The sequence below is a fragment of the Planctobacterium marinum genome, from assembly GCF_020687805.1.
GTDB lineage: Bacteria > Pseudomonadota > Gammaproteobacteria > Enterobacterales > Alteromonadaceae > Planctobacterium > Planctobacterium marinum.
In genome coordinates, this window is record NZ_JAJEWQ010000003.1 from 410,750 (window position 1) to 468,420 (window position 57,671).

Sequence of the window (57,671 nt, forward strand, 5' to 3'; positions counted from 1 at the left end):
ACATACTAATCTCCGAGGCGAGCGATTTCTTCACTAAACTCTTTGATATCTTCAAAGGAGCGATACACAGACGCAAACCGCACATAGGCCACCTTATCCAGTTCGATCAGCTCGGCCATTATCAGATTTCCCACCAGCTCACTGCTGATTTCTCTTTCGCCGGTACCACGTAAATGGGATTTAATGCGGTGGATGCTTTGTTCAATTTTTTCGGTATTCACCGGACGCTTTTCCAGTGCCCGTTGCATCCCCGCTCTGAGCTTATCTTCATTAAAGGGCTCGCGTTTACCATCGCGCTTAACAATACGAGGCATCACCAATTCGGCTATCTCAAACGTGGTATAACGCTCATGACAATTTGTGCATTCCCGACGACGGCGCACCTGGTGGCCTTCGGAGACGAGTCGGGAATCAATCACTTTTGTTTCCTGGGTCATACAAAACGGGCAAATCATGCTGGCGTGATCCTGAGTAACTAACAATAAACGCGGTTCTGATATAGGTGTAAAAACGCTTTTTTCAAGGCTCAAACGAACAGACTATTTATACCGAATGTGAATGCTTAACAGATATTTTGTCAGGCACGTGTAGTCCCGGGCACAGCAGATAGTGATGGAAGCTTAAAACCAGCGTTCAGCAAAGCAAATTCTGACGCTCTTTGCCTTGCATATTAAAGCCCCCGTTTGACGTCCTTTTCCCAAAACTCATCCACTAATATCGCCAACATATCGTGCAGATGTTCTTCAAATTCCTCGAGATTTTGTCCGAATATCGCCAGGTATTTTTCTGCCTGTGCGTGTGTCAGGTTCTTATTCAGTGCCCGAAACTGCATTTCCGGCAATTTCTTGTTCATACGTGCAACAATCTCCCATCTGACGAAGTCAGAATGCAGGTTCTGCACCCTTTGCTGCGCGTACTTACAGTAGTCCTGAATATGATCAATACCTGCCGGTCCCATACAACCGGGTTCAACGCGAAACAACACATGTAGCTTCTGATCTTCCGGCAGGGTTGTTATTTCTGTCATTCTATCAATGTTTTACTGTCAAACTTATTAACACAACATAACCGAAACTGAGTAAATTGCAAAATTGCTTTAGCAACGGGCTGGTTTAAAAAGTCAGTACGCCACAGTTTCATGCTCTGCATCTGTTACTCAGCGGGTTACCGGCAAATGTCGATTGATAAAATCATCGATAGCCTTAAGGGCCGCCATACGGTGCTCTGCTTTGCTGAGGTAATGATCCCCTTCTTCCAGCTCCACATATTTTACATCGACATCGGTATGTTCCAGCTCATCAAACATGTTTTCAGACTGGTGGTCCGGTACCACCTCATCTTGCGTACCATGAATAAGTAACACCGGAATTTTAATTTTATCTGCATGATTTATCGGTGAAATTGCCTCGATATGGTCTTCATCAACTTCACCTTCAGAAATGAGTTTTTGCCAGTAGGCTACTACCCAGTGATCGCTGCCATAGTCATAGCGTTCATCCCGCAACATGCGTTCGATGTCTGCGACGCCATTTAAGGATACGGCGCATTGGTACAGATCCGGTGTAAACGCCGCGCCGGCCAGGGCGGCATAGCCTCCGTAACTGCCACCGACAATACACACCCGATTGGGGTCAACATAACCGGATTTTACCAGGGTATTTACTGTATCAGTTAAATCGTCCTGCATTTTACGGCCCCACTCACCGCGTCCTTTCAGGGTAAACTCTGCGCCAAAACCACGGGACCCGCGAAACTGCGGTTGCATCACCAGGTAACCGCGACTGGCAAAATACTGAGCCAACCAGTCAAATTCAATGCGATCATAAGATTCAGGGCCACCGTGTGGCAACATAATCGCCGGTAAGTTCTTTAATTCTTCCACCGCCGGTAGCGTTAACAGAGTAGGTAGGCGCAGACCATCTCTGGCTTTTATCTCCGTCTGAAAAACCTGATTAATTTGATTTACCGCTAAGTCAGGTCGACCGGAAGCGATAAACTTAAACTCGCCTTTGCTGTAGAGATAGTAATCCCCCGGACTATCAATACCCTCCAGCATAAAAATCATGTGTTGCCAGTCAGGTGAATAGCTCACCAAAGTGACCGAATGGTCCGGTAAATCTTTAATGACCTGATCCACGACTTTTTGCACTGTGGGATCAAAAAAATCATAACTGGGCTTAAACCCAGCATAACTGACACCGTGTACAACGCGGTTGTGATCAGTCAGCACATACCCCACATCTTTGTCTTCCGGATTAAAAATTGGTCCTGACACGGTGCCGTCTTTTAGCGCCATCGTGAAATAGGCGCGGCGACCATTTTCCCCCTTGGTTAACATCACCAGACTGTTTAAATCCGCGGTAAGCCCCACAAAAGATCGGGTGCGAACTTCGGTTTCCTCCTGAAAAATTTTCTGCCAGTCATCATCAATCAATACATCGACCCGATGCTGATTTGTTTTGTTATTGTAACGCTCTCTGGCAATCATTTTGTCGTTGTGAATAAAATAATCGATAGCGTCATGAACGCCTCTTTTTACCGGTCGTGGCGTGCGCCGACCAGAGAGTTTCACTTTCATCAGGGCATAGGCACTCTCTGTATGCCAGGCAGGCATGTAGGCATACTTACCGTCGCTGCTCAACCCCACAATGGTGCCTAAATCCGATTGGCCTTTGTAAATGCCTTCCCCTAACACCAGTATCTGGCGTACCCGGTTTTCAGTGATTTTAAATGAATAGGCAGCACTGATATCGTGTCGGCCGCGAAAACCAAAGATACGGGATTGTCTACGGCCACCAGGATCAGGGTGTCATCGTCCACAAACCAGGCGTGGCTGGGACGAATACGGGAGATATCAACCCCTCTCAGCATCTTGTTATTTTCCAAATCATGAATGATGTACATTTCACGATTTTCTTTGGCCATTCGATAACCAATTAGTTTACCGCTGGGTGATACTTCCATCATGCTGACATTCGGCAGTGCGCCGTAAATATCTAGTGGTACTAATGAATCTGAAGCTATCGCTTTAAGGCAAAACAACGCGCAGATAAAAGACAGGATTAACTTTTTCACGACCTTTCCCTGGTTAATACTAGAAAACGACGTGGATTTTAATAAATAGCAGGCAATAAAGAAAGGCTAACAAAAAGCCAGCATAAGCTGGCTTTTGAAAGATTTGTTTACAACTTAAGCGTAAACAGGGAATCGCTTACACAGTGCCATTACCTGTTCTTTCACGCTGGCAATGTTGGCTTCGTCTTCGATGTTGTCCAGAACATCACAAATCCAGTTGGCTACCTGAGCCGCTTCTTCGTCACCAAAACCACGACGGGTAATGGCTGGCGTGCCGATACGCAAACCACTGGTCACAAAGGGCGAACGCGGATCGTTTGGTACCGCATTTTTGTTCACCGTAATATAAGCTTTACCCAATGCCGCGTCAGCATCTTTACCTGTGATGTCTTTATCAATCAGATCCAACAGGAACAGGTGATTGTCGGTACCATCGGAAACAATCTTATAACCGCGATCCTGAAACGCTTTGCACATGGCTTTCGCGTTTTTAACAACTTGCTGTTGGTAAACTTTAAACTCAGGCTGCAAGGCTTCTTTAAAAGCAACCGCTTTAGCCGCAATAACGTGGCACAAAGGTCCGCCCTGGCCACCCGGAAATACTGCGCTGTTCAGCTTCTTGTAAATAGCTTCATCTCCGCAGGCTGATAAGATCAGACCACCACGAGGACCCGCTAAAGTCTTGTGAGTAGTTGTAGTAACAACGTGAGCGTGTGGTAGCGGATTCGGGTAAACGCCCGCGGCAACCAAACCTGCAACGTGAGCCATGTCCACTAATAAATAAGCGCCAACACTGTCAGCAATTTCACGGAATTTTGCCCAGTCAACAATACCTGAGTAAGCCGAGAAGCCACCGATAATCATTTTCGGCTTGTGTTCTTCAGCTAACGCTTTAACCTGCTCGTAATCGATTTCACCGGTTGCTTCGTTCAATCCGTATTGCACAGCCTTGTATAACTTACCTGAGAAGTTAACGTGCGAGCCGTGAGTCAGGTGACCACCGTGGGCCAGGCTCATGCCTAATACAGTATCGTTGGCCTCTAACAACGCCATGAAGACCGCTGAGTTCGCCTGAGATCCCGAATGCGGCTGAACGTTGGCGTAATCAGCACCGAATAATTGTTTAGCACGTTCAATGGCCAGCTCTTCTGCCACATCAACGTGTTCACAGCCACCGTAATAACGCTTACCCGGGTAACCTTCAGCATATTTATTGGTTAATTGCGAACCCTGAGCCTGCAATACGCGTGGACTGGTATAGTTTTCTGAGGCAATAAGTTCAATATGGTGCTCCTGGCGCACCGTTTCGGCCTGGATTGCATCCCACAATTCTGGGTCAAAATCAGCAATATTCATGTCTTTGGACAGCATCGCACTTCCTTCAGGTTAATAGGAAAAAGAAAAGCCGGGGGGATGACATATCCAGCGCCCGCCTCAAGGGTTTCGGTATGATAGCGATTTTCCCGCTTTTGTACATATGCAGCACCGAATCAATATACACTGAGTTATACAGCAATCGCATAGATAAGCTGACAGGTCGGATATGCAGGAGTTAAAATTTGGGCCTGACTTATCAACCCGGTTTGGATTACAATATCGCTAATCTAACTGACCAAAAGTATTTACATGTCACAATACGTTTATACCATGTCTCGGGTTGGCAAAATCGTGCCCCCAAAACGACAAATTCTGAAAGATATCTCACTGAGCTTTTTCCCTGGCGCCAAAATCGGTGTTTTGGGCCTCAACGGTGCCGGTAAATCTACGCTGTTACGCATTATGGCGGGCATCGATACTGATATTGAGGGTGAAGCGCGTCCGCAACCTGGATTAAATGTTGGCTATCTGCCGCAGGAGCCAAAACTGGACGAAAGCAAAGACGTGCGCGGCAATATCGAAGAAGCCGTTGCCGATGTAGTGCACGCCCTCAAGCGTCTGGACGAAGTCTATGCTGAATACGCAATGCCTGACGCCGATTTTGATGCCCTGGCCAAAGAGCAAGGTGAACTGGAAGCCATTATTCAAAGTAAAGACGGCCACAATCTGGACAACGCCCTGGAACGAGCGGCTGATGCCCTGCGTTTACCGCCCTGGGATGCTGATGTCAGCAAATTATCTGGTGGTGAGCGACGTCGTGTGGCCCTGTGCCGGTTGTTGCTGGAAAAACCCGACATGTTGTTGCTGGACGAACCCACCAACCACCTGGATGCCGAGTCCGTCGCCTGGTTAGAACGCTTCCTGCACGATTATGAAGGCACTGTTGTGGCCATTACCCATGACCGTTATTTCCTGGACAATGTTGCCGGCTGGATTCTGGAACTTGACCGCGGTCATGGTATTCCGTGGGAAGGTAACTACTCGACCTGGCTGGAGCAAAAAGAAAAACGCCTTGAGCAGGAAGAGCGCACTGAAAATGCCCGCGTAAAGTCCATGAAACAAGAGCTGGAATGGGTGCGCAGCAACCCCAAAGGTCGTCAGGCTAAAAGCAAAGCCCGTATGACCCGTTTTGAAGAAATGAATACCTCCGATTACCAAAAGCGCAACGAAACCAATGAATTATTTATTCCACCAGGTGAACGTCTGGGGGATCAGGTTATCGATGTCACCAATCTGACAAAGAGTTATGACGGCCGGATGCTGATTGACGATCTGAGTTTCTCAATCCCCAAAGGTGCGATTGTAGGTATCATCGGTCCTAACGGCGCCGGTAAATCCACACTGTTCAGAATGCTCACCGGACAGGAACAACCGGATAGTGGTGAAATCAAGCTGGGTGATTCCGTACAAATCGCCAGCGTAGAGCAGTTCCGTGACCACATGGATGACAGCCGCACCGTTTGGCAGGAAATCTCAGACGAACAGGACATCATTCGCATCAATAACTTTGAAATCAACAGCCGCGCCTACTGCAGCCGTTTTAACTTCAAAGGCAATGATCAACAAAAGTTTGTTAAAGACTTATCCGGTGGTGAGCGCAACCGGGTGCATCTGGCAAAGCTGTTAAAAGCAGGCGGCAACGTATTGCTGCTGGATGAGCCCACCAACGATTTGGACGTAGAAACTTTACGTGCCCTGGAAAACGCGATACTGGAATTCCCCGGTTGCGCCATGGTTATCTCGCATGACCGTTGGTTCCTGGACCGTGTAGCCACACATATTCTGGATTACCGCGACGAAGGTAAGATCAACTTCTACGAAGGCAACTACACCGATTACGAAGCCTGGCTGAAAGACAACTTCGGTAAAGATGTGGTAGAGCCGCACCGCCTGAAATACAAGAAGATTACTAAGTAAGCTTACAAAAAGTTTAGGAATTTATAAGGCCACCAGCGCAAGCTGTGTGGCCTTTTTTAGTTGTCAGAGACTAAGCTGGAAGAATGGAGAAGTTACCCTTTTCCGCGTAACCACTGATTAAGTCGCGTAATAGGGAATTTTGGACACTTCGATTAAACTTCGAACTGGAAACTCAAAACGCTAAATCGCCTCTAATGCCTCTTGCAGGTTTTTCACCCCCACAACCGTTATCCCTTGCGGGTTTTTAGGTACATTAGCATTGGGCACAATAGCCCGGGTAAAGCCGTGTTTTTTGGCTTCGGATATGCGCTCACTGCCGTTATTGACCGGTCGAATTTCACCGGATAAGCCCACTTCGCCAAAAACAATCAAATCTCGTGGCAAGGTTTTGTTGCGAAAGCTGGAGAGCAATGCGATTAACAACGCCAGGTCGGCGCTGGTTTCCGTTACCCGAATACCGCCAACGACATTGACAAACACATCCTGGTCATTCATCTGCACACTACCGTGGCGATGCAACACCGCCAGCAGCATGGTCAGGCGATTCTGCTCCAGTCCCACCGCTACCCGTCTCGGATTGCCGGTCTGGCTGTAATCCACCAGCCCCTGGATTTCCACCAACAGAGGACGAGTCCCTTCCCATACAACCATCACAGCACTACCAGGGGCGGCCTCTTCACTGCGATTGAGGAAAATGGCCGAAGGGTTCTTAACTTCTTTAAGACCCGATTCGGTCATGCCAAACACCCCCAATTCATTCACCGCGCCAAAGCGGTTTTTATGGCCCCGTAAGGTGCGATAACGTCCGTCGGCGTCTCCGTCCAGCATTAATGAACAATCAATACAATGCTCCAGTACTTTAGGGCCAGCGATAGAGCCTTCTTTGGTGACATGCCCCACGATAAACATAGCCACATTGTGCTGTTTGGCAAAGCGGGTCAGGTAGGCGGCACATTCACGCACCTGTGACACACTTCCCGGTGCCGACTGAATATCCCCCATGTGCATAACCTGGATAGAATCGATCACCATCACCCCGGGTTTCTCGGTTAATGCCAGTTGACAAATGGTTTCCACTTCCGTTTCCGCTAATACCTTAACTTTCGCGGTTGGTAAGCCCAGTCGTTGCGCCCGCATCGCCACCTGTTGCAATGACTCTTCACCGGTCACATAGAGCACGTTCTGATGTTGAGACAGGTGACAAATGGTTTGAAGCAGCAAAGTACTTTTACCTGCCCCCGGGGAACCGCCAATAAGAATAGCGGAGCCAGGCACAATACCACCGCCTAAAACCCGGTCCAGTTCTTTAAAGCCAGAACTAAAACGCGGCACCGTTTGCAGGTCAATTTCAGACAATACTTCGACTTTTGCTTTAGTCAGGCCAGAATACCCCCCTTTTGAGGCACTGCTGCCCCCCGGGATGCGCATTTCCACTATGGTATTCCAGGCACCACAATCATGGCATTGGCCCTGCCATTTTGAATATTCAGAGCCACAATCGTTGCAAACGTAAGCAGTTTTGTTTTTTTTCATGATTTATGTCGTACAATCCTTAATGAGGAGATTGTTTTATGTCAGTACATTTAATAAAGTATGGGATTATAAAAATTTCGATTCCCCTCAATGTTTTAGCGCTTCTTGCCGAAACATTGGGTAATATAATAAAAAACTCTGAGGTTTCGACTCTTCGTAATGGATAAAGTACTCGAAGAATACAGCGAAGTTGTTGATAAGTTAAAGCCGTTCGTCAATAAACCAAACTTTGCGCAGATGGTCACCAAGCATGCCGTTGGTGTGCCAAAACAAAAAGTGTTCCTGATCAAGATGGAACTCAAGCGCCTTGCGCAGCCTACCAAAAAGCCCGTCGATTTACGAGGTAAAGTAGACGGTGAATGTAAACCCTTTGAATATGAAGGTGTTACCCATTTTCTGGATGAGACAGCCAAGCGCGTTTTCGCAGAAGAAACCATGTCTTATGGTGGCTACACCGTGGGTGTCTGGGAATCGGTAAACAACTCAGAAAATACCTTTAAGCAAATTTACAAAAAAGAAAAAGAAGCGATACTGCAAACCAAGGATGTGGTGGAAGACAAGTCCGATGAAGACGTTCCAACAGAGAAAGCCGATCACATTGTCAAATCTATCCTCTTTTCCCATGTGATAAGCCGTAAAGAAGAACGCATGAACTTTGCGATTGCGGTAGAGATCATTTCCGAAGAAGGCAAAAAAATCAAAGCCACCACCATGGATATCTCCGTGGGTGGTATGCGGGTTAAATGCGATGAGGACATCACCTTTTTCAAAGACAAAAAATACGGTGTATTCCTCAGAGGCCTGGAAACCGAATACGCACTGGACAGAAAAAACCCGATCCCATTTCAGGCCATGCGCATTGAAAAAGAAGGTCACGAACAACGAATCAACTTCAAGCGTGACATCGAAAACTCCAGCGCCTCAGTAAACAGCTTCTTGCAGAAATTTATTCACGGGTATAAACGCCGCTATAAAATTAATCTGGAAAACACCGAAGAAGCGGTCATCTCAAAGATATACGAGCAATATTACACGCCTTACATGGAATCTGTGCCGGTTTTTCTGGGAGTCAGGCAAGGTAAATTGTTCCCCAAGTTTTTGCTGACAAACAATGCCAATAAAGATTTTGTACAATACTGGACAGATGAAGCTGACCAGGTGCGTATCGAATATTTGTTGTCAGCTTCGCGGATCAAAAACGCGATGCAAAAAGAAACCAGTGATTTTCTGGTGTATTGCTTTAAACAAATCAAGCAAAATAAGGTGTTCTTTTGCTCGGCCACAATCGAAGAATTGGCCGCGACACCAACCCTGCAACAGTCCTTTTTTGCGTTAGGTACCAAACGCGACAGTTGGAAAGTCTTTAAAATACAGCTATCGGATGTGCATCCACAGCAGGCTCACGCGCCCCTGACCATACCTGAATCGGTCAGTGAGAAGGTGAAAAAGCTCAATGCTCCACCCGCACCGCGTGTGATGGCTGATATAAAAACCCTTAAATTTGTGGCTCTGGTAACAGATATCACCACCACTGAGCTGATACACCAATTTAAAAATACCGCTCCGAATAAAGCCGATTTACCGCGAGTCAGCAAAGCGATTCATCCCAAATTAACCACACCCAGCGCGCTGACAATACATCCCTATAAATATATCGATAACCGCCTGGAACAGCGGTATTTTTTGACTGAAAAGGCGCGACTGGAATGGAACGAAGGTTACTATGATGGCCGCACCATTGATATCTCATACAGCGGCATGATGATAGAAATGGACGAAGAGTTTCCGGCCCGCAAAGGCGCATTGATTAAGGTATCCTTGCCCGGACTTCAGTCCATGACCACCAAATACACGCTGGACCGAATGAATTATCAACTGGTCAATGTCAGCGAGCACGGTAACCACCTGCATTTAAAGATATTGGAAAATCGGGACAAAGAAACCAAACCCCATCAGGGTAAACAGTTTTTCAATGATTTGATCCGCCAGAACCGCGATGTACTGGAAGCCAAAATTACCGAAGATACCAGTAACCACAGCAAGGCTTTGCGCAACATCTTTGCGGCCAATATCTTTAATATGGCGCTGTTCTATGCCAAAGATGGCCTGAACCTGAAACACGATGTTATGGTGTGCGGCGATGTGCCCAACCAACTTTGGCCTTTGTTTACCCATGGTGAATTGGAGCGCAGCGAATTCAATATTTTACCGCTATTTGGTCATGAGAATGTCCATGCTAACTGGTTAACCCGTGAAATGCGGGATCTGAAAACCAAAGATAAGCCCAAACAACACGAAGTCTATATCGGGTTTAACCCGAAACTGGAAGGTCCGGAAGCATTTAATGTGAAGCCGGATGTGGATTTTGCCAATACGGAACAAAAAATCGCTTTTGTGCGTTCCATTTTGGAAGATCGCGAGCAACAGTTTTACGCCATCAAGTTATTTATGGTCAAGGTCGGTAAACCGGACCCGGAAAACATCAGTGCCGAGCTTAACTACATTAAGGTGTATGCCCCACACAAAGCCCAGTCGTTGCAAAATCACGTATGGCAAATCATGAGCTTTACGGACATGCTGGATATCACAGAAGAAGTGAAAATCCGTCTGGGTTTGGATTAATCGGGAAGCCTTGCTAAAGGTGATGCACAATGAGTCGTGAATTAGAGCCTTTTAAAGACATCATTGAGCAACTTAAACCCGTGGTTTATGAGCCTGACTTTAATCAGATCGTCGACGAAACCGCAAAAGGCCTGCCCCGCCCTCACAAGCATATTTTAAAACTGGAATTAAAACGCCAGGCGCGCCCCTGCAAAGTTGCCATCGATATGCGCAAAATCTCCGGGGCGGAATGTCAGCCTTTTGAAAATGAAAAAATAATTCATTATCTCAGTGCCTCTGCACAGGATGTATTTGAGCGCCAGATACGGGCTTTTGGTCAGTATTGTGTAGGGGTTTATGAAGCTGTTATGGACGATGTTGAGCGCTTTCAGAAAAACAGCATCGCCGACCCCGCTACAAACGGTGAAAGCAATCCCTTTGGCGAAACTGATTATTACGAGGAGGAAGAGGAAGATTCTCCGGACAAATACCTGGTACCTGCTTTTCAGTTTTCCAATTCCGCTCATCGCAGCGAAGAACGTATGAACTTTGCGGTCAGGGTGGAATTGCACGCCGGACCAAAGGTGATCAAAGCCAGCACTGTTGATATGTCTGTCAGCGGTGTCAAAGTGAAAGCCGTAACCGAACACGAATTTACAACCGGAGAACAGCTTGCCGTTTTCTTCCGGGGCCTGGAAGTCGAATTCGCCCTGGACCGAAAAAACGGAATTCGTTATCAGGTGGTTAAAACAGAGAAGATTGATCATGAGCATCATATCGCCTTGAAGCGCGATATCCGCTCTCCGGATGTGCAATTTGATGAGTTTCTGCGTCGCTTTATCCAGGGCAACAAACGCCGCTATAAGGTCAATATTGACAACACTCTGCACGCTATCCGCAGCAAGAGTTTTGAACAATACTACGTACCCTATTTCTGCTCTATCCCGGTATTTGTTGAAAATCATGGCAACAAGTTGCAATGCCGCTTTGTACTCACCAATGACAACAATAAAGACAATGTGTTTTATTGGGTGGATGACAGCAATCAAATTCTCATTAGTCAGGCACTGACACCCAAAAGACTGAAGGCCATTTATGAAAGCCCGTTGAAAGAAGCTTACCTGTACAGCTTCAATCACTACGAATCGGGACAGGTGTTTTTCTATTCTGCTACTCACACTGAGTTGCGTCAGAAAAAAGCATTACAGGACGTGTTTTTTGCGTTTGGCTCCAAAAAGGCCAGTTGGCGGGTGTTTAAAGTGCAGATGACCCACATGAATCCGGAACAATGCTACCGTCCACTTTCTCTGCCAGATTCGGTGGGCGAAAGTGTAAAAGAGCAAAACTCCCCGCCGGCCCCCAGATTGATGTCAGCCCTGAATAAGCTCAGTCATGTGGTTTTGATCACCAACATCACGGACTCCATGAGCAACCAGGCCTACCAACGCCGACAGCTGGTAGATAAACACCTGCCGGCCCTTAAAAACTTCGCCCATGATAAAAACGAAACGATAGAGCCGGTCGCCCTGTATCGCTTCAAATACCAGAATTTACGCGCCGAGTCGCGCTACCAGTTGCGCTCAAAAGTAGTGGTCACCTTTAACGAGCGTGAACTGGAAGGCGTTACCGAAGATGTTTCTCCAAGTGGTTTGAGTATCGAGTTAAAACAAACCTTTGAAGGGGTCAACTTTTCGATTGTGGATGTGGCGTTCCCGGAATTACAGCGCATGACCAGGCAAATCCCCCTAAAAGAATTGCCTTATGAAGTGCGCAATATTTCCAAAGATAAAACTATTATCAATTTGAAAATTCATCAGGAATCCGAACAAATTCCTCATCCTGGTCAAATATTTTTCACTGAACTGCTCAAAAATAACAAGAATAAGCTCAAAAGTGACACTGAACATGAAGGCATACCCGGCATGGGAGAAGCCTTGAGAAATATTTATTGTTCAAACATACTGAATATTGGCTACTACATCATTAAAGACGGTGCCGCCATGATGCCTCATGCCATGACCGCCCCCAGCAGCCATTCCAGGCTTAAAAACCTGTTTTCGTTTGGTGCAGAACCACCAGACACACTAAACAGCCGGGCATTGTTTGCGGCCAGCGGTGATTATTCACGACGTATTTACGATCTGCTCAAAGAGCTAAATCCGAAAGCGCCGCCGGTGATGGAAGAAATTTTTGTTGCCTTTGAACCGGATGCCATCAAAGAAGAAGACACCATTCGCACGCAATTTCCCGATCAGTTCAAAGACGATCACGCCAGACGTGCCTTCATCGTTGAAGCAATGTCCGTCGGCGTCTTTTACGCCATGAAAGTATTCGTGTCCCGTACCGGGCGTCCCGATCAGGATATTCTGCGCACCGAATTGGGCTACGTCTCTGTGTATGCCGCTCACAAAGCCAAAGAAGTGGAAGAGGAGTTGTGGAACATATGTGGCGCAGGCGACATTGTAGATATCACCGATGAGGTGATGCGTCGTTATGGCTTTACCGATCAACACATCCAGCAAAACCAGGCGCTGGACAAGAACATCCTGTTGGCTGAGTAGGAGCTAATCCGATATCAGGGCGAAAGCATTAATGCTCATTTAGTGACCATAATGTCCAGAATCAAAAATCGTCATTCCAAACGACAGTGTCAGAATTTTGCAGCTGTATCACATGGACAGTGCGGCGCTCTGATATGATTTTTCTTAGGGGCGCTCCCCTAAAACCCCCTATTGCCCATGGCGCGAGAAAACATAAGCCTCAAGTGCAGAACCAGAAGACCGTCAATGAAAGTACATCCCTGTACTTGCATCGACTCTGGCAACATCCTTGTTGCCAATCTTCCGGTTTTATCTGCACTTTAGCCTTATCTCGCGAATGGGCCTGATTTGACCGGACTTCGAACAATACAAAGACTGGTAAATCAAGAAAATTTGAATGGGTGTCATGTTTAAATTCCTCCCGTTATGGAAGAGATTTTTTTCGATTTTGAGCCAGACGCCATAAAATAGGACGTAGCCAAAATAATTAAGTTTCGGCAATGGTTAGACAATGCCCAATTGTCGCTCAAAAATTATTCGCGATCTTGCCCTGAATCCCAAAGACAAAAAAGCCGATGCTAATACATCGGCTTACAGATTACTCAAACACTATTTGGCTCAGGGAGTCGATTCCGCTTCGCTGGTTTCCGGCTCCTCTACCGGCTCCAGGAAATACTCAAGTTCCCGCTTTAACCGGTCCGCATAAAAAGACGATACCTCAAACACCCACTGATTCTGCACTGCATTTTTATCCGGTGTATCCACCAGCACCAGATGTTGTGCTTCACTCTCGTACAGGGTCAGCACCGTGGCTTCACCTGACAGGGTATTGATGCTGACCTCTGACACCAAATTCCAGTTGTCTGTCGGTACAGGCCGTTGTTGTAGCAACGACTGAAATTTCAGGTTCAGAATGTCATCAACAGAGTTTTCCAGGATAGTGTCATATTGCAGGGCTCTGTCTTGCGGTTGCTCAGCTAAAACCCAGGACTCACTGTCTGCTTCTTCGGCGGGTTGCAAGTTAATGTGCCACTGTTCGTTATAGCTTAGCCCGGTCACCTGAGATTTATCTATGGCTAATAATTGCTTGTTCAACCAGGCAAATTCATCGCCAGGTAATTCTATGTCGGTGCGGCTCAACCAGGTTTGCATTTGTTCCGGCTGACGCAGATAAATGCCCGTACCTGATGACGCCGTTTCGCCAAGTAATACCTGCCATTGCCTGTCAGCCGCTGCAATAGTTACTAAACGCGCCCCACTGTCCTGCTCGCTTAGATCACTTAAACCCAGTCGGGCAAAGTTTTCCGGTTTGGCAGTTTTAGCGCTATCTAACTGCGCTGACACCAGACTGTTCAGCAGCCTGATTATCTTGTCATTCTCCAGCGGATAATTGGCCTGATTAGCCGCTACCCATTGACCGTCGAGCTTTGAGGCATGCAGCAAAAGGCCTGAAGCGGCTTGCACAGAAAGTGAATCCACACTGTCGACATTTGCCTGTAGTTCAGGGAACAACAACTGGCTTTCAAACTCGCTTTGCCTGTCACCAGAGCTCAGCAACCAGCCCACCAGAATGGCGACCGCCGCCAGTGCGGCGATGATCAGATTAGACCTGGTCATATCACGCGGCTCCTTTTACACGAAATGTACGGCGCAAACCAAAGACGACAAATACCAACAGGATCGGAGCTACGATAATGTTGATGAGCTTCAATTGTGTACCCAATTGTTCGATGTCTTTGTCCAGTTGATGTCGCACGTCTCTGAGGGCTTTGCGGATCTCAATTTTCTTATCCATAAAACTGTCAATCGCGGCTTGTTGTTCAGCGTTTAAGACCATCAAGCCGTCTTCGCCACTGCCGGTTTGCAGCTCCGCTAACTGTTGTTCCGTTTCCGCCAGTTGTGCTTCCAGCGCCTGTTCCTGTTCACGGAATTTCGCTTCGGCCTGAACCGTCAAGGCCTCGACCTTGTCAAAAGGTCTGGCAAAGGTGCCTCTGCTGCGAATGCTGATCAACGCATTGTTACCCCCCAAGTTTTCAATGGCATTGGTGACAAACGCTCCATTATCCGCAAAAGGGGTGGCAATGGCTTGTCCGAAAAAGTTCGCTTTGTTTACCCAGAAGCGGTCCGACAACATATCCGTATCCGCAACCAGTATCACATTCAGTTGCTCGCCTTGCTCCACAAATTCAGCGTCTGTTTCAAGCCCCTCAGGCACAGCATCAAATGCAGATCCCGCCGCACCACTGATGCGCACAGCCAATATCTTAACGCCGGTTTGCGACTGGTCGTACTGCTCAAAGAACTGTTCGGGATCGCGTGTCATGGCATAAGACATAGCATTGCCTGATGCGGCATATTCACTGGAATACAATAGTGGCTGAATATCAGTGGTGGCATCAGGCAGCAAGTCAATAGCGGCAAATGAAGCACCATTAATGGAATCCAGGTTCGCCGTGGTAACATCTTCAGCGTCAAACTGGCTTTTTTGCAGGCCTACAAAACCAAGGTGCTTTGTAACACCGCCCGTTTGGGTGCGAATATCCAGGCCCAACGCGGCATCCAGCACCACGTCATTACTACTGACTGCAACCCCCCAGGGCTGCAATAGCGGGTTAATGTCAGAGCCGTTTGCCCCCGCCATACCTGACATTGCAGCCATGGGGTCGGATTCATGGTGACTGTCTACAAACGCCAGGATTTTACCGCCGCTCAGTGCAAACTGATCAATAGCGTAGAGTAAGTTGTCTGAGAGTCCCTGCGGATGGATCAACATCAGCACATCTAATTCTTCAGGTAAATTGTCTGACGAGGTATCAATGGTTTCAACATCATAGAGTTGCTGAATTTGCTCGTATATAGTCCAGGGCGGATCAAATTGTCCGGTCATGGGATTTTGCCCACCAGTCATCGCGATACCACTGATAAGACCGACTTTCACAGCTTCGGGTTCACTCAGTTCATAAATCAACTGACTGAGTTCATATTCCAGAAATTGCTCTTTTTGTGGATCAAAAAAGCCAATCACTTTTTCATCGTCAAGGGCATTGGTACCGGCCAAACCTAAATAAATAGGATCAGTCCCCATGCCTGCAGAAGCAGCCGTTAAGCCATAGTCATTCGCCTGATCTTCAGCTTCAGAAAACGGCTCAGGGTCAATCAGGTGCAACTTAATCTTGCCATTTGCGGCTGATTCATATTCTTTGAGCAGGCTTTCCACCCGATCGGCGTAATTACGAATCGTGGTTAACCCTTCTGACGCCTTGTCAGAAAAGAAAAAATACAGATTTATCGGCTCGTCAATCTGAGTCAGGATGGCTTTGCTGCCATCAGACAATGAATAAACCTGGTTCTCAGTTAAATCAATTCGGGCACTTTTAAATATCTGATTGCTCAATAACACCAATGCAAAGAACAATACAGCCAGCAGTACATAAGTCAGTGTATTTGAAATTTTCATTAGTCCGCCTTCTTTTGTTCAATAATTACCAGGCTGGCAAAGAGCCAGATCCCAATACTGATACAAAAATAGATTATATTGTCTAAGGCCAGTACGCCTTTGGACATGCTTTCAAAATGCGCCAGGAAGCTGAATGAAGCGATGGTATCCACCATAAACGCCGGCAACCAGCCCTGAAACGCGTCCAGTACTACACCGGAGCCACTCAGAACAAACAGGAAGCAGATAACCACAGATAAAATAAAGGCAATTACCTGACTTTTAGTCAATGCCGACATGCAAATACCTATCGCCAGATAAGCACCGGACATTAACCAACTACCGATATAGGCAGCCAGGATGATGCCATTGTCAGGTTGACCCAGGTAGTTCACCGTTAACCACAACGGAAATGTCAGTAATAGCGACAATCCCAAAACCGCCCAGGCGGCCAAAAACTTCGCCAATGTCACCTGTAAGGTGGTAACGGGCAGTGTCATCAATAATTCGATGCTGCCGGATTTGCGCTCTTCCGACCAGGTGCGCATCGCCATGGCAGGCACCAAAAACAGGTATAACCAGGGATGAAAATTAAAAAAGGGCAATAAGTCTGCCTGACCGCGTTCGTAAAAGTTACCGATATAAAAGGTAAAAACGCCGGACAACATCAGAAAAATAACAATAAACACATAAGCTACGGGCGTTGCAAAAAAACTGGCAAACTCCCGCTTAAACAATACATTGACCATATTCATTATCCGGCCTCCTGCAGAGTGATGCTTCTGAAGACTTCATCCAGACGCCCCGCTTCCACAAACATTTGTTCAATTTGATAACCTTGCTCAGAAAAGTGTGCTTCCAGCGTGTGCAGGTGGATCTCCTGCTGGCCAGGGAATAACACCAGATTATGGTCATCGGTCCCCTTCTCCCAGGCAACCCCCTGCGGAATAGCCTGGGTAATATCAGTACCAATGACCTTATCAAGCGACAGGTTTATCGCCCGGTAGTACCGTGAGTTTTGCAGTAAGGCCTGTGGCGTATCATCAAAGCACTTGCTGCCATTAGCGATAATCACCACGCGATTGCATACCGCGGTGACCTCTTCAAGGATATGGGTTGATATAATGACTATCTTATCTTTGGCGAGGTTTTTGATCAGATTTCTGACCTGATGTTTTTGATTCGGATCCAGGCCATCGGTGGGTTCATCCAGAATTAAAATGGCAGGATCATGTATCAGCGCCTGAGCCAGGCCAACACGGCGCTTAAAGCCCTTCGACAGTGCTTCAATGGATTTATCTAATACCGATTGCAGTTCTACTTTTGCTACTACATCAGCAATCCGCGAATTGATTTGCGCTGTAGATATCTGCCGCACTTCTGCAATAAAACGCAAAAAGGCCAGTACTGTCATATCACCGTATGCGGGTGCGCCCTCGGGTAAATAGCCAATCTGGGCCTGCACTTTACCGGGTTCAGTGCGTACTGAACTGCCATTGACCAGGATGTCGCCCTCGTCCGGTGTTAAAAATCCGGTGATCATTTTCATACTGGTGGATTTGCCGGCACCATTTGGTCCTAAAAATCCCACCACATCTCCGGGACTGACATCAAATGAAAGCTGATTTACGGCGGTAAAATCAGCAAATCTCTTTGTTATATTTTTTACTGAAATCATGATTTTTCCCTAACGGATCTTGTTATCTTGACAAAAAATCAGTGGAAGATATGGCGCTATCAGGAAAAAATTCAAGCGTGTAGTGAGCAATCTTTGTTAACATCTCACCAACAAAATTCTGTAACCTTATATAATCCCGTGCAACAGCAAAATTTCCCGGTTGAACCCATTGGCAAAGTGGTCGCCCCTTTCACTGAAAAATTCGCAGTACCCCGGCAGTCGAACTTAACGCCGTCGGTGCTCAGCCAGATTATTATCCATCAGCCTTATGGCGTTCCTGAAGCTTTTGCCGGTATTGAGGAATTCAGCCATATTTGGCTATTGTTTCGGTTTCATCAAAACCTGGAGCAAGGCTGGCGTGCCCAGGTGCGCCCACCAAGATTAGGCGGCAATAAAAAACGCGGTGTGTTTGCCACCCGCAGTAGTTTCCGGCCAAACGGCTTTGGCATGTCCGTTGTGCCTCTGATATCGGTTGAATCCGATGCGCAGCAGGTTGTGCTGAATGTCAGTGGTTTAGATTTGGTGAATGACACACCTGTCTATGACATTAAGCCCTACATTCCCTATGCCGATGCGCTACCAGAGGCCCGGGGCGGATTTGCTGATGAACGACCCGCCACATTGGCCGTTTGCGTTACACCGGCCGCCGTACAGCAATTGCAACAATTGAGCAATAACGCCAGCGCCCTGACGCAGCAAGTTATTGAAGTGTTGGCTCAGGATCCGCGCCCGGCATACCGAAAACTGGCAGATCAGGATACCAATCATTACGGTACTCACTTTGGCGGATTCAACTTCCGTTGGCATGTACAGGGCGATACTATCGAGATATTTGAAATCCGCCCGCTTTAACTGAATATTTTTACTAGGAACCTGGTGTTGCTCTGGTAAACTAAGCGGAATTTTGTCCATTATTGTTTTAATTATTTTTGTGTCAGCCGCCCGTGAGCAGCACCGGATACAAAAGACTTGAGTACAGGAAACCTCTACATCAATGCGTACCAGCCAATATTTACTTTCAACGCAAAAAGAAACCCCTGCCGATGCGGAAGTCATCAGCCACCAATTAATGCTCAGAGCGGGCCTGGTCAGAAAACTGGCTTCCGGACTCTACACCTGGCTGCCTACAGGTTTGCGGGTACTGAATAAGGTTGCCCAAATTGTACGTGAAGAAATGAACAGTGCCGGTGCGGTTGAAGTGCTGATGCCGGTGGTACAACCTGCAGATTTATGGCAGGAATCTGGTCGTTGGGAGGATTACGGCCCGGAATTGTTGCGCATCAAAGACCGCCACGAGCGTGATTTTGTATTAGGGCCTACTCATGAAGAGGTGATCACTGACCTGGTTAAAACTGAAGTGTCCAGTTACAAGCAACTCCCGCTGAACCTGTATCAGATTCAAACTAAGTTTCGGGATGAAGTCAGACCGCGCTTCGGCATCATGCGCGGCCGTGAATTTACTATGAAAGACGCCTATTCTTTTCACCTGACCCAGGATTGCTTATCTGAAACATACCAAAAAATGTACGACGCCTATTGCCGTATCTTCGAACGCATGGGGCTGGACTATCGCGCGGTGATTGCCGATACCGGTTCTATCGGTGGCAGTGTTTCTCATGAATTTCATGTCCTGGCAGAATCCGGTGAGGACGCCATTGCCTTTAGCACCGAATCAGATTTTGCCGCCAATGTCGAGATGGCCGAAGCCGGTGTAGTTGAAACCCCGTCAGATGCCGCGCAGCAACAAACCAGGATAGCCACCCCGGACATTAAAACCATTGATGCTGTCAGCCAGGCCTTACAGGTATCACCACAAAGTTGTGTGAAAACCCTGATTGTTAAAGTGGTGAGTGAAGATGCCAACCACTATGCAGCACTGTGTCTGCGCGGTGATCATCAATTAAATGATATTAAGGCCAGTAAGGCCCTACCCTGGTCAGGTGAAATGCAGTTTGCCAGCGACGCCGAGGTACAAGAGTTATGCGGTTCCGAGACAGGTTCTGTAGGCCCGCTGGGATTGAACATTCCGGTTATCGTGGATCGCAGCGCCGCGGCGCTTAAACATTTTGTGTGCGGTGCCAATGATACCGGCTTCCATGTTAACGGCGCGAGCTGGGAGTTAGTGGAAAATAGCCAAATTGCGGATATTCGCAACGTTGTGGCCGGTGATGCCTCTCCCGATGGACAGGGAACCATTGAAATAAAGCGCGGCATTGAAGTGGGTCATATTTTCCAGCTGGGTAAAAAATACAGCGAAGCAATGCACTGTGGTGTGTTGACCGAAAGTGGTAAACACGAAACCTTAACCATGGGGTGTTATGGTATTGGTGTGTCCCGAATTGTGGCCGCCGCCATTGAACAAAACCACGATAAATATGGAATTATTTGGCCTGAAGCCATCGCTCCGTTTAAATTGGCTATAATTCCTATGAACATGCACAAATCCCATCGCATTCAGGAAGCCGCTGAAGGCTTATATGCAAAACTGGATTCCGTCAGCGAACAGGTGTTGTTTGATGACAGAAAAGAGCGCCCCGGTGTGATGTTTGCCGATATGGAGCTATTGGGTATCCCCCATGCCATTATCATCGGTGAAAGAAATCTGGACGAAGGCAAGTGCGAATATAAGAATCGCCGCACAGGTGAAAAACAACTGGTGGATTTAGCTGGTCTGGAAGATTTTTTGAAAAACCTGATAAGCTAAAATCCAAGGATACACACCGGTTGATTTGAGCTGTTCCCGGTGTGTAAATTAACAGTGAAAACGATAAAGGACGTTGCGAATGTCACTTTCTTCTTCGACAGCTCTGAAGTTTGGTTTGCTGATAACGGCGTGGTTCGGAGCCAGTGGCTCTGTCCATGCTCAATCTGACAGGCAACCAGCAAAATCCCCCACTGTGGCAAAGGGCACCACTGCCACCACTGTCGATGCCAAAATCGCGCAGTTACAAACCCTGATCCAACAAAAACAATTTCAACAGGCCTTTGATTTATCCAATGCGCTGATGGCTGACTGGGGCGGTGAGCCGGGATACGATTTACTGGCCGGCCAGGCCGCTTACGGTGCTGGTTATTTTCAGGAAGCCGTGTTTGCCTTTGAACGGGTATTAATTGTTAAGCCCAATGTTTTGCTGGCTCGTCTTTATCTGGCTTTTAGTTATTTTCAGGTAAAAAACCTGGGCGCAGCGCAAAAGGAACTCACCAAGTTATTACAGGAACAACTCAAGCCCGAAGACGCGGCCAAAGTCAGGGAGTATCTGGCTCGCATTACCGAACTCAGGGCCAGGTCGGTAGTCAATCACGCTGTTAACCTGAAACTGGGTTATGGCTATGACTCAAATGCCAACAGTGGTACCACTTTGGATAATCTGAGTAATATTCCGGTGGAAAGCCCGTTTTACCCCATTATCGGCAGTCTGGACGAATCCAGTCTGGAGCAAAGTGATCACACCGTAGATGCAGCCCTGAATTACGTTTACAACCGCAAACTCACGCAAAAAAGTGATCTCAGCTTTAATGGCAGTTATGTCAATACCCGCTACCGGGAGCAATCTCAATTAGACAGAGAGATACTCAGCCTTACCGGCAGCTACAAAGATGAATATTGGGGGGCATTGTTCAATATTTCTGGTTTTGTACAACCCATGATGCTGGATGGTGAATTTTATCGCGGCGCCTATGGCCTGGCCATGGATGCCACCTGGTTATTGTCTGACAAATGGCAATGGCTATGGGGTCTGAGCTACACCTCGGTAAATGTAAATAGCAATGATGACCAGGACATTCATCAATATGCCTATCGCACCCGCTTTACCTACATGGGTAGCAAAATTCATATGTTCGAGCTGGGATATGGCGATGACGATGGCAAGCTGGACAATCCGGTGAGCATCAGCAATGGCAAAGACTTTTGGACCCTAAGCTATACTTTAGTGTATCCGGTAAGCAACAAGTGGCTGATTATTGCCAGCAGCAGTTATCAGGACATCGAACATGATGGTATCAATCCGGCAATTGGTGTATTGCGGGAAGAGGAAAGCTTTACGGCGCTGCTTAACGTGGATTATTTATTGAGTGCCAAATGGAAAATTTCAGGCTCCCTGAGTTATACCGACAAGGACAGCAGTGTAGAAATTTACGCCTATGACAGAGCTACGGCCGGGTTATCTGTTACCCGTAGTTTCTAAATTTGGTGATTTGGCGCATGAATAGTGTGAACCAATTCATTTTTACGGATGATGTTATTTGAGTTAATCCCAGATTATCCGAAACTATACTTATAGCCAGTCCAAAACCACTGGCCTGTTTACCCAATAAATAGTGAAGGTTTTGGAAAATTAAATGTGAGATTCAGCGCATGCGTTTTAAATTGTCGTTAATTGCCCTTTCCCTGTGTATCAGTTCCCATCCGTCATTGGCCCTAAGCCCTGCAGGCAAGACCATGATAGCCCGAGGTGATGTGAAAGCTTACGAGGAAGAGGCTGAGCAACGAAAACTGAAACGACGGGCGCCGATTTACAATGTCGATACCGTGACCACAGCAGAAAAAAGCAAAGCACAGTTTCGCATGACTGACGGTACATTACTGGCACTTAAAGAAAACACCACGTTACTCATCTCTGAGTATCAATATCAGGAAAATCAGGATGGTAACTCCGCGGTACTGGAGTTAGTAGAAGGCGGACTGCGTTCGGTAACCGGAGCCATTAAATCCAATAATGGCCAATATGAACTGAAAACGCCGGTGGGTTCTATAGGTATTCGGGGTACCCACTACGAAATTGAAATCATTCAGGGAGAAGTTTTTATCGCCGTTTGGGATGGTGCAGTCGATGTCAATGTTGACGTTGGCGGTGGCAATAACGAGGTCTCATTAGGCGAAGGTGAAGATTACTCCTATGCACAAATTGATGAGAACGGTGAAGTCACGGAATTACTTGCGCCACCGGAAAATTTCTCAGAAGGCCATTCGTCTGAACCAGAAGATGAAGAGGAATCCGATGAATCTGACGAATCCGACGAATCTGACGAATCTGACGAATCTGACGAATCCGACGAATCCGACGAATCCGACGAATCTGACGAATCTGACGAATCTGACGAATCTGACGAATCTGACGAATCTGACGAATCTGACGAATCTGACGAATCCGATGAATCTGACGAATCTGATAGTTCTGATGAAAGCGACGATTCAGAGCAATCACAGGACAACGACAATGACAGTTCTGACGATAGCGGCAGTAATAGTGAATCAGATACAGAAAACAATGATACTTCCGGAGATGGCAGTGATGATTCTTCCGGCGCTCAACAAGGTTCAGAACAGAGCAGCGGCTCTTCCGGCAACAACAATCAGCAAGGCTCGGGCACAACATCCGGCGGCAGCGATTCCGGCTCTATAGACACCACATCGGACGGCACACCATCACTGGATACAAACACTAATACTCAATCAACGGGATTGGGCAACGAAACCTCGCCACTCAATGATGAAACTGAACAGCTCAGAGATGAAGAGATCGAACAGGTTATCGACAATAACACACGGGTTTCCCCTGAGATCATTGCAGCCAGAACCGGTTCGGCTACCTACTCGACGCTGATCAGTAGTTCTTTATCGGGCAATCAGAATCCACGTAACCTCAATGTCAGTATTGGAGTGAACTTTGATACCTCTTTCAGTGAAGGAAATTTATCCGTTGAAGATAACGGGGGCAATTGGGATGCCGCATTCCAGGGCGTGATTGTTGAATCGGATCTGGAATTAGATATGACCCGTGTCACCTATGGTCAACCCGGCATTCCCAATTCCGTACAAGTAGGAACGGGTGACATTTCAGCCTTTTTTGCCAATGAAGGTGATGTATTAAATGGAAACTTTAGCTTAACTCAGGGCGGTAACAGAGTAAGCGGCAACTTCTTAATAAGGGAATAATGAAGGGTGGTAATGATGCAGAAACTTATGCAATTAAACAAAACTGGTTACTTCCTTTTCAGCTTATTATGCCTGTTCAGTTCAATAGCCGCTGCGGCTCCCACTGGTGAATTTCGTTATCCCGGTGATAATCATACCTTTAATGGGAACCTGCTGTTTTCCGGTAAAGTGGAAGACCCCGATGGAATTGGTTCGGTGCGCTTGCGTTTTGACGGTAACGCCGCCCGTCAGATAACCGTGTGCAACAATTGTGGCAACACTGAATCCTTTACTGATGCCGGGATAAACCCGCGTGATTACAATCTCAGTATTGGCAGTCATCAGGCGCAAATTGTGGTCATCAAAAATGGCAGTGAGCGCGTCATCGACAGTGTGCGCTTTAGCTGGACGCCACCGGAAATATCCGGCATTGAGATCACCCGTACCTTTGGCTCTATCGAAATAAACTGGTCAGGACTCAGTGGCTACAGCCTGTATAATTTGTACGTCGCCTCAGAAGCTGAAATCAGCCCTAATAATATTGATAGCCTGCCCGACAGTGTCACATTTCGTGCTTTGCGCGCAACCTCTCAAACAATAGAGGATATCGATGACGAGCTGGGGCTTTTTGGCCTGATCACCGGCACAGATACCAGTGGTGAAAGTGCCTACAGTCAGATATTCCGCATTGAAGCACTGAACAACGAAGATCCTGAAGTAGTATCTGAAAACATCAGTGTCGACGAAGACAGCAGCGTAACGGGCAATGTGCTGAGCAACGACAGCGATCCGGAGGAACAACCCCTCACCGCTGAACTAAACTTTTCCCCAAACAATGGCGAAGTAACGCTCAGTGAAAATGGGGACTTTCGCTATCAACCAGCCCCTGATTTCAATGGCGAAGACAGTTTTACCTATGTCGTTAATGATCCCCAGGGCGGCTCAGAAATAGGTACAGTCAGTATTACAGTTCGTCCTGTTAATGACGCACCAACGGCTAATAACGATAGTTTTCAGGTGGCTGAAGATGCAATATTGTCAGTGTCAGCCAACAATGGACTATTGAGCAATGACTCAGATATAGACGGCGACAGCCTCAGCACCAGTGTTAGTCGCTTGCCAGACAATGGTACTTTGTCTCTGGACCAGGATGGTTCATTTAGCTACCAGCCAAATGCACAATTTTTTGGTACTGACAGCTTTAGTTACCAGCTAGATGACGGTAATGGCGCAACCGATACGGCAACGGTGACCATTGCAGTCGCTGCAGTTAATGACCTACCTGTGGCAGCGAATGACACTTACCAGGTTAATGAAGATAATGTTTTATCGGTTACCGACCCAACGCAAGGTGTATTGGCTAATGACAGTGACGCCGACCTACCGGGCGAGCAGCGATTTTCCGGGCTGACAACAACACTGCTCAGCCAACCGGGTAATGGAACCGTCAGCCTGCAATCAAACGGGACGTTCACTTATACTCCCGCCCCTGACTTTTTCGGTTCAGACAGCTTCAGCTATCAGGTTGCTGACAGTGAGGGTGAAACTGCAACAGCTACAGTATTGATTGAAGTACTAAGCCAGCCCGAATCGCCGATTGCAGAAGATGACTTTTACAGCATCAACGAAGATGAACCTTTATTGGTGGATGCGGCTTCGGGTGTACTGACCAATGACGACAATATCACAGGTAATCAGGTCAGTGTTACCGTTTTATCTGGTACACAGTCAGGAGATTTAAACCTCAATGGCGATGGCAGTTTTAGCTACACGCCTGACGAGAACTTCAACGGTACCGATGCTTTCAGTTATCAGCTGGCTTTTGCTGACGGCACTTCACAGGCAACGGTAACTATCGAGGTGGTTGCGGTTAACGACGCCCCGGTGGTTAATGACGATACCGCCACCACTGATGAAAATACGCCCGTCACTATTACGCCTCTTGAAAACGACAGTGATCCTGATGGGGATACTTTGTCCGTTATCATCAACTCCGTGTCCTCCGGTAACGCCGTAGTATCCGCGGAGACAGATATCATATTCACCCCTGAAACCGATTTTGATGGCGAAGTCAGCATTAATTATTCTGCCTCTGATTCGTTGGGTGGCATAACCCAGGGAACGATTATCATCACGGTGTTGCCATCAAACGCTCCGCCGGTAGCGGTTGATGACCTGGTAGAAACCAATGAAGATACACCGGTGGTTATCTCGCCACTGGACAACGACAGCGACCCGAATGACGATATATTAACACTGAGTATTATTTCAGTAAGCGCCGGGACAGCGGAACTGGCTTCAACCACCAGCATTACTTATATACCGGAAGAAAATTTCAGCGGCACAGTTACATTGGCCTACCGAATCACGGACCCCTCAGACGCTTCTGCCGATGGTGTGATCACCATTAACGTTGTTCCGGTTAACGACCCCCGGTGGCCCAGGACGATAGCTTTAGCATCGCTGAACGCGAAACCCTGGTATTTCAACCATTAGAAAACGACTCAGACATAGACAGTACGTCATTTAGCATTATTGCGGCCACGGCATTAACCGGAGAACTCACCTTTTCGGCAGACAGCATTACCTATGTTGCCCCACAAGAGCCTGGCACAGACACGATCACTTATACCATTGCTGATACAGAAGGCGAGCAGGCCAGTGCCACTATCAGCGTTACAATTACCAATGTGGATGATACCCCTGAGGCAGTCGACGACAGCGCTCAGACAGCGGAAGACACAGCCATCACCTTGCTTCCCCTGGAAAATGACTCTGACCCGGACGGCGATCCGTTAACTCTGGCGATTGTCTCGGTAACCGAAGGCAGCGCGCAAATAACATCAGAAGCGGCAATCGAGTTTACCCCTGAAACAGATTTTAATGGCACAGCCAGTATCATATACAGTATTACCGATCCGGGTGGCAACAGTGCCAATGGCACAATTACTATTACAGTGACCGCCGTAAACGATGCCCCACAAGCGCAGGATGATGAAATTTCTGTCGCTGAAGAAGAAACTATTACTCTGACTCCCATGGACAATGACTCCGATGTTGATGGCGACTCACTGAGTATAATCAGTGCCCAGGCCACTTCCGGGGATGTCAGTTTCTCGGACACGGATATCACCTACACAGCGCCAGACACGCCGGGCGAAGACACTGTCACCTACACTATTTCAGATCCCGATGGTGAAACGGCCACAGCCACCATTAGCATCACGATCAATAACGTTCAGGATGCCCCTGTCGCTGAAGATGACAGTGTATCGACCAATGAAGACACCGCCGTGGAGATTTCACCACTGGAAAACGACACGGATGAAGACGGCGATTCGCTGAGTGTAACAATTAACTCGGTAACCAATGGTTCTGCAGAAGTCACCGCATCAGAGACTATCATTTACAGCCCTGAAGAAAACTTTTTCGGCACTGCCAGTATTGTTTACACTGCTACCGACACAGAGGGTAACAGTGATAGCGCCACTATTACGATCACCGTAACTCCAGTCAATGACGCACCAGACGCCAGAAATGATAGTGCGTCCACTAACGAAGACACATCTGTAACCGTCTCCCCGCTGGCCAATGACAGTGATGCAGAAAATGACCCCTTAACCATAGAAATAATCACCACCACTAACGGTACTTCGGTAGTCAATGCTGACAATAGTGTTACCTTCACCCCGGAGACAGATTTTAATGGTTCAGCCAGAATCAGCTATACCTTGTTTGATAGCAGCAATGCCAGTGACACCGCAAGAATTTCAATTACCGTTATCGCCGTTAACGATGCCCCTATCGCTACAGATGATACCGCCACAGTTGACGAGGGCGAATCTATCACCCTTACGCCACTGGATAACGACAGTGATGTGGAAGGTGATGATTTAAGTATCTCTGCGGCCTCAGCCCAAAATGGTGTCGTTACAATCTCAACCGATGCCCAATCTTTGACCTATACCGCTGAAACGAATTTCTCCGGCACCGACACCATCAGTTACACAGTAACGGATGGGACTGATTCTGACACGGGCACCATTACAGTGACAGTGAACAACGTAAACACGACACCTGTGGCCAACAGTGATAGTTTTGACGTATTCGCTGGTGAAACAACAGAGCTGGATGTACTGGCCAATGATTCAGATGTCGATGGTGATACGCTGTCTATTACACAAGCATCAGCCACCCTTGGTACGGTAACTATCAGCAATGATGAGTCGTTCATAAGCTATACCGCTCCATCGGATACCACAACAACGGATTCTGTGAGCTATACCATCAGTGATCCCTCCGGGGCAACGGCATCATCAACCGCCTCCATATCTATTGCACAACGAACTCTGGAAGGTGAGTTTGATACCGACGGCGATGGCAACTCCGATGTAACAGCCAGTGCAGATGGAAATGACTACACAGTGACATTTGGTGAAGATGTCGATGCTGTCTATTATCAGGAAGACGGCAGTTTTGTCTCTGTTGCTGCCAATGATGAAGGCGTATTTGAGCTCACCATCGAAGGAACCAGTACGTCCGATAAAAGCGCGAAACAATTCGGCGGCATTAAATCCTCTGCACCAAGAGATTTTGTGTTGCCTGCCACAATCAATACGGTTTACTACACCATCAACGGTATCGAGTACTCATTTACCGTTTCTAACCTAAACAACGGCAATGCCAATGTTGCCTTTGGGCCACCTGCATCACTTAACGATGATTTTATTGGAATTGACAGTCACGACTTTTATGTTCGGCAACAATCATTCACTGGCCCTTTAAGGTTGGGTGTCGAAAACGGTGAGCATTACATCTTAAATGTCGGTGGTACCGGGATGGTCCGGGGCGCAGACTATGATCTGAATGTAACCTGGCAAGAAACTGACGGTGAACTGGATATTCAGTTTATTAACGCTGAAGAATTTACTGCACAGTTTAACGTCTATGACCTTGACGATGATGATTCTGACGGGGTGGCACTGCATGTCATAACTAAAGCCGAGGCCGACGCCTATGTTGCCGCACACAGTGATGCGATTGTATCTGTGTATCTCACTGAAGCCCGTCAGGTATTCCGCTTTTTACGGGACAACAGAATATTTGTTGATGCAGAAATAGATTTGTATCTCAACTTCCGCATCGACAGCAGTGAAATACCGGAAATAACCAGCGCTGACGCCGGTGTGACACCTGACTTCCCCACTGAGCGAGAAACGCGACAGTTGTGGGATATTGACTCACTAAAAATTCAAAAACTAACCTATGACGATCTGGCCGCCGGTATCGCAACAGATGTTCCGCTAATTGACAACGATGAGTTTGAGGGTTTTATTGCTGATTTTTGTTATTTCTCAGAATCTGCGCAAACGCCCAAGACCGGAATGGGCACCTGCACCCATAGTGGTCAGGAATTCAACTGGAGTATCACCAGCGATGTGCTGACCCTGGATTTTGGCAATCAGATCAGTGCGGCTTATCGCTGGCTGGACGATTTAGCCGTTGAAAACACCTTTTCGGTTGAATTGACGGTTGGCACAGGTACAGAACAGCAGCACTACAGTACCCATGTGTACTGGCTATCTGTTGCAACCATTTCAGATACCGAAACCACCAGCCTGCTATCCAATCACTATTTTGACAGTGCCTTTAGCAAGTCTAACCCTGATGCCAGAGACACGGATAAATCCATTAAAATCGACGAAACCTTTGGTTTCTACTTTGACGACAGTGGCCTTGGCAAAAACCTTAGCAGCCGCTTTGAGTTTGTCGGCACAACTCTGACAGACACAGATCGTCGTTGGGAATTGCACAGTGGTGCCATACATATCTCCAGCCTGTCCTCCCTGAGCAGTGGCAATGCATTTAGTTATGCCTACGATCAATGCACAGATAGCGATGATGCCAGTTGTTTTGCCTGGGAAGTCAGAGTCTGGTACCCGATCGCTGTCAGTGGTGACAGATTGTGGGTGTGGGAAATGGTGAAAATGAACCCTGAAGGCCCATTTTTTGATGGCGTGGTCAGTTACGAAGAGCACATCAGCCCGCGTATCAACTACTACGAACTCAATAGCCAAATTCCGGGAGCCCCTGATAGCATTAATTTCAATCAGGAACCCGTCTGGCATATGGTTGATTTTAACACCGATATCAATACCCCTGTCAGCAACCTGAATATGCTTAGCAACTTTGCTGATCCTGAGGCGAATGCACTGACAATATTGTCTGCGTCGGCCAATACAGGCACGCTAACGATTAATTCAGACAATAGTCTGAGCTATGTGCCGGAAGTGGATTTCATTGGTGATGTGGATTTTTATCTTGAAGTCTCTGACGGTATCAATCGGGTATACCCTGTTGGTGTCATTTCCGTGTTAACCGAAAATGTCGCGCCTGTGGCCAATAATGACAACGACACCGCATTCAGCGGTATTCAAACAGCCCTGTTCCCGCTGGATAATGATACTGATGAGAACGGCGATCTGTTAACCATTATCTCTGCCAGTACCGATGTGGGTGAGGTGGAAATCGACGACACCAATACCGAGCTGGACTTCACCGCACCGGCAAGTTTTGAGGGAACTGCCACCATTTCGTATACGATTTCAGATGGACGCACTGGTACAGACAGCGCCACTATCAGTGTGGCTGTAACCCTCCCCATTTTCAGTGGCAGTTACAATTTTGACGACTCCAACGTCGATGACTTTGTAATTAGCGTTGACGGCAGTGACTTTAAGGTGCTGTTTGGCGAAGAAGTGTCCGCTGTTTATTATGAGGTAGATGGTAAAACCCATGTAGTTGCACGCCATGCCGATGGTGCATTTGAGTTCGTTTACCCCTCTGGTGAAACGAATATTGCGCAACTTTATTATGTCATTGACGGCGTCACCTATAGTTTTGCGCCCGATGACCTGAACCTGACTACGCCAAACCTGGTTTATTTTGGTGAAACGGACATCGAGAATGACTTTGCGGATAAAACCGAGTATTTGCTGATAACCCGGCACCCTACTCATAACTCCGCTTTATCCAATGGAAATGAAAATGGGATAATTTATGACCTCCAAAGTTCTGGTGTTGGAAATTACTCTAGCTCCCATTTTTTACTATCAGATTCAATCACATGGGATATAGGATCAAACGGAATTGTAACGGTAAACTTTGACTCCCCTCAGACAAGCTACGTATATTACAATGTTTACGATCTGGACGATCAGGCAAATAACGACGGAGCATTAGGCGTAATAACCAAAGCAGAGGCTGATGCCTATTATTTAGCTTATAACGATTTTTACGTACCTGTCACAATTACAACACTTAGTCATAAGCTTGATGCGTACAATCTTCAAGGATACTTTTATGATGTGAATGTTAATTACATCCAATCATTCCAGATAGATAGCGATACTTATCCTGAGATCACGTCAGCAAACGACGGTGTAGTGATCGAAATTAGTGGTGAATCAACGCAAATGCTTGATATCGGAAAGTTTGATTTTTTGACCTTAGATTCCTCAGATTTTCTCGGTACCATCTATTTACCTATCATTGACAACTCTATTTTTGTGAGTGATGAATGTAATTTCATAGAAAATAGTGTAGGAAGCAATGATGGTAGCGCAAGTTGCACAGTGACAGGAAGAAGCTTCACTTGGTCATTGGAATCCGATGGTTCCATAAGTGCTGACTTTGGAAACAATGAAACTGCTGTTTATAAATGGTTGGACCACAGCGAAGAAGAAAATACGCTTGTAGCAGAAGCTGAAATATCATTCGGCAAGTTTTCAACACTTAGCTATTGGTTAGTCCCTGAATCGCCTTCTGCTTCTGAAGTTACTTCGATAATAGAAAGTTTTTACTTAGAAAGAAGTGAAAGCCTGAGCAATCCTCACAATTACGATTCTGACGGCCAACTCAATCAATCAATTGGTAATGGGCTTTACTTCGATAATTCTGGTTGGGCAAAGTCAATTTTTGCTTTTTTTGATAATGAAAATAACATCGCAACTTTAGATTATGATCATCAATGGTTGGTAGATAATTCAGGTATAGTTACAATCAATTCATTAAGCAACCTAAGCTCTAATGACGCTTTCAAATATCGACATTCTCAATGTACAAACTCCAATGACCAAAACTGTTTTATATGGCAAGCACGAAATTGGCACCCTATTAAGATTGTTGGTGACCGAATCTGGGTTTTAGATTACCAGGTACATGACGTTTACCAGGGTTACTATGTTAATCCCCCCGTATTAGACAAATATTCCATCGAAGGAGAAATTCCCAAAATAAGGTTTTACGAGCCGCGAGAAATGATTCCTGGAGCGCCAAATTCAATAAGCTTCAATCAGGAACCGGTATTCACAGAGCCAGGGTTTTCGACAACGTTAAATACGGTTGCTAATTTTGACATATTAAGCCACGTAACCGACCCTGAGTCTGATCCAGTCACCTTAATTGACGTGGAAGTGGCTTCAGGCACAGTTATCATCAATACCGATGAAACCATCACTTATACACCTGCTACTTCGTTTAGCGGTACAGTTCAGATGAAACTAGTCGTTAGTGACGGAGTTAATACAACGACTTTCTCAAGCTATATATCGGTGCATAGTGCCAATAATGCCCCAATTGCCAACAATGATACGGTCAACGCTGTAGGTAGCCATATATACAGTTACCAGGTACTTAGTAATGATACTGACGCCGACAGTGACCCACTGACTATCACCAGCCTATCCACAACGGCTTCCGGCTTTAATATCAGCAGCGACAATGCTGCAATAGAATACAACGCTCCTGCTTCACTGACGGCGACTGAAACGGTGACTTATACTGTCAGTGACGGTAATGGCGGTACAGACAGCGCAACCTTAACCGTTAATCTTGTGCCCAACTCTGCGCCGGTGGCAGTTGATGATAACCTGTCAGATGTCACGGTAGGCACAGCTGCAAGCCTGTTTCCGCTGAGTAATGACACGGATGCCGATGGAGACAGTTTGACCATTACGGCCGCATCCAGTGTTTCAGGAAGTGCGGTAATCAGTGGCGACGGTTTAAGTCTGTCTTTTACCTCTGCCACGGCAGGTGCCAATTCGATTAATTACGCAATATCTGACGAATACGGTGGCAGTGATACAGGAGTTATTTTCCTCAACGCAATTACAGCAGGTAATATCGCCCCTGTAGCCAATAACGACAGTTATGTCGTTACCCCCAGTTCAGTGAACAACCTGACACCATTAAGTAATGATACAGACGCCAACAGCAATTCCCTCGTAATTACCTCCTCCAGCGCCAGCGTAGGCACATCTGTGATCTCCAATGGTGGGCTTAATATTGATTATACAGCTACTGCCAGTACCGGCTCGGACACCATCAGTTATACTATTTCAGACGGTAATGGCGGTACTGACAGTGCCAGCATAAGTATTACCATCAATAATGCACCCGATGCAGTGAATGACAGCTTCTCGGGTTTGGAAGATCAATCTCACACACTTTCCCCATTGAGCAATGATTCCGATGCCGATGGTGATAGCTTTGTGATAACCAGTGTCAATGCCTCTGCAGGTACGGCGATAAAACCCAACGACAGTCAGATTTCCTATTCTAATCCAACTGCCGGTGCCGCCACCATAACTTACCAGATAACGGATGCGTATGGCTTAACCGACAGCGCCAGCATCAGCTTTACCGTGACCAATCGCCCAACAGCAGTAAATGACAGTATCACCATTAATGAACTCGCCACCCTGTCTATTTCACCATTAGACAATGATACAGATGTAGAATCCGCAAACAGTGCTTTGATACTCACCAGTGTCAGCGGTTCTGCCGGCAGTGCCAGTATTGAGTCCGGTGACCGAACCGTCAGCTATACCGCCACATTACAATCAGCACTCACAGGTAATCAGGACTTTATTACCTACATTGTAGAAGATGAAGATGGCGGCACAGATTCAGGCACTATTACCATCAATGTGAACGCAATTCCTGTTGTACAAAACGATATTGATACCGTCGAACAAGGCACTACTGTCACCTTATCCCCATTGAGTAATGACAGTGACAGTGACAGTGATCCATTGACCATCAGCAGTGCTTCAGCCACCAACGGGAATGTCAGTATCACGGGTTCCGGTACGACTCTGGACTATACCGCTCCGGCTGGCGCTGCGACGACAGACACCATCAGTTACACGGCATCCGATGGCAATGGCGGCTCAGCATCTGGCAGCATCACCATTACCGTCACCAATAACTCGCCGGTTTCAGTTAATGATAACTACACCCTGCTTTCCGTCAGTGGAATTAGCGCAACGGTGGAAAGTACCGTAGGCGTGCTGGCCAATGATACCGACCCCAACGCTGACTCACTGACTGCATCCATTGTCAGTAACCCGGCCTATGCCAGTACCTTTACATTAAATGCAGATGGCTCATTTAGTTATGAGCACAACAGCAGCAATAACTTATCAGACTCCTTTGTTTATCAGGTGTCCGATGGCACCTACACGACTCAGGGTACAGCATCACTTACCATTAAACGCGCGAACTTTACTCCGGATGTATGCACCATACCGGCAGCTTATGCACAGGCAGGGGAAAGTTACAGTCAAACCTTTAAAGTACTTGATCACGATGAAGAAAATCAAACCTTCAGTATTTCCGGAGAGCCTGCATGGATGACACTGAACACCATTGATGGCATCACTGCCACCCTGACTGGCACACCAACTACCAGTGATGTAGGCACAACCACCATTACCTTTAGTTCCACCGATGGTTTTGATTCAGACTCAGTGACATTCGATCTGACTGTGGTCGAAGAATTTGCCACCAGCAATAATCTGGACTTTGATTTTGGTGGTACAACCGAAGTGGTTTATGACGCCGTAATAGACAATTACGGCAACATTGTGGTGGTGGGCACCTCTGATGGCGACTTTGCTGTAACCCGTCTACTCAGAGACGGCACCACAGATAGTGCTTTCAATTCAGGAGCTGTGAAAACCTATGATTTCGGGGGAGCTGATGATGTCGCCATCAGTGTCAAAGTCCGTCCCGACAACGGATTGATCATTGCCGGACATACCAATGCCGCAGGCGCCTCAGATTACGATTTCGCAGTGATGGCACTACACAGTGATGGCTCGCTGGATAACAATTTTAGTACAGACGGCATTCATACCCTTGATGCCGGTGGTTTCAGTGGCAATGACTTACTGGCAGAAGTGTTGGTCCACGACAATGCAGATATCACCTTAGTTGGCCAATCCTTTGAAAGTGGTAACTATAAGCTTATCGCAGTGCAGTTAAATAGCGGGGGCAGTATCGATAGCAGCTTTAACAGTGGCTCTGCGCTGAGTATTTACGGGATTGATGATGTCAATCCGGAAGCCGCCATCGAAGACGGTGAAGGTAATATTTATGTTATCGCTCACGGTAGCAATAACACCGACAGTGATATCATCCTGGCGCGTTTCAGCGTTGATGATGGTTCCAACAATGATTTTGCCAACGCCGAGAGCTATGCGCCGCTATTTTACTTCAACGATAGCGCTGATGAGTATGGTTACGACCTCGCCTTTGACATTGACGGGAATATTATAGTCGCCGGAACCCAGGACGATGATTTTGCCCTGTATAAGTTTACCGTCACCTGGGATAATACGAATTCAGAATGGGATGTAGCACAAGACAGCAGTTTTAACTCGTCAACCGGTGAAAACATCATTGATCTTAATGGCGCATCCACAGATTTTGCCTACAGCATGGTGCCCGACTACCGAGGCAACTACTATATCGCCGGGAAACAAGGTACCAATACCAGCATCATTCGTATCTCTGCTGACGGGACACTGGATACCAGTTATGGCACCAGTGGTGTTAAAACCCTGAGTTTGTCCAGTGGGGTCAGCAACACGCCGACGATTTTACGCACCGATGCCATGGGACAATTGCTGATTTTTGATACGGAGGATGCCGGTAGTGATGCGCATATTTCCGTGACGTTTGACTATATTCTGGCAGCACCGTCATTTGGGTTTTGTGACTATACAGGAGAATATCGCGCTACCAGCAATAAAACTCAGGATCAGGCAATCGACATAACCAAAGCCAGTGACAACAACTACTTTATTGCCGGATGGAGTCTCGGCCAGGATGACAGCAACAAAGATTTCGTGGTGATAAAAACTGATGACCAGGGCAACTTCGACACCGCCTTTGGCGATCATGGCTACGTCCGAATAGATGCGGGTGCATCTACCTCCATTACCCCCTATGATGTTATCGGATTGGGAAGTCAGGATCTGGTGATTGCAGGCGTTGAAACCGGCACAGATGATTTGTATCTTGCCAAACTAACCAATAGTGGTGAACTGGACAGCGGCTTCGATTCTGATGGCATCAGAGATTTTGGTGGGAGTGTCAGCTTAACCCCGTCACAAGGTTTATATCATTCCGCCACAGATACATTCTTAATAGCAGGCAAAGATGGCAGCAATTTTTATCCCTGGGTGTACCGTTTTAATGCCGATGGCAGCGATGATAATAGTTTTGGTGCGGGCACCAACATCTCCTCTGCTGACGCAGGGGTAAACTACACAGTGCTGAACGATGCTAACTTCAGTGTCTATGATATGGTGCAGTTAAACTCAGGTGACATATACCTGATTGGCGGCTATTTCGACACCTACAACAAAGCGGCCTTGATTAAAATGGATGCCGACGGGCTGATAGACACAGGTTTTGGTAGCAGTGGTATTCAGACCTTTGACCAGGGCTCGGCGCATGTGGGTTTCACAGGGGCCACCGATGGGACTTCCATTTACATCCTGAGCAAAGATACCAGTTCCCAGACCGCCTCTGTTATTAAGGTAAATGCCGCTGGCAGCCTGGACAGCAGCTTTGATGACGATGGCCTGTTAGCGCTGAATAGCTATGAAATTTCAGCTACCTCCACCTCATCAATGCAAACAGACAGTAGCGGCGACTTGTGGATACAGGTGTCCAAATACGGTAGCCAGGAAAGCATGGTCAAACTCACCTCAAATGGGGTATTTGACAGTAGCTTTGTCAATGCCGGGAGCACGCAGTTCTCTCACGGAGTTTTCAATTGGGGCAGTATAGCCGGATTTGCACTGACAGCGTCAGACGAAGCATTGCTTTTTGGCACCACCAACAATGATTTTACCCTGGTCACTATGTCTGCTATCGGCGAAGTTAATAATCACGATAATCAAATAGTGTTCGACCATGGCTACGGTGAACACGCATTGGCGATTGCGCTGGATGCTTATTCAGGGCCGATATTGGCAGGCTATGGCCGAAACCTCACAGATTATGACGACGATATGGCCATCGCTAAATTTGATAATTCGGGCAATGGCGACAATAGTTTTGGTTCCTACGGTCAAACCGCCAACGCCATTGAAATGTACAGTCCAAACAATGAATCCAGCCAATTCCATGGTTTCAGTGTGAGTAACGCAGGACAATATTTTGCCACAGGTGAAAGTCAAGCCGATGTTAATATAGTAGTTAAAAACACCTTAAGTAAAAATAAGCAGCTTAATTCAAAATCCGGCCTGAAGTTGAATAGCCTTAATACCGACATATACAACGCCCGAATCGCATCTGACAATGCCGTTATTGATATTTTATCCTACGGTACGGGGCTAATTGATTTGCTTAGTGGTTCGAATGATCTGTTAGGTGGCCAGTATCTGGCAGATGATGGTTACCTATATGTAGTAGGTAGCACCAACAATATAGGAGTGGCTTTCCGCTATGATCCCTTTGGCAGTTTTGATAGCAGCTTCAACTCGTCCTCAGGCACCATTGAACTGAGCAGCTATTCCGATAGTTATCTGACGGCGATTACGTCTACTTCAGATGGTAGTTTAGTCGCAGTTGGCTATTACGATAATAGCGGTGATATCGATGGTCTGATCGTTAAGTTCTCACCAGATGGAACCCTGGATAGCAGCTTTAGCGGTGATGGCATCTATGAATATCAGGTAGCCAGTTCTGAACAGCGTTTCTTTGACGTTACTGTAGATGGCGATGGCGTCATCTATGCCGTTGGTGAATCAAACGATGACATGTTGGTCGTCGCACTGGATAATCAGGCCACGCTGGCGGAGTCCTGGAATTCGACCGGAATACTAACTACAGATATTGATTCATCATCAATCGACACGGCAACAGCGGTAAATGTGGACGCCTTTGGTGCGCTATTCATATTAGTGAACACTGAAAATGAATTTACCTTGCTACGCTACAAACCTAACGGTACTTTAATAAGTGATTTTGGTGGGGTACGGCGCTATTCCCCAATCAACAAGATGCGCGATATTGCCATAGACTCTATGGGTAACGTATTTGTGACAGGGAGTACCCAGGTGGACCAGCAATGGCAGTTTTTTACGGTTAGATTCCCAATTGCGGCAGGCCCTTATCAATAAGAAGAAGAAAATTAATGAAACTAACATTTTATGGGGTTCGTGGCTCAATCCCCTCCCCCGGGCCTGAATACGTAATATACGGTGGCAATACTGCCTGTTGCCACGTTGAACTGAATGACGGTACCGACATTATTCTTGACGCTGGCACCGGCATTAAAAAATTGGGAGAAAAACTGGCCAAATCCGATAAGGAAATTCATCTGCTTCTCACTCACAATCATTGGGATCACATTCAGGGGTTTCCTTTCTTTGTTCCCATTTACATTCCAGGGCGCAAGATTTTTGTGACACCGGGTTTAACAACCCCGGACGAACCCGAAGCCTTTCTGAAACAGATGGGCGGCAGTTACTTTCCGGTAAAGTACAGTTCATTGCAGTCGGATATTCAAATTGTCAGTTATCCCAAAGAGCAAATCAGCTGGAAACTCAACAGCGCAACTATTACCCGTCATTCTATGAACCATCCAGGTAGTGGCAGCTCCTACCTGATCGAAGCCGACGGGGCCAAAATTGCCTACATCACAGATAATGAGTTATATCCTCCCTATCAAAAAGAAACCGATTTTTTAGAATGGGTGTCATTCTCGGAAAAAGCCGACCTGATTATCCATGATGCCCAATATATGCTGTCCGATATGCCAGCCAAATCCGGATGGGGGCATTCAGTGGCAGAGGAAGCCGTAAAACTGGCTATGGCCAGCCGCGCGAAAAGACTGGCACTTTACAGTCACGACCACATCCGCACAGATAAGGATATTGAAAAGGTGGAGACCCACTGTCGTGATGTCATTGAAGTCGCCCAATCCGATCTGGATCTGTTTGCTGCGCGGGAAGGCATGTGTATCGATTTCGATAAACCATGACCGCGCTCAGAACGCTCAGGGAACATCGCAGAGCCATCCTGGCCGGTTTCGGCCTGGTGTTTTTGGTGTTTTTGTTGCAGTTCTATGTATCGCGCTATCCCAATACTCCCCTGGCATTGCAATTCAATCGTATCGACGGCTTCATTTTTGATCTGCGTTTAAAGTCCACACTGGACAATCGCTCTACCGGGTTTGCTGACATCGTCATAGTTGATCTGGATGGCAAAACCATGGAGGCTATTGGCTGGCCCTGGCCAAGAGCCCGACTTGCAGAGTTAGTGTATAACCTGGCGGATATGGGAGCCGTGGTGGTGGTATTCGACGTGTTATTTGCCGATCGGGAGCGCAACCCTGCCCGGGAAGTACACCAGGCGCTGGCCCAAAAAGCGTTAGCGCTGAATGATGTGGTCAATTTAATCGAAGAAATGGATGGTGATAAAGCATTCATGGAAAGTTTTGACGCCACAGATGTTATGTTTAGCTATCTGTTGAATCAAAGTGATTTACGCCGTGGTGTCTTACCCACACATAACATCAGCAGTGATCATCCTCCTGCTCAGCTGGGTATCATCAATTACTCCGGGTTTGAATCCAGCATTCCTGAATTTCACGATGCTTCCGTAGGTGAAGGTTTCATGAACTCCTCACCTGATTCTGATGGATTTATTCGACGCAGCCCATTAGTGTTGCGTTATGGCAACAAATTGCTGCCTTCCATCTCTCTGGAAGCTGCCAGACTCTATGCACTGGCAGACAGTATCGAAGTTAAAACACAACAAGCGGGTAATCTGGTTAATGTCGAAGGCATCAAAATAGGTAATCAGCTCATTCCCACTGACGCCGAAGGACGGGTGTTAATACCCTATCGCGGCCCACAATTCAGCTTTCCTTATATATCTGCCATCGACGTGCTGAATAATCAGGTCAAGAATCCGGACATTTTTGACAGTTCGGTGGTTTTCATTGGTACCTCTGCGGTAGGTTTAGCGGATTTGCGTTCAACGCCTGTGGGTGTGCAGTTCCCTGGCGTAGAAGTCCATGCCAATGTACTGGAAGGTTTGTTAGACCCCAGCATACTGAAGTATCGACCCGACTGGTGGGAAGCCTCAGTGGCCCTTTATATCATCATTCTGGGTATCATCCTGGCTGTAATGATGCCACTTTTGGGACCCTCCTGGATGGCAATTACCGGCATTATTGCGCTGGGTGGCAGTATTTATGGCAATGTTTTGTTATGGACAGACGCCAATATCGCATTGCCAATGGCTTCGTCGATCTTATTGGTACTGCTGCTCATGATGTATAACATAGGCACCGGTTTTTTCGCTGAAAATAAACGGCGTCAACAAATCAAAGGTATTTTTGATCAATACGTACCACCGGCCCACATTGACAAAATGCTGGAAGAACCCGACAGCGTCTCCATGGAAGGGGAACGGAAGGAACTATCCGTGCTGTTTTCTGACATTCGCAGCTTTACCACAATATCCGAAAAGCTCTCCGCAAATGAACTGAAATTACTACTGAATCGGTATTTCGATCCTATAACCGAAACCATCTTTACGCACCAGGGCACCATTGATAAATATGTTGGTGACATGGTAATGGCATTTTGGGGGGCTCCGCTGGATGACCCCAGACACGCCCAAAATGCGGTCGAAACGGCGTTCGAAATGCTGCGCATAACCGCCCGATTGCGAAAAGAGTTTAAAGCGGACGGACTGCCGGAAGTCAAGGTTGGCATAGGAATCAATACCGGTGATATGAACGTCGGTGACATGGGTTCCACCTTCAGAAAAGCCTACACCGTTTTAGGCGATGCGGTAAATTTGGGCTCCAGACTGGAAGGACTGACCAAATTCTACGGTGTCGAACTGCTGGTCAGTGAGGCTACGATAAACCAATGTGAGGGTATCCCCCACCGCAGAATTGATCGTGTTAAAGTAAAAGGTAAAAATGAAGCCGTTGCTATCGTTGAACCCATAGCCCCTGAGCGTATAAACGACGCCTTTGAACAAGAGTTGACGGCGTACCACAAAGCCTATGACAGTTACCTGGCGCAGCAATGGCAACAAGCCAGTGAGCAATTTAAGCAACTTACTGAAGCAAACCCGAAAGATATCCTTTACACTTTGTATTTAGAGCGCATTGAGTTACTAAAAGACCAAACATTACCCGATGACTGGGATGGTAGTTACACCCACACGTCGAAGTAGGAGCACCTGATGGAAGTCGATAAAACGTTACTGGAATTGGTACATGTTGGCATCGAGTTGTCTACGGAAAATGACACCACCAAACTGCTGGAAAAGATTTTATTGGCAGCCAAACGATTATCCAATGCCGACGGTGGTACCATTTATGGGGTAACCGCAGAAAAACAATTAAAGTTCGACACACTTTTTAATGACAGCATGGAAATGTATATGGGCGGCTCATCAGGTACCCCCATTCCCTTCCCGGCAATCCCCATATTTAAAGAAGACGGCACGGTGAATACGTCCGCGTTGGTGGCGCATTCCGCAGCCATTCAGAAAGTAATCAATATTGAAGATGTTTATTCGGTGACCGAATACGATTTGTCCGGGCCTCGTACTATGGACAGTAAAACCGGTTATCACACCCAGTCAGTACTTTGTATTCCCATGACCAATCACGAAGGGGATTTGAATGGGGTCCTGCAACTGATCAATGCTCAGGACCAGCAGGACCGGGTTATTGCGTTCTCACCCGATGTGGAAAAATCCATCAGAGCACTCGCCTCACTTGCCGCAGTTGCGTTAACCAACAGGCAATTGATAGACAGTATGGAAAATCTGTTTCAGTCATTCACCCGTCTTATCGCTCAGGCCATCGATGAAAAGTCCCCCTACACAGGCGGGCACTGCCGCCGGGTTCCTGAACTGACCATGATGATCGCAGATGCCGTATGCCGCTACAGTGACGGCCCCCTCAAAGATTTTGACATGAGCGAAGAAGAAAAGAACGAACTCAGTATTGCAGGATGGCTTCACGATTGCGGCAAGATTGCCACGCCTGAATACGTTATGGATAAATCCAAAAAGCTGGAATGCGTCTTTGATCGCATAGACATGGTTAAAACCCGGTTTGAAGTGGCAAAACGCGACACAGAACTCAGCTACCTGCGCAAAATAGCCTCGGCTACGGAAAGTGAAAAAACGCTACTCCAGGACGCCCTGCAACAGGAATTACAGCAAATCACTGACGACTACCTGTTTGTGGAAAAAGCCAATACCGGCGGTGAGTTTATGACCCCGGATGATCAACAGCGCATCGCCGATATCGGTCAGTCCCGCATTGTTCAGCTCAATGGCGAACCGCAACCGCTGCTCAGCGAAGAAGAGATTTATAATCTGCAGGTGGCAAGGGGCACCCTCAACAACGAAGAGCGGCAGGTCATTAACCGTCATATGGATATCACCATTTCTATGCTGGATTCATTGCCGTTTCCGAAACACCTACAAAGAGTGCCCGAATATGCCGGAGGTCACCATGAAAAAATGGACGGTACCGGCTACCCGAAAGGACTTACCCGGGACCAGATGTCAGTCCCGGCCCGGATGATGGCAATCGCGGATATTTTTGAAGCCCTGACCGCTTCAGATCGGCCCTACAAACCCGCTAAGAAAATGAGTGAATGCCTGAAAATTATGGGCTTTATGTGTAAGGATCAACATATCGATCCGGATCTGTTCGAAATTTTTGTGAAGGAAAAAGTCTATCAACAGTATGCAGACGCGTTTCTTGGCGACGACCAGGTGGATGAAGTCAGTTGGGATAACATTCCGGGATTTGTCTATTAGTCATTCAGGCACAGACTCATGACCGATCGCGATGAATTTGCCCTGATCCTCTCTGGCGGTGGTGCCAGAGCTGCGTATCAGGTAGGCGTTTTGAAATCCCTGACCCAGTACCTGCCACGAAATCACAAACTGCCCTTTCCGGTATTGTGCGGTACTTCTGCCGGAGCCATTAATGCAACCGCTCTGGCCTGTTACGCTTCCTGTTTTCACCTGGGTGTCAGAAAACTGGAATGGGTATGGAAAAACTTTAAAACCTCGCAGGTCTATGATGCCTCGTTTACGGAAGTCGCCGGGTACATACTGCGTAACTACGCCTCTTCCTGGCGCTCAGATTATTTTAGCAAACGCCCAGGCAGCCTGTTGAACAACCAACCATTGCGGTTCTTAATTAAACGCATGATGGATTTTTCCCGTATCGATCGCAACATCATGTCAGGGAAACTCAATGCCATTTGTATCTCAGCCTCCTGTTATTCAGAGCGCAATGCCGTGAGTTTTTTTCAGGGTAAGGAGTCGATTGCTGGCTGGAAGCGGCACCATCGCATGGGACTACCTTGCCGATTGGAAATCGACCATTTACTTGCCTCCTCTGCAATTCCACTGGTATTTCCACCGGTCAAAATAGGCGAAGATTATTATGGCGATGGCGCCATACATGAATCTGCGCCATTGAGCGCTCCTATTCATCTGGGCGCCCGAAAAATCATGGTCATTGGTGTGGTCAAAGACAAACCCGATAACCCGCACCCACATTTGACCAAACGACTTAATAGTGCCCAGGTCGCCGGTCACCTGTTAGATACGATATTTTCCGACGCGCTGGAGTCCGATATCGAACGCATGCGCCGGGTCAATCAGACTCTTAACCTGTTAACACCCAAACAGAAAAAATTGACTGATTTAAAACCGGTAGATTGCCTAATCATCAATCCATCGCAAAGTATTCAGGATTTGGCCTGGAAGCATTACGAAGAAATGCCTGGAGGGATTAAAGCCTTGCTGCGATTGATCGGTGTCAATCGCTCCGGTGAATCCAGTTTGCTCAGCTACCTGATGTTTGAAGGTAAATTCTGTAACGAATTGATCCAGTTAGGCTACAAGGATGGCCTGAAAAGACAGGAAGAGATCCGCAAGTTTCTCGAGTTATAAGCCTCCGGCACGGCGTTTTATCACCGCCCGAAATTTCACTATCCAGATGGACCCGGCGAGCATAAACGTCACCGCATTTGCCACAACAATAGGCCAGTTCGCAATCAGCAATCCATAGCACAACCAGAGTAAAACTCCGCTACAAAAAATCGAATACATGCTCAGGGAAAGCGCCTTAGTATCTCTGGTTTTGAGAGTTTTTAAGGCTTGGGGTAAAAAGGAGGCAGTGGTCAGGACTGCCGCTACATAGCCAATAATTTCAATCATCAATTTTATTCCATAAATCCCGTTGTTGTATCAAACGAAGACGATTGTGCTTAAATCTTCCGCTAATGCCCTTCTAACAGGATCCTCTCTGCCCGCTCCACCCTGCGAGGCTTACCGGAAATGACTATCACGTCGTTAACCTGCAATTCGATATCCAAATCAGGAGCCGGAATTTCCGCATTATTCCTGCGCAGACCTTTGATAGAAACCCGCATGGTGTCGATTTTCACATCCGACAAACGCTTGCCCACAGCATGGGCGTCCGGAGTTAGCACCACAGCGTGCATAAATTCTAACTTATCCTGTTTACCGTAAGTCATTTCGGTAGTTTCCCCGGGAAAGAATCCGTGCATATGGCGGTAGTGCTCTTTGCGCTCTTTGCGTACCCGTTTTAATATGCGAGACATAGGTACGCCACACAAATGAAGCACCTGAGAAACCAGCATCAGGCTGCCTTCCAAAATCTCCGGTACCACCTGCGACGCGCCAGCCATGTACAGCTCTTCCAGGTGACAATCTTTTCGGGTGCGCACCACCACCGGCAACTCAGGATTAAGCGCGACCACTGATTCTATGACCGCTTTAGCCTTGGCGTGTTCATCAAAGGTCAGAATGGCGAGCTTGGCTTTGTCGATACCCACAGTGCGCAGAATATCTTTGTTTTGCGCATCACCGAAATAAACCAGCTCTCCGGCTGCGCAGCTTTCATGGACCCGCACCGGATCTGCATCCACCGCCACATAATGTATTGCTTCTACTTTCAGCAGGCGACTCACTGATTGCCCTACCCGGCCAAAACCGAAAATAATCACATGGTCCTGCAAAGCCTCTGGCTTAGGCGCGGGCTGAACCGGCGTTTCTATTTTTCGGCGATTCATTCTGGCAACGATCCTGGGACTGTTCGTCACCAGCCAGGGTGTAATCGCCATACTTAAAATACCGATACTCATCAGGACCGACGCATCCTTAGACGACAAGATCTCGTGATTTGTTGCCAGGGCAACAATTACAAAGCTAAATTCGCCCATCTGACACAGCTTGATACCCGCTGCCCAGGCGTCATTGCCAGACGCTTTAAACAACCATGCAGAAAAGCGTATCAGCACCACTTTAAGCACCATTAACAACACCAAACCGGTCAAAATCCAATGAATACTGGTGACAAAAGTGTTGAGTTCCAGACGCATGCCAATGGTAATAAAGAACAAGCCCATAAAAATATCTCTGAAGGGCCGTATATCCGCCTCCAGTTGGTGTTTGTACTGGCTCTCCCCCAACATCATGCCCGCCAAAAACGCGCCCAACGCCATCGATAATCCAAATGAATGAGTCAGGCCCGCGGCCATGAGCGCCACCAAGATGGTGGTAAGCACAAACAATTCATCAGTACGGGTTTTGGCGACTTCGCTAAATATACGGGGTAAAACCCACTTGCCCACTGACAACAAAATAATAAAAACTAATGAGCCTTTAAACACCGCCAGCGAAATCGCCACCGCTAAACTCTGTTCGCCATCCGCGGCAAATAAGGGGATCACAATAAGTAAGGGAACTACCGCAAGGTCCTGAAATAACAGGATGCTGACCGACATCTGCGCACGCGCTGTGTTGAGTATCCCCAACTCACTGGATTGTTTAATCACAATGGCGGTGGAAGACAGCGCCGCCATACCGCCAATGACAAAAGCGGGTATCGGCTCAAAGCCAAACAATAAGGCCAGCCCCATAAAGACCAGGGTGGTAACGATCATTTGTCCCAGTCCGACGCCAAACACCAGATGTCGCATTGCTAACATCCTGGGCAGCGAAAATTCCAGCCCCAGTGAAAACAGCAGGAAAACAATGCCCAGTTCTGCAAAAAAATGCATTTCTTGCGGATCTTCGTAGATCTGCATTAAATCGGGGCCGGCCACGATACCACAGGCCAGGTAAGCCAGTATGGGCGGTAGATTGACGCGTTTAAATAACCATACGGCAAATACTGCCAACACCATCAATAACAAAATGTCGGTAAAACTGCCTTCCATTCCAATTCCGCGGTTTATTTTTATCTGGCACGTTGATTGCTTTAATTAGAGCAATAACACGGTAAAAGTTGGTTTCGCCAATTTTCTGGCAGGAGAAAATCTTGGAAAATTTAGCCCCGTTCTACGATAACACAATAACTGATCGCTTTTTCAATATTCACGCTCAGCAAACTCACATGAGCGATAAAGAAAAAAATCAGTTACTGCAAGTATTGACGAATAGTCTTGATTTACAAGAACTTGGAGAGCTGGTTTATACAGAAGTTAAAGCTCGACTGAATGCCTCATTTCTCAATATTGTCAGCCCGGTTGGCACATTCCAGTTTGGTGAACAGGACAATCAGTCCGTTGTCAGAAGCTTTGACCTGCTGTCAGGGCGCGACGGCAGTATTAAGATTGAATACGGCTTTGTCAGAACCTTGTCATTGCGCGAAAACCAATTACTGAAAGACATTAACCAGTGTGTCAAAAATCCAGTTCGCAACGCCCTGCAATTTTATCAAATTCAAAAACTGGCCTTAAAAGATGGTCTGACGTCACTGGGCAACCGCCGTCAATTTGACGAGACACTGGAAAAAGCCACCAGCAAAGCTCATCGCGACGGTGACAAAGTCAGCCTGATCATGATGGATCTGGACAAGTTTAAGCAAGTGAACGATCAATTCGGACATCACGAAGGTGACAAAGTACTCATGAGCGTCGCCGGCGCTATCAATCAATCGCTGCGCAACTCCGACTATGCCTTCCGTTTCGGTGGCGATGAGTTTTGTTGCATTACTACAAACACCGATGAAACTGCTAATAACCTGATAGTAGAGAGAATCCAGGAGGCTGTAGCCAACGATTCTTTACTGCAAAAACACGGTGTGAGTGTTAGTTTTGGTATGGCCATGCTACACGCTCAGGATGACGAAACCACCTTGTTTGACCGCGCCGACAAGGCCCTTTATCAGGCGAAAAAATCTGGCAGAAACTGCGCCAAATGGGCCGCATAAACAGGTTAGCGTTGCCAGTCAATATGAAAAGGAACATAACCTGGTAATGGTTCTGTACTGCTCAACCTGCTCCCGACTGCGACGATCATCCCCTGACAACACAAAATAGGCGTAAACGGGCGCTGCCATGGCGGCACCTTCCAGGCCTTAAACCATTGTTTAACTGACTTTGAATGCGCACTACCCTGTGGCTTGAAACGCCTGGAAAACTGTCCAAAGGTGGCAGTAAACTCGCTCTCTTCAGGTAAATACAGTGTCTGCCCTTTAGGATTTTCTTCCTGACTCAGCCACAATTGGCCTGCCCCTTGAGGTAACCGGTTCCACTGGTCTAAGACAAGGCGACAATTTTCTGGTGTTATTTCTTCTGTTTGTGGTAACAGATAGAGCTTATTATCGAATCTTTGACATTGCCATTGTCCCCACTTTACCCGTGGTTGCGCATCGGGTTTGGCAGATACGCATTCCTGGAGTATGGCTTGCAAAATTTTTGCTGAAGGCAGAGATACGCCAAGAGACTTTAGCCAGTTCATGAGCAACTGCTTTTGCCATTGCCAGGAATATCCGGCCAGTTTATTCAAATCCAATTCAGACTGCCCTGCGGCCAAAGATTGCCGCTTCAGGCTTACCGTTTCCTGAAACAAACTATTTTGTTCAGCAATGTGCCCCACTGAGCGGGTTACAGTCTGTTCAAAGTGAGGCCAGCGCCCGGCAATCAACGGCAACACCTGATTGCGCAGATAATTCCGGTCAAAATCAAGCCCCTGATTGGATTCGTCTTCCACCCAGCACAAATTGCGCCGCCTGACTTCCGCCTCGATGTCAGCCCGTGACAAATTCAGCAGTGGTCGCAGCAAGTGACATTGATTGTCGTTAACAGAAAACTCTGCCATGGCTGACAGCCCCGCCGGTCCGGCACCGCGCAACAGTTGCAACATAAAGGTTTCTACCTGATCGCTTTTGTGCTGTCCCAGCAGCACCAAAGTCTCCGCATCGGCGACGTCAGCAATTGCCCTATAACGGGCATCCCGGGCAGCGGCTTCAATGCCTTGCCCCTGAGCGCGCACATTAACTGTCTTGCTGTGTAATTCGATATCTAACAGGTCACATTGGCGCTGACAATGCTGTTGCCAATGTGAGGCATTTGGGCTGAGGTTATGGTTAACATGTACTGCTTTTACACGGATTTTGTGTTCAACGGCATAAACGGCGGCAAAATGCAGCAGCAAGGTGGAATCCATACCTCCACTGTAGGCAACTAGTAATGTCTGGTAGCCGCACTCCGGCGTCAGATACCGCTGCAGCGTAGTTTCAAACTGTTGGTAGTGATTCTGTGTTTCAGCCATGCAAAATTGCGCACCAATAAAAAAGCCGCATTACTGCGGCTTAGTGTAACCTGGATGAGAACTTAACAATAACCAAAAGACATGAGGCGCTGATATCGCTCTTCCAGCAGTGCCTCTTTTGACAAACCGGTTAATTGCGACAACTGCTGTTTCAGCGTAGCTTTCAGGTTTGCCGCCATGGTGTCGTAATCCCGGTGTGCTCCACCCTGAGGCTCATTCACTATGGTATTGATCAAACCTAACTCTTTAATTTGTGGTGCAGATACCCCCATCGCTTCGGCGGCTAACGGAGCATTTTCAGCACTTTTCCACAAAATAGAAGCACAACCTTCCGGAGAAATTACCGAATAGGTACTGAACTGCAACATATTCACTCTGTCACCAACACCGATTGCCAGTGCGCCACCGGAGCCACCTTCACCAATAACTGTACAGATGATAGGTGTTTTCAGCCCAGACATGACTTTCAGGTTGCGGGCAATCGCTTCACTTTGACCACGCTCTTCGGCGCCCACACCAGGGTAAGCCCCGGGGGTGTCGATAAAGGTAATAATGGGCAGTTTGAAACGCTCTGCCATTTCCATCAAACGCAGGGCTTTGCGATAACCTTCCGGCTTGGGCATACCAAAGTTACGCTTAATTTTTTCGTGGGTATCACGGCCTTTCTGATGGCCAATGACCATAACCGGGGTACCATCAATCTTAGCCAGACCACCTATGATAGCTTTGTCATCGGCATAGGCACGATCACCGCATAATTCATCAAATTCGGTGAATATGCGTGGAATATAATCCAGAGTGTAAGGTCGCATTGGGTGTCTGGCCAATTGCGATATTTGCCAGGCCCCTAATCCGGAAAAGATCTTGTTTGTGAGTTCTGAGCTTTTTTCTCTTAAACGCGTGATTTCTTCTTCCAGGCTGACGTCAAATTCGCCGCCCTGATTCACGGACTTTAGCTCTTCTATTTTTGCCTCAAGTTCAGCAATGGGTTGCTCAAAATCAAGGAAGTGTAAGCTCATTCAAATACCTAATTATTACTTCATTAAATGTATTATTGTGTACGGCACCGTTTTGTTAGCCAATGATTTAGTGAAAGATCATTTCCACTTTATCCGCACCCAACAGGTTTCTTACTTCGTATAATAACTCATCTTGTGGTGATAAGTACCACTCAGCGCCCAAAGATATGCACGCCGTTGCATCTTCGTGGAAATACCGGAGCTGTACCGGACAGATCCCACCGCGAAAGGGTTCGAATACCCTTTGCAACTGCACAATACCGTTGTTTTGACACCATTGCGCATCCACTTCTAATAACAGATGCTTTAACTGTTTTTCACGCGCCTGAATAATATCCTGAGCATGACGGACCGTGATTGTATTGCCCCCGGAGAAATCATCAAAGCTGACCTGTCCGGAAAGCACCAAAACTTTGTCCGTTTGTAACATTTCTTCGTATTCTTCGAACATATCCGGGAAGAATCGCGCATCCATTCTGGCACTTTGATCATCCAGCGTAACGATAGCCCAGCGTCGGCCCTTTTTGTTTACCATAACACGAACGCCGATCACCAGTCCCACAACTTTTGAAACAGAGTCCCTGTCTCCCGGTTTGGCATCCACCAGTCGTCCGCGGCAATAGTGCTGTAACTCTTCCCGGTACTGGTTAATAGGGTGGCCTGTTAAATATAGACCTAAAGTCTCTTTTTCCCCATCTAACCACTGTTTTTCCGGCCATTCCGGCACCATCACAAACGCGTTGTTGACTTCTTCCGGCTCACTGGTGAGCAAGCCAAACATATCTGCCTGACCGTAAGATTCAGCTTTTGCGTGTTGCTCAGCAGCAGCCATTGCTTCGGGTAACGTGGCCATTAACGACGCCCGGTGAGGACCAAGTTCATCCATGGCACCGGATAAGATCAGCTTTTCCATTACTCGTTTATTGAGCTTTTTAAGATCTACCTTGGCACAAAAATCAAAAATATCCGTGAAATAGCCCTTTTCTTCACGCGCCTTAATCAGGGCTTCAATGGGACCTTCCCCGACACCTTTTACCGCACCGATACCATAAATAATGGTACCTTCCTGATTTACCGTAAATTTGTATTTTCCGGAGTTCACATCGGGCGGTGAAATTTTAATGCCCATGCGATTACATTCATCCACCAGGGTTACAATTTTGTCAGTGTTATCCATATCCGCCGACATTACCGCCGCCATAAACTCAGACGGATAATGGGCTTTTAACCAAAGAGTTTGATAGGACACCAAAGCATACGCAGCTGAGTGTGATTTATTAAAGCCGTACCCGGCGAATTTCTCCACCAGGTCGAAAATCTTCATCGCCAGTTCGGGATCGATACCGTTTTCTTTGGCGCCATCCTCAAATGAGGCACGCTGCTTGGCCATTTCTTCAGGTTTTTTCTTACCCATGGCCCGGCGCAACAAGTCAGCACCACCGAGACTATAGCCAGACATTTCCTGAGCTATCTGCATTACCTGCTCCTGATACAGGATAATGCCGTAGGTGGGCTGCAAAATTTCTTTCAAACATTCGTGCTGATACTGAGCGTCAGGATAAGATATTTCTTCGCGACCGTGTTTTCGGTCGATAAAGTTGTCTACCATGCCGGACTGCAATGGTCCGGGTCTGAACAGTGCTACCAGTGCGATAATATCTTCAAAGGTATCCGGTTGAAGACGGTTGATGAGATCTTTCATACCGCGGGATTCCAGCTGGAATACCGCCGTCGTTTCAGCCCGCATCAACATCGCGAAACTTTCTTTATCTTCTAGCGGAATTGCAGAGATGTCTACCACATCACCGGAGCGCTCTTTCACCATGTCCAGCGCCCACTGGATAATGGTCAGGGTACGTAATCCCAGGAAGTCGAACTTTACCAGCCCTGCAGTTTCTACATCGTTCTTATCAAATTGGGTGACCGGAAATTTACCTTCCTCGTCACAATAGAGCGGCGCAAAATCGGTAATTTTAGTGGGAGAGATAACCACTCCCCCGGCGTGTTTACCGGCATTTCGCACCACCCCTTCCAGGATGCGGCACATATCAATCAGATCTTTGACGTCTTCATCTTCGTCGTAGGCCTCCTGCAGACGGGGCTCCACCTCAAAAGCTTTTGCCAGGGTCATACCGGGATCACCGGGGATCAGTTTGGAGATGCGATCGACAAAGCCGTAGGGATGGCCCAATACCCGGCCCACATCCCGCACTACTGCTTTTGCAGCCATAGTACCAAAAGTAATAATCTGGGATACGGCGTCACGGCCGTACATATCAGCAACGTGGTCAATGACTTCGTCACGTCGATCCATACAAAAATCAACATCAAAATCCGGCATAGATACCCGTTCAGGGTTCAGGAATCGCTCGAATAGCAGATCAAATTCCAGCGGGTCGAGATCGGTAATTTTCAGTGCGTAGGCCACCAACGACCCCGCACCGGAACCCCGCCCTGGTCCCACCGGAATATCGTGATCCTTACTCCACTGAATAAATTCCATTACGATAAGGAAGTAACCGGGAAAACCCATCTGGTTAATAACCTGCAATTCTATTTGCAGACGCTCATCGTATTCGGGGCGCTTCTGAGCACGCTCTTCGGGGTCCGGAAACAAAAACACTAATCGCTCTTCCAGGCCTTCTTCAGATACTTTTACCAAATAATCTGCGTCCGACAATCCACCGGTAGGGAACTTAGGCAGGAAGTAGGTTCCCAGTTGCACCGTAACATTACAGCGTTTGGCAATCTCTACGGTATTTTCTATGGCTTCCGGAATATCGCTAAACAATGCCTGCATTTCTTCAGCGCTGCGCAAATACTGTTGTTCACTAAAACGCTTGGGACGACGAGGATCTTCCAGTGTGTAACCGTCGTGAATACTGACTCGAATGTCATGGGCGGGGAACTCAGTCTCTTTGAGGAACACCACTTCATTTGTCGCCACTACTGGCAGTTCCCGCTGCTCAGCTAATGCTACCGCTGCATGCAAATAATCTTCTTCTCCGGGGCGCCCGGTGCGTTGCAGTTCAATGAAAAAATGCTCGGGAAAGTGTTGCAGATAAAAATCCAGCAACTGATTAATCTGTTTGTGATTTTGCTTTTGCAGTGCAAAGCCCAATTCACCGTCTTTTGCGCCAGACAGCACGATAATACCTTCGGCGTGTTCTGCCAACCAGTGAGCATCAATCACCGCTTTGTCCTTCACGGCACCGCGTTGGTAGGCTCGTGAGATCAAAAGTGTGATATTCTTATAACCGGCGTTGTTGCTGGCTAACAAGGTGGTACGGAAGATATCTTCACCCAACAGCGGATTTTGCAACCAAAAGTCACATCCGATAATGGGTTTAACGCCATTGCCATGTGCCTGATAATAATATTTAACCAGGCCGCACATATTCATTTGATCGGTAATGGCCACTGCCGGCATACCGAGTTCTGCAACCCGGCCAATGATCTTAGGAATTTTATTCAAACCATCGCACATCGAAAAATCGCTGTGTACTCTGAGATGAATGAAAGACGCGTTACTTTCCTGTGTCATTATATTTCCAGTGTCATTGTTCTAATAGTAGCGCCACCGGCTTAAAGCTGCGACGGTGAGCAAAAATAGGACCGAATTGCGCTAACTTTTCCAGATGCAGTTTAGTAGGATAGCCTTTGTGTTGGGCAAAGCCAAACTCTGGATATTGCTGATCCAGTTCTGCCATTTGCCGATCACGGGTGACTTTGGCCAGAATCGAAGCGGCTGAAATTTCCGGTACCGTTAGATCTCCTTTAACAATCGCCTCTGCAGGCCACTGCCAGGCGGGAACCTTATTGCCATCTACTTTAACAAAATCCGGCGCAGTGGTTAATGCTGCCACCGCCCTGGACATCGCTAACATGGTGGCCTGATAGATATTAATTTCGTCGATTTCTTGCGGTGTTGCTTCGCCAATTGCCCAACAGAGCGCCTGTTCTTTGATCAGGGGAAATAGTTTATTTCTTTTAGTTTCAGAAAGTTTTTTGGAATCAGTGAGTCCGGCAATAGGTCGGGCCGGATCTAATATAACTGCGGCGGTGACCACATTGCCTACCAGTGGCCCTCGGCCCACTTCATCAACACCCGCTATCAGCAAGACTAAACCTCCAGTTTCAGTAATTTTGCCACCGATTGCGCAGCCGTTTGATCGGCGTTGCAACGCAAGGATTGGTGGATTTTCAGATACTCTTCCTGTAATTCCGGCGCATCCCCTTCCAGCATCGTCAACAACTTCTCAGAAATCAGCGTGGGATTGACATCGGCCTGCAGTAATTCAGGCACCAGCGCTTTACCAGCCAGTATATTGGGCAAGGCAAAATATTGTTGTTTATACATAAAGCGCATCATCTGATAGGTCATGGCTTTTAATTTATAGGCCACTACCATGGGTCTCTTGCACAGCAGTGCCTCCAACGTGGCAGTTCCCGATGCTAATAGCACGGCGTTTGAAGCAATCATAACCTGTTGAGAATGACCAAACACAGTGCGCACTTTGACTTTGGGTTTAAGCTCGTTCAGGCGTTCGTCAATTTCAGATTTGCGCTGTTTATTCACCACCGGGATCAATACCAACAAATCCGGATGTTGCTGCGCTACTTTTTCAGCACTGAGTATAAAGGTGTCTAACAGGCTCCTGACTTCACCAGCGCGACTACCCGGTAACACTGCCAGCACCTTTTGATTGGCATCCACATTCAGGTATTCCCGGGCTGACTTTCTGTCTACCTGAAGCGGGATCTGATCGGCCAGGGTATGACCGACAAACTCGGCCGGTATTTGAAACTTTTGATACACAGCAGGTTCAAATGGGAAAATACAAAACACATTATTGGTAGCCCGGGCAATTTTGTGAACCCGGCTTTCACGCCATGCCCACACCGTAGGGCTGACATAATGTATGGTTTTGATCCCCTGCTGTTTGAGCTTCATTTCCAGGGTTAAATTGAAGTCCGGCGCATCTACACCGATAAACACATCCGGCGGATTTTCCGTAAAGTACTGCAAAACACTTTTGCGGATATGTAACAGTCGACGGATACGGGATAACACTTCCACCAGTCCCATTACTGAAAGCTCTTCCATATCAAATAAGGACTGGCAGCCAACGGCCTGCATTCTGGGGCCGGCAATGCCTTCGAAAATAGCGTCAGGGTATTGTTTGCGAAATTCAGCAATCAATCCTGCGGCCAAAATATCGCCGGAGGTCTCTCCGGCAACAATACCCACTCTGATGGTTTTATTTGTCATAATATTCGCTTAGAACAGCGTTGAGGCGTTGCGGTTAACGTATGATACCGCGCTCTGAGGCTTCCAGAAATTCAGACATCAACTGCACTTCCGGGTTTTCCTGCACCATATCCCGAATAATCTCTACGGCCTCTGCCGCTTTGTTGCCCTGTCGATATATAACGCGGTAAGCATTTTTTATAGCCCGGATACTCTCCGGGCTGAAACCTCGGCGCTTGAGTCCTTCCGAATTGATGCCGTGCGGTTTGCCATCATTACCTAACATCACAAATGGAGGTAAATCCCGCAAAATAATAGCGCCGCCACCGACAAAGGCGTGAGCACCAATTTTACAAAACTGATGGATCGCTGTCATACCGCCCAGAATCGCGTAATCAGCCACATGTACGTGCCCCGCCAGCGTACAGCTATTGGCACAGATTGTGTGATTGCCGATGCGAACATCGTGGGCAACATGCGCATAAGCCATAAACAGATTGCCGTTTCCGATAACTGTTTTGCCCTCATCCTGTATGGTACCGCGATGCACGGTGACGCTTTCGCGAAAAACGTTATTGTCACCAATCAACAGCTCTGTCGGCTCACCGGCGTACTTTTTGTCCTGACAATCTTCACCGATACTGGCAAACTGGAAAAAATGATTGCCTTTACCAATTTTGCTGGGGCCTTTGATCACCACATGCGAATTGACAATACAATCATCGCCGATAACCACATCCGGGCCGATAACGGAAAAAGGGCCAATTGATACATTGTTCCCCAACGTCGCTTTAGGGTCGATGACAGCGGTAGGATGGATCACGTTCTACATCTTCCTCATTGCACACATAAATTCAGCGCTACAGGCTTCCTGACCACTGACACTGGCATAACCCTGAAACTTCCAGATACCCCGACGTTCTTTAATAAAATCCACGTCAAAATCCAGTCTGTCACCGGGTGTCACGGGCAGTTTAAAACGCGCCTTGTCGATGCCCGCATACAGATATAAATCATCGGTATTGCCAGCGCTCTTGAAGCCCAAAATCCCGGCGGCTTGTGCTAACGCTTCCAGAATCATAACGCCCGGAAAAATAGGTTTTCCTGGAAAATGGCCCATAAAACAGGGTTCGTTAAAGGTGATATTTTTATAGGCTTTAATACGCTTACCGACTTCCAGTTCCGTTACTCTGTCTACCAGCAGCATCGGGTAGCGATGCGGCAGTAAAGCCATTATTTCTTCGATTTCTACACGTTCAATCACGTCAGTCAAACCACTCTTCTCCTGTTCTGACTTTTATCATAGAGCAGCACTGCGGCAGTTAGCAAATCATGTGCTGTAAAATAGGATGCCCTATTTCTGATATTTTTCTATTTCTTTTACCCGTTGCGATAACTTCTCGAGATTACGCAAACCCACCATACTTTTACGCCAGTCTTTATTCGGCATTGCAGGAATACCTGAGGAATAGACTCCGGGTTCTTTAATGGCTTTGGTGACCATGGAGAATCCGGTTAAGGTAACGCCATCGGTGATGCTGATATGCCCGTTAATGCCAACCATACCGGCAATAATACAATGTTTTCCAATCGTGGTACTTCCGGCAATCACAGTACAACCTGCCACTGCGCTATTTTCCCCTATTTCGACGTTATGAGCAATCTGGCACAGGTTATCTATGATAACGCCATCATGCAAAATGGTATCTTCCAGGGCGCCGCGGTCGACACAGGAATTGGCACCTATTTCTACCCGATTACCCAACACGGCCCGACCCAGTTGAGGGATCTTCACCCATTTACCGGCATCATTAGCATAGCCAAAACCATCGGAACCGATAACTGCGGAACTTTGAATCAGGCAATGTTCACCAATGATACAGTCGTGATATACCGTCACGTTTGCCCACAACTTGGTGCCATTACCGATACGCGCGCCTTTACCTATAAAACACCCCGGGCCTATTTGCACATCGACGCCTATTTCGGCACCCGATTCGATAACCGCATTGGCACCAACTGACACAGAATCCGCCAGGACTGCATCGGCAGCGATCACGGCGGATTCATGTATGCCATCCGCGGCATCGGGCGTAGTATCCAGCGCCTGTGCCACTTTGGCAAAGCCAAGGTAAGCGTTTTTCATGACCAACGCATTGGTCTGGCAATATTTTGCGTCTTCTTCACTGAGGATTACGGCGGTGGCTTTAGTTTCGGATAATTGAGAGCGATATTTGGCGTTAGCCAGAAATGAGATTTGACCTTCAGTGGCGGTAGCTAGCGTGCCAATAGAAGTGACGCTAACAGTTGCGTCACCTCGTACCTCGGCACCAATAATCTCCGCCAACTCGGCCAATGTGTAGCTGAGCATGGGTGAGT

Annotated in this window: 35 protein-coding genes (1 of these 35 cut by a window edge); 14 read left to right on the forward strand and 21 right to left on the reverse strand. The window is 47.3% G+C overall.

Features of this window, described 5'->3' with window-relative positions:
• From ribD to glyA, 6 genes are all read right to left on the reverse strand, one after another.
• Positions 1-10: the start of a bifunctional diaminohydroxyphosphoribosylaminopyrimidine deaminase/5-amino-6-(5-phosphoribosylamino)uracil reductase RibD gene (gene ribD / locus LJ740_RS11625; protein ID WP_229529640.1), read on the reverse strand. The gene continues 1,106 nt to the left of window position 1, outside the view; 10 of the gene's 1,116 nt are visible here — the first part of the coding sequence; the start codon lies at positions 8-10; its stop codon lies beyond the left edge, outside the window.
• Positions 6-455 (reverse strand): transcriptional regulator NrdR, encoded by a 450-nt coding sequence (gene nrdR, locus LJ740_RS11630; RefSeq protein ID WP_229529641.1) that lies wholly within the window; start codon positions 453-455, stop codon positions 6-8. The genes ribD and nrdR overlap by 5 nt, the downstream gene beginning before the upstream one ends.
• 215 nt (positions 456-670) lie before the next feature.
• On the reverse strand, positions 671-1,027 hold the full coding sequence (locus LJ740_RS11635) for a hypothetical protein (RefSeq protein ID WP_229529260.1): 357 nt from the start codon (positions 1,025-1,027) through the stop codon (positions 671-673).
• A gap of 129 nt (positions 1,028-1,156) precedes the next feature.
• Entirely contained in the window at positions 1,157-2,695 is a 1,539-nt protein-coding gene (locus tag LJ740_RS23300; protein WP_229529261.1) for an alpha/beta hydrolase family protein, read from the reverse strand.
• Complete coding sequence (locus tag LJ740_RS11645) at positions 2,689-3,075, reverse strand: hypothetical protein (RefSeq protein ID WP_229529262.1); 387 nt, start codon at positions 3,073-3,075, stop codon at positions 2,689-2,691. Before LJ740_RS11645 ends, LJ740_RS23300 begins: the two co-directional genes overlap by 7 nt.
• 114 nt (positions 3,076-3,189) lie before the next feature.
• The gene (gene glyA / locus LJ740_RS11650; protein ID WP_229529263.1) at positions 3,190-4,446 is read right to left on the reverse strand and encodes a serine hydroxymethyltransferase; all 1,257 of its coding nucleotides are present in this window, start codon (positions 4,444-4,446) and stop codon (positions 3,190-3,192) included.
• Between the two features lie 255 nt (positions 4,447-4,701).
• Between glyA and ettA the strand changes: the two genes are divergently transcribed.
• Positions 4,702-6,369: an energy-dependent translational throttle protein EttA gene (ettA, locus tag LJ740_RS11655; RefSeq protein WP_229529264.1), complete on the forward strand. Its 1,668-nt coding sequence runs from the start codon at positions 4,702-4,704 to the stop codon at positions 6,367-6,369.
• Positions 6,370-6,549: 180 nt separating this feature from the next.
• Here the strand turns inward: ettA and radA are convergent, their stop codons facing one another.
• The gene (radA, locus tag LJ740_RS11660; RefSeq protein WP_229529265.1) at positions 6,550-7,902 is read right to left on the reverse strand and encodes a DNA repair protein RadA; all 1,353 of its coding nucleotides are present in this window, start codon (positions 7,900-7,902) and stop codon (positions 6,550-6,552) included.
• 159 nt (positions 7,903-8,061) lie between these two features.
• On the opposite strand from radA, the gene LJ740_RS11665 reads away from it, so the two are divergent.
• Both LJ740_RS11665 and LJ740_RS11670 read left to right on the forward strand, forming a co-directional pair.
• Positions 8,062-10,524: a PilZ domain-containing protein gene (locus LJ740_RS11665; protein ID WP_229529266.1), complete on the forward strand. Its 2,463-nt coding sequence runs from the start codon at positions 8,062-8,064 to the stop codon at positions 10,522-10,524.
• A 29-nt stretch (positions 10,525-10,553) separates the two neighbouring features.
• Entirely contained in the window at positions 10,554-13,064 is a 2,511-nt protein-coding gene (locus LJ740_RS11670) for a PilZ domain-containing protein (RefSeq protein WP_229529267.1), read from the forward strand.
• A gap of 597 nt (positions 13,065-13,661) precedes the next feature.
• Here the strand turns inward: LJ740_RS11670 and LJ740_RS11675 are convergent.
• From LJ740_RS11675 to LJ740_RS11690, 4 genes are read right to left on the reverse strand one after another with little or no spacing between them, the layout of a single operon-like run.
• Complete coding sequence (locus LJ740_RS11675) at positions 13,662-14,660, reverse strand: DUF4340 domain-containing protein (RefSeq protein ID WP_229529268.1); 999 nt, start codon at positions 14,658-14,660, stop codon at positions 13,662-13,664.
• A 1-nt stretch (position 14,661) separates the two neighbouring features.
• The gene (locus LJ740_RS11680; protein ID WP_229529269.1) at positions 14,662-16,500 is read right to left on the reverse strand and encodes a GldG family protein; all 1,839 of its coding nucleotides are present in this window, start codon (positions 16,498-16,500) and stop codon (positions 14,662-14,664) included.
• Positions 16,500-17,234, reverse strand: coding sequence for an ABC transporter permease subunit (locus tag LJ740_RS11685; protein WP_229529270.1), 735 nt, complete (start codon positions 17,232-17,234; stop codon positions 16,500-16,502). Before LJ740_RS11685 ends, LJ740_RS11680 begins: the two co-directional genes overlap by 1 nt.
• On the reverse strand, positions 17,234-18,157 hold the full coding sequence (locus LJ740_RS11690; protein ID WP_229529271.1) for an ABC transporter ATP-binding protein: 924 nt from the start codon (positions 18,155-18,157) through the stop codon (positions 17,234-17,236). Before LJ740_RS11690 ends, LJ740_RS11685 begins: the two co-directional genes overlap by 1 nt.
• A gap of 27 nt (positions 18,158-18,184) precedes the next feature.
• On the opposite strand from LJ740_RS11690, the gene tsaA reads away from it, so the two are divergent.
• From tsaA to LJ740_RS11740, 10 genes are all read left to right on the forward strand, one after another.
• Complete coding sequence (gene tsaA / locus LJ740_RS11695; protein WP_229529272.1) at positions 18,185-19,009, forward strand: tRNA (N6-threonylcarbamoyladenosine(37)-N6)-methyltransferase TrmO; 825 nt, start codon at positions 18,185-18,187, stop codon at positions 19,007-19,009.
• A 142-nt stretch (positions 19,010-19,151) separates the two neighbouring features.
• Positions 19,152-20,861 (forward strand): proline--tRNA ligase, encoded by a 1,710-nt coding sequence (locus LJ740_RS11700; protein ID WP_229529273.1) that lies wholly within the window; start codon positions 19,152-19,154, stop codon positions 20,859-20,861.
• Positions 20,862-20,940: 79 nt separating this feature from the next.
• Positions 20,941-22,344 (forward strand): hypothetical protein, encoded by a 1,404-nt coding sequence (locus tag LJ740_RS11705; protein ID WP_229529274.1) that lies wholly within the window; start codon positions 20,941-20,943, stop codon positions 22,342-22,344.
• 170 nt (positions 22,345-22,514) lie between these two features.
• On the forward strand, positions 22,515-24,095 hold the full coding sequence (locus LJ740_RS11710) for a FecR family protein (protein ID WP_229529275.1): 1,581 nt from the start codon (positions 22,515-22,517) through the stop codon (positions 24,093-24,095).
• A gap of 27 nt (positions 24,096-24,122) precedes the next feature.
• A complete protein-coding gene (locus LJ740_RS11715) occupies positions 24,123-26,570 on the forward strand; it encodes an Ig-like domain-containing protein (RefSeq protein WP_229529276.1) in 2,448 nt (815 codons plus the stop codon).
• On the forward strand, positions 26,510-38,554 hold the full coding sequence (locus LJ740_RS11720) for an Ig-like domain-containing protein (RefSeq protein WP_229529277.1): 12,045 nt from the start codon (positions 26,510-26,512) through the stop codon (positions 38,552-38,554). Before LJ740_RS11715 ends, LJ740_RS11720 begins: the two co-directional genes overlap by 61 nt.
• A 14-nt stretch (positions 38,555-38,568) precedes the next feature.
• Entirely contained in the window at positions 38,569-39,417 is an 849-nt protein-coding gene (locus LJ740_RS11725; protein WP_229529278.1) for an MBL fold metallo-hydrolase, read from the forward strand.
• Positions 39,414-41,633: a CHASE2 domain-containing protein gene (locus LJ740_RS11730; protein ID WP_229529279.1), complete on the forward strand. Its 2,220-nt coding sequence runs from the start codon at positions 39,414-39,416 to the stop codon at positions 41,631-41,633. Before LJ740_RS11725 ends, LJ740_RS11730 begins: the two co-directional genes overlap by 4 nt.
• Positions 41,634-41,642: 9 nt before the next feature.
• Complete coding sequence (locus LJ740_RS11735) at positions 41,643-43,241, forward strand: HD domain-containing phosphohydrolase (RefSeq protein WP_229529280.1); 1,599 nt, start codon at positions 41,643-41,645, stop codon at positions 43,239-43,241.
• Between the two features lie 18 nt (positions 43,242-43,259).
• Positions 43,260-44,390 carry a patatin-like phospholipase family protein gene (locus LJ740_RS11740; RefSeq protein WP_229529281.1) on the forward strand — a complete coding sequence of 377 codons (1,131 nt, stop codon included), beginning with the start codon at positions 43,260-43,262 and terminating at the stop codon, positions 44,388-44,390.
• Here LJ740_RS11740 and LJ740_RS11745 read toward each other — a convergent pair.
• Together LJ740_RS11745 and LJ740_RS11750 are read right to left on the reverse strand one after the other, a co-directional pair.
• Positions 44,385-44,657 (reverse strand): SemiSWEET transporter, encoded by a 273-nt coding sequence (locus LJ740_RS11745; protein WP_229529282.1) that lies wholly within the window; start codon positions 44,655-44,657, stop codon positions 44,385-44,387. The genes LJ740_RS11740 and LJ740_RS11745 overlap by 6 nt on opposite strands.
• Before the next feature lie 62 nt (positions 44,658-44,719).
• Positions 44,720-46,684, reverse strand: a complete 1,965-nt coding sequence (locus LJ740_RS11750; RefSeq protein ID WP_229529283.1) for a monovalent cation:proton antiporter family protein — start codon at positions 46,682-46,684, stop codon at positions 44,720-44,722.
• A 101-nt stretch (positions 46,685-46,785) separates the two neighbouring features.
• On the opposite strand from LJ740_RS11750, the gene LJ740_RS11755 reads away from it, so the two are divergent.
• Positions 46,786-47,679 carry a GGDEF domain-containing protein gene (locus LJ740_RS11755; RefSeq protein WP_229529284.1) on the forward strand — a complete coding sequence of 298 codons (894 nt, stop codon included), beginning with the start codon at positions 46,786-46,788 and terminating at the stop codon, positions 47,677-47,679.
• Between the two features lie 5 nt (positions 47,680-47,684).
• On the opposite strand, the gene tilS is transcribed toward LJ740_RS11755, so the two are convergent.
• The 8 genes from tilS to lpxD form a co-directional block, all read right to left on the reverse strand.
• Positions 47,685-49,022, reverse strand: coding sequence for a tRNA lysidine(34) synthetase TilS (gene tilS / locus LJ740_RS11760; protein ID WP_229529285.1), 1,338 nt, complete (start codon positions 49,020-49,022; stop codon positions 47,685-47,687).
• A 62-nt stretch (positions 49,023-49,084) separates the two neighbouring features.
• The gene (gene accA, locus LJ740_RS11765; protein WP_229529286.1) at positions 49,085-50,041 is read right to left on the reverse strand and encodes an acetyl-CoA carboxylase carboxyl transferase subunit alpha; all 957 of its coding nucleotides are present in this window, start codon (positions 50,039-50,041) and stop codon (positions 49,085-49,087) included.
• Between the two features lie 67 nt (positions 50,042-50,108).
• The gene (dnaE, locus tag LJ740_RS11770; RefSeq protein WP_229529287.1) at positions 50,109-53,585 is read right to left on the reverse strand and encodes a DNA polymerase III subunit alpha; all 3,477 of its coding nucleotides are present in this window, start codon (positions 53,583-53,585) and stop codon (positions 50,109-50,111) included.
• A 13-nt stretch (positions 53,586-53,598) separates the two neighbouring features.
• Complete coding sequence (gene rnhB / locus LJ740_RS11775) at positions 53,599-54,162, reverse strand: ribonuclease HII (RefSeq protein ID WP_267498235.1); 564 nt, start codon at positions 54,160-54,162, stop codon at positions 53,599-53,601.
• 2 nt (positions 54,163-54,164) lie between these two features.
• The gene (lpxB, locus tag LJ740_RS11780; protein ID WP_229529288.1) at positions 54,165-55,313 is read right to left on the reverse strand and encodes a lipid-A-disaccharide synthase; all 1,149 of its coding nucleotides are present in this window, start codon (positions 55,311-55,313) and stop codon (positions 54,165-54,167) included.
• Positions 55,314-55,347: 34 nt separating this feature from the next.
• Positions 55,348-56,115, reverse strand: coding sequence for an acyl-ACP--UDP-N-acetylglucosamine O-acyltransferase (gene lpxA / locus LJ740_RS11785; protein WP_229529289.1), 768 nt, complete (start codon positions 56,113-56,115; stop codon positions 55,348-55,350).
• A gap of 3 nt (positions 56,116-56,118) precedes the next feature.
• Positions 56,119-56,565 (reverse strand): 3-hydroxyacyl-ACP dehydratase FabZ, encoded by a 447-nt coding sequence (gene fabZ / locus LJ740_RS11790; protein WP_229529290.1) that lies wholly within the window; start codon positions 56,563-56,565, stop codon positions 56,119-56,121.
• Positions 56,566-56,646: 81 nt separating this feature from the next.
• Entirely contained in the window at positions 56,647-57,663 is a 1,017-nt protein-coding gene (gene lpxD / locus LJ740_RS11795) for a UDP-3-O-(3-hydroxymyristoyl)glucosamine N-acyltransferase (protein WP_229529291.1), read from the reverse strand.
• Positions 57,664-57,671: the final 8 nt, after the last annotated feature.

Bases quoted from the DNA above. Each gene is read 5' to 3' on its own strand.
- lpxD (WP_229529291.1), bottom strand. From the start codon at position 57,663: ATGCTCAGCTACACATTGGCCGAGTTGGCGGAGATTATTGGTGCCGAG.
- lpxB (WP_229529288.1), bottom strand. From the start codon at position 55,313: ATGACAAATAAAACCATCAGAGTGGGTATTGTTGCCGGAGAGACCTCC.
- LJ740_RS11680 (WP_229529269.1), bottom strand. From the start codon at position 16,500: ATGAAAATTTCAAATACACTGACTTATGTACTGCTGGCTGTATTGTTC.
- glyA (WP_229529263.1), bottom strand. From the start codon at position 4,446: ATGCTGTCCAAAGACATGAATATTGCTGATTTTGACCCAGAATTGTGG.
- LJ740_RS11735 (WP_229529280.1), top strand. From the start codon at position 41,643: ATGGAAGTCGATAAAACGTTACTGGAATTGGTACATGTTGGCATCGAG.
- LJ740_RS11690 (WP_229529271.1), bottom strand. From the start codon at position 18,157: ATGATTTCAGTAAAAAATATAACAAAGAGATTTGCTGATTTTACCGCC.
- LJ740_RS11665 (WP_229529266.1), top strand. From the start codon at position 8,062: ATGGATAAAGTACTCGAAGAATACAGCGAAGTTGTTGATAAGTTAAAG.
- LJ740_RS11740 (WP_229529281.1), top strand. From the start codon at position 43,260: ATGACCGATCGCGATGAATTTGCCCTGATCCTCTCTGGCGGTGGTGCC.
- LJ740_RS11710 (WP_229529275.1), top strand. From the start codon at position 22,515: ATGCGTTTTAAATTGTCGTTAATTGCCCTTTCCCTGTGTATCAGTTCC.
- nrdR (WP_229529641.1), bottom strand. From the start codon at position 455: ATGATTTGCCCGTTTTGTATGACCCAGGAAACAAAAGTGATTGATTCC.
- LJ740_RS11675 (WP_229529268.1), bottom strand. From the start codon at position 14,660: ATGACCAGGTCTAATCTGATCATCGCCGCACTGGCGGCGGTCGCCATT.
- LJ740_RS11670 (WP_229529267.1), top strand. From the start codon at position 10,554: ATGAGTCGTGAATTAGAGCCTTTTAAAGACATCATTGAGCAACTTAAA.
- LJ740_RS11685 (WP_229529270.1), bottom strand. From the start codon at position 17,234: ATGAATATGGTCAATGTATTGTTTAAGCGGGAGTTTGCCAGTTTTTTT.
- LJ740_RS11730 (WP_229529279.1), top strand. From the start codon at position 39,414: ATGACCGCGCTCAGAACGCTCAGGGAACATCGCAGAGCCATCCTGGCC.
- LJ740_RS11715 (WP_229529276.1), top strand. From the start codon at position 24,123: ATGCAATTAAACAAAACTGGTTACTTCCTTTTCAGCTTATTATGCCTG.
- accA (WP_229529286.1), bottom strand. From the start codon at position 50,041: ATGAGCTTACACTTCCTTGATTTTGAGCAACCCATTGCTGAACTTGAG.
- LJ740_RS11750 (WP_229529283.1), bottom strand. From the start codon at position 46,684: ATGGAAGGCAGTTTTACCGACATTTTGTTATTGATGGTGTTGGCAGTA.
- LJ740_RS11745 (WP_229529282.1), bottom strand. From the start codon at position 44,657: ATGATTGAAATTATTGGCTATGTAGCGGCAGTCCTGACCACTGCCTCC.
- LJ740_RS11635 (WP_229529260.1), bottom strand. From the start codon at position 1,027: ATGACAGAAATAACAACCCTGCCGGAAGATCAGAAGCTACATGTGTTG.
- ettA (WP_229529264.1), top strand. From the start codon at position 4,702: ATGTCACAATACGTTTATACCATGTCTCGGGTTGGCAAAATCGTGCCC.
- radA (WP_229529265.1), bottom strand. From the start codon at position 7,902: ATGAAAAAAAACAAAACTGCTTACGTTTGCAACGATTGTGGCTCTGAA.
- tilS (WP_229529285.1), bottom strand. From the start codon at position 49,022: ATGGCTGAAACACAGAATCACTACCAACAGTTTGAAACTACGCTGCAG.
- LJ740_RS11725 (WP_229529278.1), top strand. From the start codon at position 38,569: ATGAAACTAACATTTTATGGGGTTCGTGGCTCAATCCCCTCCCCCGGG.
- dnaE (WP_229529287.1), bottom strand. From the start codon at position 53,585: ATGACACAGGAAAGTAACGCGTCTTTCATTCATCTCAGAGTACACAGC.
- LJ740_RS11700 (WP_229529273.1), top strand. From the start codon at position 19,152: ATGCGTACCAGCCAATATTTACTTTCAACGCAAAAAGAAACCCCTGCC.
- LJ740_RS11705 (WP_229529274.1), top strand. From the start codon at position 20,941: ATGTCACTTTCTTCTTCGACAGCTCTGAAGTTTGGTTTGCTGATAACG.